Origin of the sequence: Serratia sp. CY27727, assembly GCF_052169275.1 — a bacterium.
GTDB classification, from domain to species: Bacteria; Pseudomonadota; Gammaproteobacteria; order Enterobacterales; family Enterobacteriaceae; genus Serratia; species Serratia sarumanii.
The window spans coordinates 55723-112393 of record NZ_JBJNLB010000012.1 but is presented as its reverse complement, the minus strand read 5'-3'; the positions used below and the strand labels follow the sequence as shown (position 1 = coordinate 112393).

Below are 56671 nucleotides of genomic sequence, written 5' to 3'. Positions count from 1 at the left end.
CACCAATGCCAGAATGGCGCAGTCCAATTTGCCGCTGTCGAGTTGCGCCAGCAGTTGCTGGGTTTGCGCTTCGTGCAGGTACATTTCCAGTTTCGGGAAAGTTTTGTGCAGCGTCGGGATGATCTGCGGCAGCAGATAAGGCCCCACGGTCGGGATCAGGCCGATGTGCAGCGGCCCGGACATGGCTTCGCCCTGCTGGCTGGCCATCTCCTTCAATACTTTCACTTCGCGCAGCACGGTACGTGCCTGCTCCACCAGCAGCAGACCCGCCTGGGTGAACAGCACCTTGCGGCTGGTGCGCTCGAGCAGCATGACGCCCAACTCGTCTTCCAGCTTGCGGATCTGCCCGCTCAGCGTGGGTTGGCTTACATGGCATGAATCGGCCGCGCGGCGGAAGTGCCGGTGCTCGGCCAAGGCGACCAGATACTCTAAATCACGAATATTCATTGTTTCCCTTCATTCCATGATAGCTCATGGCGATAGATAAGATAGCAATGAGCGATTAGATCTATCAACCCCCAGCGACAATAATGTGTCCCAACGAAGCGATATCGCGCTAAATGCTAAAAATTAATTTTGCTAATTAAGGGGTTAATCAATGTTTACCAGTCAAGAAGGCAAGAAAGTTCCTCAGGTTACTTTCCACACCCGTCAGGGCGACCAATGGATTGATGTGACCACTGATGACCTGTTCAAAAACAAAACCGTTATCGTGTTCTCGCTGCCGGGCGCGTTTACGCCGACCTGTTCTTCGAGCCATCTGCCGCGCTACAACGAACTGTCCAGCGTATTCAAGCAGCACGGCGTCGACGGCATTCTGTGCGTCTCGGTGAACGATACCTTCGTGATGAACGCCTGGAAAGCCGATCAACATGCGGAAAACATCACCTTCGTGCCGGACGGCAACGGTGAATTCACCAAAGGCATGAACATGCTGGTCGAGAAAGCGGATCTGGGCTTTGGCCCGCGTTCATGGCGCTACTCGATGCTGGTGCGCGACGGCGTGGTCGAGAAAATGTTCGTCGAGCCGAACAAGCCGGGCGACCCGTTTGAAGTGTCCGACGCCGACACCATGCTGAAATACCTGGCGCCGGAATTCAAAGTGCAGGAGTCGGTCTCCCTGTTCACCAAGCCGGGCTGCCCATTCTGCGCCAAAGCCAAGCAAATGCTGCAAGAGCGCGGCATTCAGTATGAAGAGATCGTACTGGGCAAAGACGCCACCACCGTCAGCCTGCGCGCCGTCAGCGGCCGCGCCACGGTGCCGCAAGTATTCATCGGCGGCCGTCACATCGGCGGCAGCGACGATCTGGAAACTTTCCTGTCAGCTTAATAAGTAATAACAAAGCCAACGTGAACTTTGGCGGGCTACGGCCCGCCCTTTTTTTACCTTTCAGGAGCGGATATGAAACTGTTGAACGTTGATGTTGCGGTCATCGGCGGCGGCACCGCAGGGCTCGGCGCCTATCGCGCGGCCAAACTGTCTACCCCCAGCGTGGTGATGATCGAAGGCGGGCCTTACGGCACCACCTGCGCGCGCGTTGGCTGCATGCCATCCAAATTATTGATAGCCGCCGCCGAAGCGGTGCATCAAATCGAACGCGCGCCGGGCTTTGGCGTGCACCCAACCGGTACAACCCGCATCGACGGGCGCGAAGTGATGGCGCGCGTCAAACGCGAACGCGATCGCTTCGTCGGCTTCGTGCTGGAAGGCGTGGACGAGATCCCGGCCGGCGACAAAATTCAGGGCTATGCCCGCTTTATCGACCACAACACGCTGCAGGTCGACGAGCATACGCGCATCGTGGCGCAGCGCATCGTGATCGCCACCGGTTCCCGCCCCAGCTGGCCGGCGCCGTGGAACGAACTGGGCGATCGTCTGATCGTCAACGACGATCTGTTCAACTGGGATGATTTGCCGCAGTCCGTAGCGGTATTCGGCCCCGGCGTCATCGGGCTCGAGCTGGGGCAAGCGCTGCACCGCCTCGGTGTCGACACCAAGGTCTTCGGCATCGGCGGCGCCGTCGGGCCGCTGACCGACAGCGCCGTGCGCGACTACGCCGCCAACGCGCTGGGGGAAGAGTTCTATCTCGACGCCGACGTGAAGGTAGAGATGATGCAGCGCGAAGGCGACCGCGTATTTATCCGCTATCGGGATCTGCAGGGCCAACCGCAGGAGATCCTGGTGGACTACGTGCTGGCCGCCACCGGCCGCCGCCCCAACGTCGATCGGCTGGGCCTCGAAAACACCGGCTTACAGCTCGACGCCCGTGGCGTGCCGTTGGCCGACCGCCTGACGATGCAAACCAGCGTGCCGCATATTTTCATCGCCGGCGACGCCAGCAACCAACTGCCGCTGCTGCATGAGGCCAGCGATCAGGCGCGCATCGCCGGCGCCAACGCCGGCAGCTTCCCGGAGATCAATCCGGGCCTGCGCCGCAGCGCGATTTCAGTGGTGTTCTCCGATCCGCAGATCGCCATGGTCGGCTCAACCTTCCGCGAGCTGAGCGAGAAGTTCAGCGCCTGCGGCTGCTTTGAAGTGGGCAAGGTCTCGTTTGAGAATCAGGGCCGCTCGCGGGTGATGCTGCGCAACAAAGGCATTCTGCACGTCTACGGCGAGCAAGGCACCGGCCGTTTCCTCGGCGCGGAAATGATCGGCCCGGACGCCGAGCACATCGCGCACCTGTTGGCCTGGGCGCATCAGCAACAGATGACCGTCGATCAGATGCTGGACATGCCGTTCTATCACCCGGTGATCGAGGAAGGCTTGCGCACCGCGCTGCGTGACCTGCAGGTGAAACTCAAACTCGGCACGGCCGAAATCGAGCGCTGCCAGCGCTGCCCGGGCGAATAACCTCTCATTCTCCGCTCATCCCCACCGGGCCTTCAGGCCCGGTTTTTTTGCGCAGCACTTTCCACATTTTCCTCCCTCCTCTTGCCTCACGGCCCTTCTGCGTTCATTTTTTATGCTTCGACATTGAAGTGATACCAATAACGATACTAGAATAAAGAAGGGAGCCAGAATGGAGGAAGAACATGGAAAAGCATGAACACTATACCTATCGCATCACCTGGTCAGCGGATGATCGTGAATATGTCGGGCTATGCGCCGAATTCCCCTCGTTGTCCTGGCTGGCGGCCACGCGTACCGGCGCACTGGAGGGTATCGAAAAAGTGGTGAGCGAAACGATCGCCGATATGTTGGCGCAAGGCGAAACGCCGCCGCAGGCGCTGGCGGAAAAGAACTTCAGCGGAAAACTGGTGTTGCGCATGACGCCGGAACAGCATCGGCGGCTGGCGATCGGCGCGATGGAGGAAGGCGTGAGCCTGAACCGCTATCTGTGTGCACGTCTGGCGGGGTAAAGGTTCAAGGGCGGCGCCGGGCCGCCCTTGTCGTCGTCAGGCCAAACGCTGTTTCGCTGCGGCGATTGCCGCGGCCACCTGCTGCGGTGCGACGCCGCCTTTGGCCGCACGCTTGTCCAGGCAGGATTGCAACGCCAGGATCGGGTAAACGTCGTCGCCGATCGTTGCGCTGAACTGCTGCAAGTCCGCCAGCGGCAGCGCTTCCAGCGGTTTACCCTGGCGAATCGCTTCTACCACCGCCTCGCCGACGATGTGGTGCGCTTCGCGGAACGGCACGCCCTTGGCGACCAGGTAATCCGCCAGTTCGGTGGCATTGGCATAGCCCTGCTCCGCCGCTTCCTGGCAGCGCGGGCGTTTCACCTGGATGCCGTCCAGCACCAGCGCCGCCATCTGCAGGCAGTCCATCCAGGTGTCGAGCGCGTCGAACAGCCCTTCTTTGTCTTCCTGCATGTCTTTGTTGTACGCCAGCGGCAGGCCTTTCAGCGTCATCATCATGCCGGTCAGCGCGCCCTGCACGCGGCCGCACTTGCCGCGGATCAGCTCCAGCGCGTCCGGGTTTTTCTTCTGCGGCATCAGCGAAGAGCCGGAGGTCACGCGGTCGGACAGCTCGACAAACGCCGCTTCACCGCTGTTGAAGAAGATCAGGTCTTCGGCGAAGCGCGACAGGTGCACCATGCTGATGGCAGCATTGGACAGCAGCTCCAGCACGTGATCGCGATCGGATACGCTGTCCAGGCTGTTGTGGGTCGCCGAGGCGAAGCCCAGCCAGCCGGCCAGCTGCTCGCGATCGATAGGATAAGCGGTGCCGGCCAGCGCGCCGCTGCCCAGCGGGCTGACGTCCAGCCGTTTCAGGGTATCCTGCAGGCGGCTCTCATCGCGCGCCAGCATCTCGACATAGGCCAGGCACCAGTGCGCGAAAGTCACCGGCTGCGCGCGTTGCAGATGGGTATACCCCGGCATCACCGCATCCTGGTTGGCTTCGGCGGTTTCCACCAGCGCCTGCTGCAGCTGGACGATCGCCTGATGCAGGTCGCCGACTTGCTGTTTGCACCACAGCTTCAGATCGGTCGCGACCTGATCGTTGCGGCTGCGGCCGGTGTGCAGCTTCTTGCCCAAATCGCCGACCTTCTCGATCAGCTTCTGCTCCACCCAGCTGTGGATGTCTTCGGCATCGCTTTGGACGATCGCCAAAGGATCGGCCTGGACCTCCGTCAGTAGCGCATTCAGCGCCTGCTCCAGCTGCTGTTGCTCCGTTGCCGTCAACACGTTAACGGTCACCAGCGCCTTCGACCAGGCCACCGAGCCCACGATATCCTGCTCCGCCAGGCGATAATCGAACCGCAGCGAATCGTTGAGTTGCTTGAACCGCTGATCCGCCGCCTGAGTGAACCGTCCGCCCCAAAGTGCCATATCTTACTCCTGAATTTTTATGCGAAAGGGCGCAGCATGCTGCGCCCTTGCAGAGTCACGCCAATCGATTATTTATTCTTTTTCTCGTTCAACGCGCGGATGCGTGAAGACAGAGAGAACAGGCGGATAAAGCCGCCCGCGTGGCTGTGATCGTAAACTTCGTCTTCACCGAAGGTGGCGAACTCTTCGGAGTACAGGCTGTTGGCGGATTTTTTCTGGGTCGCCGTCACCTGGCCTTTGTACAGCTGCAGCACGACTTCGCCGTTCACCTCTTCAGCCAGCGCCTCGGCGGAAGCCTGCAGCGAGCGGCGCAGTGGCGCAAACCAGCGGCCGTCGTACACCACATAAGACATCTCCAGGCCCAGCTGCTCGCGCCATTTGAAGCTGTCGCGGTCCAGCACCAGCTGCTCGACGGCGCGCAGCGCCGCCACCATGATGGTGCCCCCCGGGGTTTCATAGCAGCCGCGGGATTTGATGCCCACCAAGCGGTTTTCCACGATATCGATACGGCCGACGCCGTGTTTGGCGCCCAGCGCGTTCAGGGTTTCCAGGCACTGGTACGGCGACAGCGCTTTACCGTTAACCGCCACAACGCGGCCTTTCTCAACGGTCACGGTCACCTGCTCAGGCTGGTCCGGCGCTTCCTGCGGATCGACGGTCCACACCCAGCAATCTTTGTTCGGCGCATTCCACGGGCTTTCCAGCACGCCGCCTTCGGTGGAGATGTGCCAGGCGTTTTCATCGCGGCTGTAGATCTTCTCCAGCGACGCGGTGGTCGGGATGTTGCGCTCTTTCAGGTAATCCAGCAGCGCTTCACGGGAACGCAGATTCCACTCACGCCACGGCGCCACCACTTTCAGCTGCGGCGCCAGCGCGGTGTAGGTGGTCTCAAAACGCACCTGATCGTTGCCTTTGCCGGTCGCACCGTGGCACAGCGCGTCGGCGCCCACTTTCAACGCCAGCTCGACCTGCGCCTTGGCGATGATCGGCCGCGCCATCGAGGTGCCCAGCAGGTAGCTGCCCTCATACAGGGCGCCGGTCTGCAGCACCGGATAAACGTAATCGCGGATAAATTCTTCACGCAGATCGACCACGTGACATTCAGAGGCACCGGACTGCAGGGCTTTTTGCTCCACGCCTTCCAGATCGCTGCGCTCCTGACCGATGTCCGCCACGAACGCCACCACTTCACAGCCGCCGTAGTTCTCTTTCAGCCATGGAATGATGGCCGAGGTATCCAGGCCGCCGGAGTACGCCAGAACGATTTTTTTGATGCCTTGGTTTTGCATGATCTATTCCTTTCTAATTCTAAAATTAAGCGAGGATCCGGGTGCCAATCGACACGCCGTTAAACAAAGCGGGAAGCTGATCGGCATGGCGCCAGCTGGCGATATCCACCGGGCGGCCGAGGGTGCGGGCAGCGTCGAGCGCCGCATTCACCTTCACCACCATACCATCGGTGATAATGCCTTGCGCGATCAGTTGTTCCGCTTTTTGCGCCGTCATTTCCGCAATGCGTTGCCCCTTGCCGTCGAGGATGCCGCTGACGTCCGACAGCAGGATCAGATCCGCCCCCAGCGTCGCCGCCAGCGCCGTCGCCGCCTGATCGGCGTTCACGTTCATTAACTGCCCATCGGCGGTGATGCCGATGGAGCTGACAACCGGCAGGTAGCCGGCGCTCAGCAGGGTATTGAGCAGCGCGGGCGAACCGGGCTGCGCGTTGCCGACGTGGCCCAATGCCGGATCGAGCGGGGTCACGACTGCGCTGCCGCCATCCGCCAGGCTCAGGCCGACGGCGTTGATTTGATGTTTAATCGCCCACGCCAGCAGCGTTTTGTTGGCGGTGCCGGCCAGCGCGCCGGTGATGATGTCGATCTGATCGGCCGGCGTGACCCGCAGGCCGTTCTTTTTCACCACCGGCAAAGAGAGCTGCTTCATCAGTTCGTCCACCACGCAGCCGCCGCCGTGCACGATCACCAGCGGGCGCTGATGCTGCTGCCGGTAGCTGTCCAGCGCGGTAAACAGGCGCTCCAGCGCTTCTTCACTGTCTAATAACACGCCACCTAACTTGATAATTAACGGGTTCATTGCTGTTTACTCACGCTGGTTTAAAGGAGTGACTGGGTTTCCGGGAAGCCGAAACGGATATTCAGGCATTGCACCGCCTGCGCCGCCGCGCCTTTCAGCAGGTTGTCTTCCACCGCTACGGCGATCAGATGCTCGCCCTGCACCGCAAAACCGATGTCGCAGAACGGCAGCCCCACCACCGCTTTCAGCGCCGGCACGCCCTGGTCGTACAACCGCACCAGCGGCTTGTCGTCATAGGCGGCATGATAGGCGGCGGCGACGTCCTGCGCGGTCACGCCGGCCTTCAGGCGGCAAGTGATGGTTTCGAGGATGCCGCGCGGGAAGTTGCCCAGGTGCGGCGTAAAGATAACCGGCACGCCCAGGTGCGCGGCGATCTCCGGCTGGTGCCGGTGGGTGAAAATACCGTACGGCTGCAGGCTCACTTCGCAGAAGCTGGTGGTCATGCTGGCCTTGCGCCCGGCGCCGCTGACGCCGCTGGTGGCGTTGATCACCGGCCACTGGTCGAGGTTCAGCAGCTGTTTTTCGATCAACGGTTTCAGCGCCAGCTGCGCCGCCGTCGGGTAACAGCCCGGCACGGCAATCAGCTGCGCCTGTTTAATCTTGTCGCTCTGCCATTCCGCCAGGCCGTACACCGCCTGCTCCAGCAGGGCGCCATGCTGATGCTCGAAACCGTAGTACTGGCTATAAAAATCGGCGTCCTGCACGCGGAAGGCGCCCGACAGATCGAACACCACGCAGCCCGCCGCCAGGAAGGCCGGTGCGATATCGTGGCTGACTTCATGAGCGGTGGCGAGGAACACCACGTCGATGCCCTGCGCCGCCTTGGCGACGTCGGTCAACGGCTGCAGCGGCAGATCGACGATGCCTTTCAACTGGGGATGGAGATCGGAAAGCAACTTTCCTGCATCTGCACTTTGCGCTGAAACCGCTAAAGCGGTTATGTTCATGTGTGGGTGGCGATTCAGGTAAGCCGTGAGCTCCGCTCCGGCGTAACCGCTGGCACCAACGATCAGCGTATTCAACATGTGGCCTTTCACCTTCTAAACTGACGTGCGGTCGCTTGCGACAGGTAACAGGGCTAGCCAGCGTTGTTGCGCCGTTCACCCACGGAGCCTGGCGTTGATGCTTTTATAAACATCCGGGTATCGGGTTCCCTTACGCGTCGGCTTACTGTATTTTTATTCAAAATAAATGCATGAATATTGATACTATCCTAACCAAAGGCTGTCAACAGTGAAGATGAAATTACCTCCATTTATTGAGCTGTACCGGGCGTTGATCGCAACGAAGTCGATCAGCGCCACCGATGCTGGCCTCGATCAGAGCAATGAGGCGTTAATCAACTTGCTGGCCGGCTGGTTTGCCGACCTGGGCTTTCGCGTCGACGTACAGCCGGTGCCGGAATCGCGCCACAAATTCAACCTGCTGGCCAGCATCGGCGAAGGCAGCGGTGGCCTGCTGCTGGCCGGCCATACCGATACGGTGCCTTACGACGAAGGCCGCTGGACGCGCGATCCCTTCACCCTGACCGAGCACGACAACAAGCTCTACGGCCTGGGCACCGCCGACATGAAAGGCTTCTTCGCCTTTATTCTGGATGCGGTGCGCGACATCGACGCGAGCAAATTGACCAAGCCGCTGTACATTCTGGCGACCGCAGATGAAGAAACGACGATGGCCGGCGCACGTTATTTCGCCGCCTCCACCGCCATTCGTCCGGATTTCGCCATCATCGGCGAACCGACCTCGCTGCAGCCGGTGCGCGCGCACAAGGGCCACATGGCCAACGCCATTCGCATCGTCGGCCAGTCCGGCCACTCCAGCGATCCGGCGCGCGGCGTCAACGCCATCGATCTGATGCACGAATCCATCGGCCGCCTGATGGAGCTGCGCAAAACCCTGCAGGAGCGCTACAACAATCCGGCGTTCGCCGTGCCTTATCCCACCATGAACTTCGGCCATATCAGCGGCGGCGACGCGGCCAACCGCATCTGCGCCTGCTGCGAGCTACACCTGGATATCCGCCCGCTGCCTGGCATGACGCTAGACAACATCAACGAGCTGATGCATCAGGCATTGGAGCCGGTGAGCCAACGCTGGCCGGGCCGCCTGACCATCGAAGAGCTGCACGCGTCGGTGCCGGGTTACGAATGCCCGACCGACCACCGCATGGTGGCGGTGATCGAGGAGCTGCTGGGCACCCGCACGCAGGTGGTCAACTACTGCACCGAAGCGCCGTTCGTGCAGCAGGTCTGCCCGACGTTGGTGCTCGGGCCCGGTTCCATCGATCAGGCCCACCAGCCGGACGAATACATCGACACCGCGTTTATCGAACCGACGCGCAAACTGCTGGGCCAGCTGGTCAATCACTTTTGCCGGCAGTAAACCCGACATTTAACAGGGGAAACGCGCTATGCTTCCCCTAACTCAAAATAAGTAGAAAACGGCGAAATAAGCCACGCTGATAACCGATGCGGCGTAATTAAATTTCAGAAAATGCGCCGATTTTGATGTTTTTTTGCTAAAAATAGTGTCAATTGACGATTGGACAGGAACGCGATGTGATCAGGCAGGCGGTCTGCGCCTGACGCGTGAAATTTATTTACAAGATAAAAATCATACAGAACTGGGTCAGGGGTTATATGAACGAACAATATTCGGCAATGCGCAGTAATGTCAGTATGCTCGGCAAATTGCTCGGCGATACCATCAAAGAAGCGCTGGGCGAGCATATTCTCGATCGCGTTGAGACCATCCGTAAGCTTTCCAAATCTTCACGCGCCGGCAACGAAGCGCATCGCCAGGAGCTGCTCTCCACCCTGCAGAACCTGTCCAACGACGAGCTGCTGCCGGTGGCGCGCGCCTTCAGCCAGTTCCTCAACCTGACCAACGTCGCCGAGCAGTACCACAGCATTTCGCCCAACGGCGAAGCCGCCAGCAACCCGGAAGCGCTGGCGCAGCTGTTCAGCCGTCTCAAAGACAAAAAGCTCAGCGACAAAGAGCTGCAGCACGCGGTGTCGCAACTTTCCATCGAGCTGGTGCTGACGGCGCACCCGACGGAGATCACCCGCCGCACCCTGATCCACAAGCTGGTGGAGGTCAACACCTGTCTCAGCCAGCTCGATCACAACGATCTGGCCGACTACGAGCGCAACAAGATCATGCGCCGCCTGCGCCAGCTGGTGGCCCAGTCGTGGCACACCGATGAAATTCGCAAACATCGCCCTTCCCCGATCGACGAAGCCAAATGGGGCTTCGCGGTGGTGGAAAACAGCCTGTGGGAAGGCGTGCCGGCGTTCCTGCGCGAGTTCAACGAGCAGTTGGAAAACTCCATCGATTACAGCCTGCCGGCGGAAGCGGTGCCGGTGCGCTTCACCTCCTGGATGGGCGGCGACCGCGATGGCAACCCGAACGTGACCGCCGAAATTACCCGCCATGTGCTGCTGCTCAGCCGCTGGAAAGCCTGCGACCTGTTCACCCGCGATATTCAGGTGCTGGTCTCCGAGCTGTCGATGACCGAATGCACCCCGGAGCTGCGCGCCCGCGCCGGCGGTGACGAGGTGCAGGAACCGTACCGCGAAATCATGAAGCAGCTGCGCAGCCAACTGATGAGCTCCCAGGCCTATCTGGAAGGCCGCCTGAAAGGCGAACGCGTGCTGAAGCCGCACGACCTGCTGGTGAACAACGAGCAGCTGTGGGAGCCGCTGTATGCCTGCTACCAATCGCTGCAGGCCTGCGGCATGGGCATCATCGCCAACGGTCAGCTGCTGGATACCCTGCGCCGCGTGCGCTGCTTCGGCGTGCCGCTGGTGCGCATCGACGTGCGCCAGGAAAGCACCCGCCATACCGAGGCCATCGCCGAGCTGACCCGCTACCTGGGGCTGGGCGACTATGAAAGCTGGTCGGAAGCCGATAAACAGGCGTTCCTGATCCGCGAACTGAACTCCAAACGCCCGCTGGTGCCGCTGAAATGGCAACCGAGCGCCGACACGCAGGAAGTACTGGAAACCTGCCGGGTGATCGCCGAAGCGCCGCAGGGCTCGATCGCCGCCTACGTGATTTCGATGGCGCGCACGCCTTCCGACGTGCTGGCGGTGCACCTGCTGCTGAAAGAGGCCGGTTGCCCGTTCGCGCTGCCGGTCGCTCCGCTGTTCGAAACCCTCGACGATCTGAACAACGCCGACGACGTGATGACTCAGTTGCTGAACATCGACTGGTATCGCGGCTTTATTCAGGGCAAACAGATGGTGATGATCGGCTACTCCGACTCGGCGAAAGACGCCGGTGTGATGGCCGCTTCCTGGGCGCAGTACCGCGCGCAGGACGCGCTGATCAAAACCTGTGAAAAGGCCGGCGTGGCGCTGACGCTGTTCCACGGCCGCGGCGGTTCCATCGGCCGCGGCGGCGCACCGGCGCATGCGGCGTTGCTGTCGCAGCCGCCGGGCAGCCTGAAGGGCGGCCTGCGCGTCACCGAACAGGGCGAGATGATCCGCTTCAAATTCGGCCTGCCTGAAGTCACCATCAGCAGCCTGGCGCTGTATGCCGGCGCGATCCTCGAGGCAAACCTGCTGCCGCCGCCGGAACCGAAGAAAGAATGGCGGGCGCTGATGGACGATCTGTCAGACACCTCCTGCCGGATGTATCGCGGCTACGTGCGTGAAAACCCGGACTTCGTGCCTTACTTCCGCGCGGCCACGCCGGAGCTGGAGCTGGGTAAACTACCACTGGGCTCACGCCCGGCCAAACGCAAGCCGAACGGCGGCGTGGAAAGCCTGCGCGCCATTCCGTGGATCTTCGCCTGGACGCAGAACCGCCTGATGCTGCCGGCCTGGCTCGGCGCCGGCGCCGGATTGCAGGAAGCGGTGAAAGCCGGTAAGCAGGCGGAACTGGAGGCGATGTGTCGCGACTGGCCGTTCTTCTCCACCCGCATCGCCATGCTGGAAATGGTGTTCGCCAAGGCCGACCTGTGGCTGGCGGAATACTACGATCAGCGCCTGGTGGATAAATCGCTGTGGCCGCTGGGCCAACAGCTGCGCGATCAGCTGGAAAGCGACATCAAGGTGGTGCTGACCATCGCCAACGATGCGCACCTGATGGAAGACCTGCCGTGGATCGCCGAATCCATCGCGCTGCGCAACGTTTATACCGACCCGCTGAACGTCTTGCAGGCCGAGCTGCTGCACCGTTCGCGTCAGCAGGAGCAGCCGGACGCCCGCGTCGAGCAGGCGCTGATGGTCACCATCGCCGGCGTCGCCGCCGGGATGCGCAACACCGGCTAGTGAGCCTAATCGCGGCCCCGTTTATCGGGGCCGTTTTTTTATGTCTTCCCCACAAAAAAAGGGCGCCGCGGTAAAGCGGCGCCCTTTTTCAACAGAACAGGCCTGTCAGGCGGCGGCCACCGGGCGCACGCCCAGCGTGTGGCAGATCGCGTAGCTCATCTCGGCGCGGTTCAGCGTATAGAAGTGGAAATCTTTCACCCCTTCGCGGCTGAGGATCTTCACCATGTCCATGGCGATGTTGGCGCCGACCATTTTGCGGGTCTCCGCATCGTCGTCCAGCCCTTCGAACATGCTGGTCATCCAGCTTGGCACCCGCACGTTGGTCATGGTGGCGAAGCGCTGCAGCTGCTTGAAGTTGGACACCGGCAGAATGCCTGGCACGATTTCCACGTCGATACCGGCGGCGACGCAGCGGTCGCGGAAACGCAGGTAGCTCTCGACGTCGAAGAAGAACTGGGTGATGGCGCGGCTGGCGCCGGCGTCGATCTTGCGCTTCAGGTTAATCAAATCGGCCTGGGCGCTCTTCGCCTCCGGATGCACTTCCGGGTAGGCGGCGACGGAAATGTCGAAGTCGCCCACGTCTTTCAGCAGCGCCACCAGATCGGTCGCGTACATGTCCGGCTTGCCGCCGCCCGGCGGCAGATCGCCGCGCAGCGCCACGATATGGCGAATGCCGCTGTTCCAATAATCGGCCGCGATGTCGCGCAGCTGCGCCGGGCTGGCGTCGATGCAGGTCAGGTGCGGCGCAGCCTCCAGGCCGGTGCGCTCCTTGATCCCTTTGATGATGCTGTGGGTGCGATCGCGCTCGCCGGAGTTGGCGCCGTAGGTGACGGAAACGAATTTGGGTTTGAGGATGCTCAGACGATCGATCGACTGCCACAGGGTCTCTTCCATCTCGCTGGTGCGCGGCGGGAAGAACTCGAATGATACGTTAATCTGGCCGTTCAACTCCGCCAGACTCTGATTCAGCGCTTCCCGCTGGTTTGCGTGGAAAAAGCTCATACCCTGCTCACCTCTTATCAATCACTGTTTTTTTCATCTTGATGAGCGTCTATACGTTTAGACGTCTAGATAGAAAATGCCGCATGTTGGCTAAAGAGTCAACAGGAAAATGAGGGGAATAAGATGATTAATCTTCACCCGCTCAACGAGGGAATTTCATGACGGCGGCAGGGATAAGTATGGCAGGAAAAGCAAAGGGGCGCGGTGAACCCGCGCCCGCAGAGGATTAAAGCAGCTGCGCCAACCGGTTAAGGTCTGACTGGATCGCTCCGGCGGTCACGTCGCGGCCGGCGCCCGGCCCGCGGATCACCAGCGGATTATCGCGATACCAGCGGCTTTCGATGGCGAACACGTTGTCGCACGGCAGCAGCGAGGCCAGCGGATGCTCAGGACGCACCGCCTCCACGCCGACCCGCGCCTTGCCGTTGGCGTCGAAACGCGCCACGTGACGCAGCACCAGGCCCATTTCGCTGGCGGCCTCAAAACGCTGCTGCATCTGCTGGTTCAGCGCCTCGCCGTTCTCGAAGAACTGATCGACGGAGCCCTGCTCGCAGCCCGCCGGCACCAGCGACTCGACCCGCACCTGGTTAGGTTCGATGTCGTAGCCCGCTTCGCGCGCCAGGATCACCAACTTGCGCATCACGTCCTGGCCGGAGAGATCGACCCGCGGATCCGGTTCGGTCAGCCCCTGCTGCCAGGCCTGATCCACCAGCTCGGTGAACGGCACCGTGCCGTCATACTGCAGAAACAGCCAGGAAAGCGTGCCGGAGAAAATGCCGCTGATCGCCAAAATGCTGTCGCCGCTGTCGCGCAGATCGCGCACCGTGTGGTTGACCGGCAGACCGGCGCCGACGGTGGCGTTGTACAGCCAGTGGCGGCCGGTTTTGGCGAAGGCGTCGCGAATTTGGCGATAGGTATCGCTGCACGAGGCTCCCGCCAGCTTGTTGGCGCTGATCACGTGGAAACCGTAGCTGGCGAAATCCAGATACTGCCCGGCCAGCTCTTCGCTGGCGGTCACGTCGAGCACCACCAGATCGTCGAACGGGTGCGCGCGCATCCACAGGAACAGCGACTCTTCGTCGAGCGCCTGCGCCTCGTCCTCAAAGAACGCCAATGCGCGGCTGGCGTCCAGCCCTTCGTAGTTCAGCAGGCTGCGGCGGCTGTCCACCACCCCCGCCAGGATAAATTCGAAGCCGCTGCGCGCGGAAATATTGGTCTGCTCGCGGGCAAACAGCTCCAGCCAGCGCGACCCAATGTTGCCCTTGCCGAACAGCACCAGACCGATGCGCTTCTCGGCGCGGAACAGGCTTTGGTGCAGCCCCTGAATCAGCAGCGCGGTCGGCCCCTGACGCAATACCGCCACCAGGCTGATGCCATCTTCCGCCTGCCAGATAAATTCGACCGGCTGATCTTTCAGCTGCTGATAGAAACGGTGGCTGTGCAGCGGGTTCTTGCACACCCCGGCGCCGACCATCGCCACCAGCGCCAACCCTTCGCGCAGGTGCAGTTCACCCGGCAGCGCCGAGGCCTGCAGGATCGCCAGCGCGCTGTTGACCACCTCGGAGGTGTAGCACAGCTGCACCCGATTGCGATCAGGATGGATGCCCACCGCCAGCGGTTTGATCTGCGCGCGCTTGAGCACCAGATCCAACTCTTTCTGCGCCAGTTTGAAGTCATGCTGAGCGGCGACGTGCAGCTCAATCAGACACACGTCATCGTGGCTGGTGACAATCTTGGCGCCGGTGCCGGACGCCAATACGCGCTCGATGCGCGTCGAGCCCTGCTCCGGCTGGTAGCTGCAGCGCAGCTGAAGATCGATATCGCTGCCGGAGACCGGCTGCAGGGTGCGGGTATGCAACACCGGCGCCGCCAGGCGCGCCAGCTCGCTGGCTTCGTCCAGGCGCAGCAGCGGCAGCAGGCAGGCGTCTTTCACCTTGCGCGGGTCGGCGCTGTACACCCCGGCCACATCGCTCCAGATGGTGACGCGCGCCGCGCCGGCCAACGCGCCGACCTGAGTGGCGGAGTAGTCGCTGCCGTTACGCCCCAACAGCACGGTTTCCCCGGCGTCGTTGCGCGAAATGAAGCCGGTCACCACCAGGCGTTTGCCCGGATGTTGAGCCAACAATTGCTGCAGCAGCGGATAAGAACGGCCTTCATCCACCTGCGGCTGCGCGGCGCGCTCGGCGCGCAGGAAATCACGCGCATCCAGCCAGGCCGCCTGCATATCCAGGTGGTTGAGCACCGCCGCCATCAGGCGCGCCGACCAGATCTCGCCGTGCCCGACCACTTCGGCATAGCACACCTCGTCGACTTTGCCGTCCAGCAGCACCGCCAGACGTTCCAGATCCTGAATGAACTCGGCGATCAGCGGCTCGGCGCTTTCCGGCGGCAGCAGGCCGCTGATAAGATCGCTGTGATAACGACGCAACGTCTGCTGCACCTGGTGCGCAGACAGGCGATCGCTCTGGCTGAGCTTCAGCCAGTTGATCAACTGGTTGGTGGTACTGCCGGCGGCCGATACCACCATCATGTCGCCCGGCTGGCTGTATTCCGCCATAATCCCGGCCACACGCAGATAACACTTCACATCCGCCAGACTGCTGCCGCCAAACTTGTGCAGTTGACGCCCACTCACCGGCCCTGCTACAGCAATTGCATTCATGCTTACCTCGTTGCCGCCGCCTGGAAAGCGCGTTCCAGATCGGCAATCAAATCTTCACTGTCTTCAATACCCACGGAAATGCGCAGCAGGCTCTCGGAGATGCCGGCCGCTGCCCGCGCCTCCGCCGCCATGCCGGCGTGGGTCATGGTCGCTGCATGCGAGATCAGGCTTTCTACGCCGCCCAACGATTCTGCCAGAGTAAACAGCTCAAGGGCAGAGAGAAAACGGCGCAGCACCGCTTCATCGCCGTCCAGTTCAAAACTCAGCATCGCGCCGAAACCGCGCTGCTGCCGGCGGGCGATCTCATGCCCCGGATTCTCCGGCAGGGAGGGATGATACAGCTTTTTCACCAACGGTTGCTGCTGTAAATAGTCAACAATCGCTTCAGCGTTTTGCTGCGCCGCCTTGATGCGCGGCGACAGCGTGCGCATGCCGCGCAGCAAAAGATAGCTGTCGAACGCGCCGCCGGTCACGCCGATGTTGTTCGCCCACCAGGCCAGCTCGACCGCCAGCTCGGGATCTTTGGCGATCACCGCCCCGGCCACCACGTCCGAATGCCCGTTCAGGTATTTGGTGCACGAATGGACCACCAGATCGGCACCGAGTTCGATCGGCTGTTGCAGGGCCGGGCTGAGGAAGGTGTTGTCCACCACCGTCAACGCGCCCGCCGCGTGCGCGGCGGCGCAGATCGCCGCGATGTCCACCACCCGCAGCAGCGGGTTGCTGGGGCTTTCAATCAGCACCAGCTTCGGCTTTTGCGCCAGCGCCTGTTGCAGGGCGGCTTCATTACCCTGATCGACGAACAGCACGCGATAGGCACCGCGTTTGCTCAGGCTGTCGAACAACCGATAGCTGCCGCCGTAGCAGTCGTGCGGCGCCACCAGCAGATCGCCGGGCTTCAGCAGCACGGTGGTCACCAGATGGATCGCCGACATCCCGCTGCTGGTCATCACCGCGCCGGCGCCGCCTTCCAGCTCCGCCAACGCGCGTTGCACCACGTCGCGCGTCGGGTTGCCGCGGCGCGAATAATCATGGGCTCGGGGTTGGTTGAAGTCGGTAAAGTTATAGGTGCTGGACAGATGAATCGGCGGGACAACGCAGCCGTACTGTTCGTCGTCGTTCAGGCCGCTGCGTACGGCAATCGTGGCTGGTTTACGCGTCATGGGCTCGCTCGGCTCTCGGTTCGGTGAATGAGGCCTAAAGAGTAATCGCAGGATTGATAGACGTCAATACATCTGGACATCTAAACTTCTCTGCGTATAGATTGAGCAATGGCACAATACCCGCTAAAATTATGCCGATATGACATGACGATAAGATGTTAAGCCGCAATGCCCGGCCGAGGTGGGGCATTCAGTGACCCTGGTCGCGTAAAATTGACATTTATTTAGTGAGAACAGTGAAGATCGGGCATAATTGGCCGGTTTTTAGAATTTTGTAATTTTTCTGACAAAGTTAAGGTGTCCCATGGCTGAGTGGAACGGCGAGTATGTCAGCCCTTACGCTGAACACGGTAAAAAAAGCGAGCAAGTCAAAAAGATCACGGTATCCATTCCGCTGAAGGTCCTGAAAATCCTCACCGACGAACGGACCCGTCGCCAGGTGAACAACCTGCGCCACGCCACCAACAGCGAACTGCTGTGCGAAGCGTTTCTGCATGCCTTTACCGGCCAGCCGCTGCCGAACGATGAAGACCTGCGCAAAGAGCGCAGCGATGAAATTCCGGAAGCCGCGAAAGTGTTGATGCGCGAACTGGGTGTCGATCCCGATACCTGGGAATATTGAGAACCGCCCGGCGAACGCCGGCGGCAGAAACGAAAAAAGGCGCCAAAGGCGCCTTTTTCATCGGACGATAAGAAATCTTATTTCTTAGCGCCTGGTACGCTGAAACGCTTGTTGAAGCGGTCAACGCGGCCACCGGTAGCAACGTCACGCTGCTTGCCAGTGTAGAACGGGTGGCATGCGCCACAAACGTCCAGGTTCAGATCGTGGCCCACGGTGGAGCGGATCTTCATCACGTTACCGCAAGAGCAGTTAGCAGTAACTTCTTCGTATTTTGGGTGGATACCTTGTTTCATGGGAAACCTCAGTTAAGGCCGTGTCGCTATCCAGCCCTGTTTCGCCAGACACCACACGTGGTTGATAATAGAATTTTGGTATCGAATTATACCAAAGGCGGCAAATTATACAGCATTAGCCGGGGCGCGCAATCGGAACCGTACATTTGCCGATGCGCCGTGTAAACTGATGCCCACTTTTTTCAATTTGGATGAGATCATGCCCGTCGTACACGTTGCCTTGCCGGTTCCCCTCGCCCGCACCTTCGACTATCTGCTGCCGCCCGGCATGCAGCCGGTGGCCGGCGCGCGCGTGGGCGTGCCCTGGGGCAGGCAGCATGCGATCGGCATCGTCACCGGCTGCAGCGACACCAGTGAACTGCCGCTGGACAAGCTCAAACCGATCGACAGCGTGATCGACGCCGAATCGCTGTTCTCCCCCAGCCTGTGGCGCATCCTGCGCTGGGCCAGCGATTACTATCACTACCCCATCGGCGAAGTGCTGTTCCATGCGCTGCCGATCCTGCTGCGGCAAGGCAAACCGGCCGAGGCCGCGCCGCTGTGGCAATGGTTCGCCACCGAAGAGGGGCGCGCCACCCCGCCCGAAAGCCTGAAACGCGCGCCGAAACAGCAGCAGGCGCTCGCGGCGCTGCTGCAACGCCCGGTCTATCGCCACCAGGTCAGCCAGCTTGAGCTGACGGAAAGCGCCCTGCAGGCGCTGCGCGCCAAAGGGCTGATCGATCTGCGCGCTCAGGTCGCGGATACGCACGACTGGCGCCCCAACTTCGCAGTGCTCGGCGAGCGGCTGCGGCTGAACACCGAGCAGGCTACCGCCGTCGGGGCGATCAGAAGCGAGGATGAGCAGTTCGCCGCCTGGCTGTTGGCGGGAGTAACCGGCTCCGGCAAGACCGAAGTCTACCTCAGCGTGCTGGAAAACGTGCTGGCCAAAGGCCGACAGGCGTTGGTGCTGGTGCCGGAAATCGGCCTGACGCCGCAAACCATCGCCCGCTTTCGCGAGCGCTTCAACGCGCCGGTAGATGTGCTGCACTCCGGGCTGAACGACAGCGAGCGGCTGGCTGTTTGGCTGCGCGCGCGCAGCGGCGAAGCCGCCATCGTCATCGGCACCCGTTCGGCGCTGTTCACGCCGTTCCGTCAGCTGGGCGTAATCATCATCGACGAAGAGCATGACAGCTCTTATAAACAGCAGGAAGGCTGGCGCTACCACGCCCGCGATCTGGCGGTGTTCCGCGCCCGGGAAGAGGACATCCCGATGGTAATGGGCTCCGCGACCCCGGCATTGGAAACGCTGCACAACGTGCAGCTGGGTAAATATCGCCAGCTGAAGCTCACCCAGCGCGCGGGCAACGCCAAACCGGCAACGCAGCACCTGATCGATCTAAAGGGGCTGCCGCTGAAGGTCGGCCTGTCGCAACCGCTTTTGAAAAGCATGCAGCACCATTTAAAAGCCGGCAATCAGGTGATGCTGTTCCTCAACCGCCGCGGTTATGCCCCGGCGCTGCTTTGCCACGAGTGCGGCTGGATCGCCGAATGCCAGCGCTGCGATCACTACTACACCTTCCACCAGCATCAGCGCCAGTTGCGCTGCCACCACTGCGACAGCCAGCGGCCGGTGCCGCACCAGTGCCCACAGTGCGGCTCCACCCACCTGGTGTCGGTCGGCGTCGGCACCGAACAGCTGGAGCAGGAGCTGGCGCCGCTGTTCCCCGACACGCCGATCACCCGCATCGATCGCGACACCACCAGCCGCAAAGGGGCGCTGGAGCAGCACCTGGCGGATATTCATCGCGGCGAAGCGCGCATTCTGATCGGCACGCAGATGCTGGCCAAGGGCCACCATTTTCCCGACGTCACGCTGGTGGCGTTGCTGGACGTGGACGGCGCGCTGTTCTCCGCCGACTTCCGCTCCGCCGAGCGTTTCGCTCAGCTGTATACCCAGGTCTCCGGGCGGGCCGGCCGCGCGGGCAAACAGGGTGAAGTGCTGCTGCAAACCCACCATCCGGAGCACCCGCTGCTGCAGGTACTGCTGCAACAGGGTTACGACGCCTTCGCCAAACAGACGCTGGCGGAGCGCAACAGCGTGTTTCTGCCGCCTTACACCAGCCACATCATCGTGCGCGCCGAAGATCACGACAACCAGCAGGCCCCGCTGTTCCTGCAGCAGCTGCGCAACCTGCTGGAAGCCAGCCCGCTGAAGGACGATTCGCTGTGGGTGATGGGCCCGGTGCCGGCGCTGCAGTCCAAACGCGGCGGCCGTTTCCGCTGGCAGCTGCTGCTGCAGCACCCGACGCGGCGCGTCCTGCAACAGCTGATGAAAAGCTCGCTGCCGCTGATCGGCACCCTGCCGCAAACGCGCAAGGTGAAATGGACGCTGGATGTCGATCCGATCGACAGCTGATCCCGGAAAAGTCCGATTTAGCTGCCGCAGTGCAAACGTTTACCCTTGAAATTGCGAGCGAACGCTAAAAAACCTTCTCAGGTCACATTTTTTATGCAAATTAGGTAACAAAGGCGGGGCGTATTCTGTTTAGAATGTCTGCGAGGGCAAATTTTGTCGCCACATCGCAGCGCGACGGAGTGCCCGAACGCGAGTGGCGCTCAATGACAACAATTTCGCCACCGCATGCCGGACATTGTGAGCAAACAGCAGTAGTGGCGTCGGCATGGGGCTGACGCAAGGAGAAAGGCGTTGGAACACAAGAAAGAGTTATCCATGGCGACCATGAAAGACGTCGCCGAAATGGCGGGCGTTTCAACGGCTACCGTATCGCGTGCGCTGATGAACCCGGAAAAGGTGTCAACGCCGACGCGCCAGAAAGTGGAACAGGCCGTCCTGGCCGTGGGTTATTCTCCTCATGCTCTGTCACGCAATATCAAGCGCAACGAATCCCGCACCATCCTGGTGATCGTGCCCGACATCTGCGATCCGTTTTTCGCCGATGTGATCCAGGGGATCGAACAGACCGCCGCCCAACAAGGCTATCTGGTGCTGATCGGCGACTGCGCGCAGCAAAACCAGCAGGAGCGCACCTTCGTCAATCTGATCATCACCAAACAGATCGACGGCATGCTGCTGCTGGGCTCCAACCTGCCGTTCGACGCCAGCAAGGAAGAGCAGCGCAACCTGCCGCCGATGGTGATGGCCAACGAGTTCGCTCCCGAGCTGGAACTGCCGACGGTGCACATCGACAACCTGACCGCCGCCTTTGAAGCCGTGCATTATTTGCATCAATTGGGCCACCGGCAGATCGCCTGCGTCGCCGGGCCGGAACAGATGCCGCTGAGCCATTATCGGCTGCAGGGTTACGTTCAAGCGCTACGTCGTAATGGCATTACCGTCGAAAGCAGCTATATTACCCGGGGTGATTTTACCTACGAAGCCGGCGCGCAAGCGCTGACGGCGCTGATGGCACAGCCGAAACCGCCGACGGCGGTGTTCTGCCACAGCGACGTCATGGCGATCGGCGTGCTGTCCCAGGCGAAGAAAATGGGGCTGCGGGTGCCGCAGGATCTGTCGATCGTCGGCTTTGACGACCTCAAGCTGGCGCAGTATTGCGATCCGCCGCTGACCACGGTGGCGCAGCCGCGCTTCCAGATCGGCCAGCAGGCGATGTTGTTGCTGTTGGAGCAGTTGAACGGCCAGACGGTGGCCAGCGGCTCCCGGCTGTTGGACAGTGAATTGATTATCAGAGGCAGCACCGCTGCCCCGAAACGCTAGTCAAATATTTTAGGGTTCAGTAACATGACGGACTTATCCTTTCATCAGGACACAGCGGAATAATAGTGGCACAAAAAGACTATGTAAGCCGTGGGCGCGCAGCAGGAGCTAAGCGTAAAACCCCCAGCCGTAAAAAACGCAGTTCTCCGAAGGTTTCCAAAACCGTGCTGGCGTTAGCCGCCGCGTTGCTGGTTGTCTTTGTCGGTGGCCTCTATTTCATTACGCACAACAAGCCGGAAGACGCGCCGTTGTTGCCTGCGCACACCACGCGCCCCGGCAACGGCCTGCCGCCGAAGCCGGAAGAGCGCTGGCGCTACATCAAAGAGCTGGAAAACCGGCAGATCGGCGTGCAAACCCCGACCGAACCGACGGCCGGCGGCGAGCTCAATTCCAAAACTCAGCTGACCGCCGAACAGCGCCAACTGCTGGAACAGATGCAGGCCGACATGCAGCAGCGCCCGACGCAGCTGAACGAAGTGCCGTATAACGATCCGGGCCAGGCCAACGCGCGCAGCGCTCGCCAGCAGCAGCAGATGCAACAACAGCAAATGCAGCAGCAGCCGGTGCAGCAACAGCAGCAGGTCAGCCAGCCGCCGCGCAACCCGTTCAACAACGGGGCCACCACCGCGCCGGTGCAGCCGCACCCGCAGCCAAAACCGACTACCCAGCAACCGGTGCAGGTGAAACAGCCTGAGCCGAAGCCGCAACCGAAACCGGAGCCCAAACCGGAAGTGAAACAGGAAACGGCCAAGCAGGAAACCAAACCGGAATCAAAACAGAAGTGGATGGTGCAATGCGGTTCGTTCCGCGCCACCGATCAGGCTGAATCCGTGCGTGCGCGCCTGGCGTTCGAAGGCATCGAGAGCCGCATCACCGCCGGCGGCGGTTGGAATCGCGTGGTGCTCGGCCCGTACAGCAGCCGCGCCGCCGCGGACAAAACCCTTTCGCGCCTGAAGGGCGTCGGCATGTCGAGTTGCATTCCCCTCTCCGTTGGGGGTTGAAAAGCGTCAATCCCCCCCCATCTATACTCTCAATATGCCTCGTAGCGTCTGCGAAAGCAGGCGCTGCGGGGGCTTCTTTCCGTCTTTAACGAGGGTCTGCTCGTGACAACAATTGTAAGCGTACGCCGCAACGGCCAGGTCGTCATCGGTGGTGATGGCCAGGCAACCCTGGGTAATACGGTGATGAAGGGTAACGTCAAGAAAGTGCGTCGCCTGTATAACGACAAAGTGATCGCCGGTTTCGCCGGTGGCACCGCTGACGCCTTCACGCTGTTTGAACTGTTTGAACGCAAACTGGAAATGCATCAGGGCCACCTGGTGAAAGCCGCCGTCGAGCTGGCGAAAGACTGGCGCACCGACCGCATGCTGCGCAAGCTCGAAGCGCTGCTGGCGGTCGCCGATGAAAACGCTTCGTTGATCATCACCGGCAACGGCGATGTGGTGCAGCCGGAAAACGATCTGATCGCCATCGGCTCCGGCGGCCCTTACGCTCAGGCCGCAGCCCGCGCCATGTTGGAAAATACCGAGCTGAGCGCCCGCGACATCGTTGAGAAATCCCTCAACATCGCCGGCGACATCTGTATTTACACCAACCATTTCCACACCATTGAAGAATTGCCTTCCAAAGCGTAAGGATCGAATACCATGTCTGAAATGACCCCGCGCGAGATCGTCAGCGAACTGGACAGCTATATCATTGGCCAAAACAAGGCCAAACGCGCTGTCGCCATTGCCCTGCGCAACCGCTGGCGCCGGATGCAGCTCAACGAGATGCTGCGTCACGAAGTGACCCCGAAAAACATTCTGATGATCGGCCCGACCGGCGTCGGTAAAACCGAAATCGCCCGCCGTTTGGCGAAGCTGGCCAACGCGCCGTTCATCAAGGTTGAAGCCACCAAGTTCACCGAAGTGGGCTATGTGGGCAAAGAAGTGGACTCCATCATCCGCGATCTGACCGATGCCGCCATCAAAATGGTGCGCATGCAGTCGATCGAGAAAAACCGCACCCGTGCCGAAGAGTTGGCCGAAGAGCGCATTCTCGACGTGCTGATCCCGCCGGCCAAAAACAACTGGGGCCAGCCGGAAGAAGGCCAGGAGCCGTCCGCCGCCCGCCAGGCATTCCGCAAGAAACTGCGCGAAGGCCAGCTGGATGACAAAGAGATCGAAATCGATCTGGCCGCCGCGCCGATGGGCGTGGAAATCATGGCGCCTCCGGGCATGGAAGAGATGACCAACCAGCTGCAGTCGATGTTCCAGAACCTCGGCGGCCAGAAGCAAAAACCGCGCAAGCTGAAGATCAAAGAAGCCTTCAAGCTGCTGGTGGAAGAAGAAGCCGCCAAGTTGGTGAACCCGGAAGAGCTGAAAGAGCAGGCGATCGAAGCGGTTGAACAGCACGGCATCGTGTTTATCGACGAGATCGACAAAATCTGTAAGCGCGGCGGCCAGAGCTCCGGCCCGGACGTCTCGCGCGAAGGCGTGCAGCGCGATCTGCTGCCGCTGGTGGAAGGCTGCACCGTGTCGACCAAGCACGGTATGGTGAAGACCGACCACATCCTGTTCATCGCCTCCGGCGCGTTCCAGACCGCCAATCCGTCGGATCTGATCCCGGAACTGCAGGGCCGTCTGCCGATCCGCGTTGAGCTGCAGGCGCTGACCACCGAAGACTTCGAGCGCATCCTGACCGAGCCGAGCGCGTCGCTGACCGAGCAGTACAAAGCGCTGATGGGCACCGAAGGCGTCAACATCGAGTTCACCGCCGACGGCATCCGCCGCATCGCCGAAGCCGCGTGGCAGGTCAACGAAAGCACCGAGAACATCGGCGCGCGTCGTCTGCACACCGTGCTTGAGCGTCTGATGGAAGATATTTCCTACGAGGCGAGTGAAATTAATGGCCAATCCATTACAATTGATGCGGATTACGTGCGCAGTCATCTGGATGAACTGGTGGCGGATGAAGATTTGAGTCGTTTTATCCTATAATCGCTCAATCTTTGTCTTGTCAGTCATCTGTGTGGGAGGCATTGCCTCCCACAATTATTTCTAACGGACACCGCAACTTACTGACAGAAGCGAAACATGAGCTCATCGACCCCCACCACCCCGATCACCGCCTGGCTGGAAAGTCTACGCCCCCGCACCCTGCCGTTGGCCTTTGCCTCCATCGTGGTCGGTTCGGCAATCGCCGCCTGGCACGGCAGCCTGAAACCCGAAGTGGCGCTGCTGGCGCTGTTGACTGCCGGCCTGCTGCAGATCCTCTCCAATCTGGCGAACGACTACGGCGATGCCGTCAAAGGCAGCGACAAAGAAGATCGCATCGGGCCCTTGCGCGGCATGCAAAAAGGCATGATCACCCAGGCGCAGATGAAACGGGCGCTGGTGGTGACGGTGGTACTGATCGCCCTCGCCGGCTGTTCGCTGATCGCCGTCGCCTGCGAGCAACCCAGCGACGTGGTCGGCTTCCTGGTGCTGGGCGGGCTGTCTATCGTGGCGGCCATCACCTATACCGTCGGCAACAAGCCCTACGGGTATTTGGGGCTGGGCGACATCTCGGTGCTGGTATTCTTCGGCTGGCTGAGCGTAGCCGGCACCTACTATCTGCAAACGCACACCTTCGACAGCGTCGTGATGCTGCCGGCCACCGCCTGCGGCCTGCTGGCGACGGCGGTGCTCAACATCAACAATCTGCGCGATATCGAGAGCGATCGCGAAAACGGCAAGAATACGCTGGCGGTGCGTCTCGGCCCGCACAAGGCGCGCATTTACCATGCCCTGCTGCTCGGCGGCGCGGTGCTGTGTTTCGCGCTGTTTACGCTGTTCAATCTCCACAGCCCATGGGGCTGGCTGTTCGTGCTGGCGATCCCGCTGCTGGTGCGCCACGGCCTGCGCGTACTGCGCGATCCGACGCCGGTCGGCATGCGGCCGATGCTGGAGCACATGGTCAAGGCGGCGTTGCTGGCCAACCTGCTGTTCGCTATCGGCGTGGCGCTCAGTTAAAAACTGATGATTTTGCCAACAGGGCGAATAAAGGGATATACTGAACATTCCAGCGGCAAACAGACGTAAAATCCTATGAAATACGATACTTCCGAACTTTGCGACATCTATCATGAAGAGGTGAACGTTGTTGAACCTCTGTTCTCCAATTTTGGCGGGCGTACTTCATTTGGCGGGCAGATCACCACGGTGAAATGCTTTGAGGATAACGGCCTGTTGTTCGATCTGCTTGAAGAAAACGGCCGCGGCCGCGTGCTGTTGGTCGACGGCGGCGGTTCGGTACGCCGGGCGCTGATCAACGCCGAACTGGCGCGCCTGGCCGCCCAGAACGAATGGGAAGGCATCGTGGTGTACGGCGCGGTGCGTCAGGTGGACGATCTGGAAGAGCTCGACATCGGCATTCAGGCGATGGCGGCGATCCCGGCGGGCGCGGTAAGCGAAGGCGTGGGGGAAAGCGATATCCGCGTCAACTTCGGTGGCGTCACCTTCTTCTCCGGCGATCACCTGTATGCCGACAACACCGGCATCATCCTCTCCGAAGACCCGCTCGACATCGAGTGATTTTCGGTCATGAAAAAGGGCGCCGCAGGCGCCCTTTTCGTTGCTGCCTGGCGTGAGGAATCAGACCTCTTCCATTTTGCCCAGCAGAGCGCGCAGGCGATCTTGCCATACGTGCTGTTCTTCTTTCAGCTGTTGGTTTTCGCGCACCAGCGCTTCGTGGTTGCCGGAGGCAGCCTGAACTTCCTGCGACAGAGAGTTGTTTTTGTCTTTCAGCTCTTCAATTTCCATCTGCAACAAGGTGATGGTATCAATCGCCTGCTGTACTTTTGCTTCCAGTTTCTCAAATACTTCAAATGACATGCTTCAGTCCCCTCATGATAGCAAGGCGTACATCTATAAGTAGCGGCCGCAACGTCGGCTGCAGCTACTGCGAATATTGCATCGCGCTCAGTGACGCGCGCCGTTATGGAAGGCGCGCCAGTCTCGATTCGTTAAAAACGATTGTAAGTAGCCAGTCTCCGCCTGTCTAGCAACATACCGGATCATCGCGCAGTCTGTTGCAATTTTCCTGCCTCCGCCATCAGCAAAAACTGAAAATCCCCGCCGCCGCCGCCGCGAGTTGTTAACGCCCCTCGCCAAACCACTGGTCAGATCACACTTTTATGGCTCAGAAAGAACACTAAACGACGCGAAATCGCTCAATTTTATGACGAGCTACACACATTTTGATTTCGCTATTTCTCGTTTATGTTCGTTAACGATAAATTTACATCACGTCCTCATTCAATAATTGGACGAGATGAAAAAAACTGTGCCCATAGGTCAGATGTATACCTAACTGAGCCTATAAACCAACAACCGCCGTTTTGCAGGACAACAACATTATGAGCCAAACCACCAGTCCGACATTAAAAGGCCAGTGCATCGCCGAGTTCCTCGGCACGGCGCTGCTGATCTTCTTTGGCGTAGGCTGCGTTGCCGCGCTGAAACTGGCAGGCGCCAGCTTCGGCCAGTGGGAAATCAGCATCATTTGGGGCCTGGGCGTCGCCATGGCCATCTATCTGACCGCCGCCATTTCCGGCGCGCATCTCAACCCCGCGGTCACCCTCGCTCTGTGGCTGTTCGCCTGCTTCGACGGGCGCAAAGTGGTGCCTTACATCATTGCGCAGATCGCCGGTGCCTTCTGCGCCGCCGCCCTGGTCTATGGGCTGTACTACAACCTGTTCTTCGACTTCGAAGCGGCTCACCACATGGTGCGCGGCAGCAACGAAAGCCTCGAGCTGGCCGGCATCTTCTCGACTTACCCTAACGCGCATATCTCCGTCGGCCAGGCCTTCCTGGTAGAAATGGTGATCGCCGCCATTCTGATGTGCCTGATCCTGGCGCTGACCGACGACGGCAACGGCATCCCGCGCGGCCCGCTGGCGCCGCTGCTGATCGGTATTCTGATTGCCGTGATCGGCGCCTCTATGGGACCATTGACCGGCTTTGCGTTGAACCCGGCGCGTGACTTCGGGCCGAAACTGTTCGCCTACCTGGCCGGCTGGGGCAAAGTCGCCTTCACCGGCGCACGCGACATCCCGTACTTCCTGGTGCCGATCTTCGCCCCTATCGTCGGCTGTGGCCTGGGCGCTTTCGGTTACCGCGCGCTGATTGGCCGCCACCTGCCGTGCGACGTCTGCGTGACGGAAGAAGAGCCCGACGCCAAGACCCAGCAGCGCAAAGCATGATGGGTGCAGTTTTACACGGTTAACAACAGCAGGATAATTACCATGACTGTAGAAAAAAAATACATTGTCGCACTCGACCAAGGGACCACCAGCTCACGCGCCGTCGTGCTCGATCACGACGCCAACATCGTTGCGGTATCGCAGCGCGAATTCCCGCAGATCTATCCCAAGGCCGGCTGGGTTGAGCACGACCCGATGGAGATCTGGGCGTCGCAAAGCTCGACGCTGGTAGAAGTGCTGGCGAAAGCCGATATCAGTTCCGATCAGATCGCCGGCATCGGCATCACCAACCAGCGCGAAACCACCATCGTCTGGGAAAAAGAGACCGGCAAGCCGATTTACAACGCCATCGTCTGGCAGTGCCGCCGCACCGCCGACATCTGCGAGAAGCTCAAACGCGACGGCCTGGAAGAGTACATCCGTCACAATACCGGCCTGGTGGTTGACCCGTACTTCTCCGGCACCAAGGTGAAGTGGATCCTGGACAACGTCGAAGGCGCCCGCGAGCGCGCCAAGCGCGGCGAACTGCTGTTCGGCACCGTCGATACCTGGCTGGTATGGAAAATGACCCAGGGGCGCGTACACGTCACCGATTACACCAACGCCTCACGCACCATGATGTTCAACATCCACGAGCTGGACTGGGATGAACGCATGCTGGAAGTGCTGGATATCCCGCGCGCCATGCTGCCGAAAGTCCGTCCTTCCTCCGAGGTGTACGGCCAGACCAACATCGGCGGTAAGGGCGGCACGCGTATTCCTATCGCCGGTATCGCCGGTGACCAGCAGGCGGCGCTGTACGGCCAGCTGTGCGTTCAACCGGGCATGGCGAAGAACACCTACGGCACCGGCTGCTTCCTGCTGATGAACACCGGCAAAGAAGCGGTGCGTTCGAAAAACGGCCTGCTGACCACCATCGCCTGCGGCCCGCGCGGCGAAGTGAACTATGCGCTGGAAGGCGCGGTGTTCATCGGCGGTGCGTCTATCCAGTGGCTGCGCGACGAGCTGAAACTGATCAGCGACGCCGCCGACTCCGAATACTTCGCCACCAAGGTGAAAGACAGCAACGGCGTCTATGTGGTGCCGGCCTTCACCGGCCTGGGCGCCCCTTACTGGGATCCGTACGCCCGCGGTGCCATCTTCGGGCTGACCCGTGGCGCCAACAGCAACCACATCATCCGCGCTACGCTGGAATCCATCGCTTTCCAGACCCGTGACGTGCTGGACGCTATGCAGGCCGACGCCAACACCCGCCTGCAATCGCTGCGCGTGGACGGCGGCGCGGTCGCCAACAACTTCCTGATGCAGTTCCAGTCCGATATTCTCGGCACTCGCGTAGAACGCCCTGAAGTGCGTGAATCGACGGCGCTGGGCGCCGCGTTCCTGGCGGGCCTGGCCATCGGCTACTGGAACGATCTGGACGAAGTGAAGAGCAAAGCGGTGATTGAACGCGAATTCCGCCCAAGCATCGAAACCACCGAACGCAACTACCGCTACGGCGGCTGGAAAAAAGCGGTGGCGCGCGCTCAGGCGTGGGAAGATCACGAGTAATCCCGAAGCTGCCGTTTCACCAACAAGCGCTGCCTGCGGGCGGCGCTTTTTTTTGCCCCGCCCCGCCGCCGCCGCGCTGTGATAGACTTTGCCGATATTTTCTTCCCTTTCTCACAGACAGGTTTGCCATGAAACGTGAATTAGCCATCGAATTTTCCCGCGTTACCGAAGCCGCCGCGCTGGCGGGCTACAAATGGCTGGGACGCGGCAACAAGAACGCCGCCGACGGCGCGGCGGTCCACGCCATGCGCATCATGCTTAACAACGTGGATATCGATGGGCGCATCGTGATCGGCGAAGGCGAGATCGACGAAGCGCCGATGCTGTATATAGGCGAACAGGTCGGCACCGGCCAGGGCGACGCGGTCGACATCGCGGTCGATCCGATCGAAGGCACCCGCATGACCGCCATGGGCCAGTCCAATGCGCTGGCGGTATTGGCGGTGGGCGATCGCGGCACCTTCCTGCACGCGCCGGACATGTACATGGAGAAGCTGGTGGTCGGCCCGGCGGCGCGCGGCGCCATCGATCTCAACCTGCCGCTGGCGGAGAATCTGCAGAACGTCGCCGCCCGGCTGGGCAAACCGCTGTCGCAGCTGACGGTGATCGTTTTGGCCAAACCGCGCCACGACGGCGTCATCGCGCAGATGCAGCAGCTCGGCGTGCGGGTGTTCGCCATTCCTGACGGCGACGTGGCGGCCTCCATTCTCACCTGCATGCCGGAAAGCGAGGTCGATGTGATGTATGGCATCGGCGGCGCGCCGGAAGGAGTGATCTCAGCCGCGGTGATCCGCGCGCTGGACGGCGACATGCAGGCGCGTTTGCTGCCGCGCCATGAGGTGAAAGGCGACAGCGCCGAGAACCGCCGCATCGGCGAACAGGAGCTGGCGCGCTGCCGGGAGATGGGTATCGAAGCCGGTCAGGCGCTGCGTCTGGATCAGATGGCGCACAACGACAACGTGATCTTCTCCGCCACCGGCATCACCAAGGGCGATCTGCTGGAGGGCATCAGCCGCCAGGGCAATATGGCCACGACCGAAACGTTGCTGATCCGCGGCAAGTCGCGCACCATCCGCCGCATCCGTTCAACCCACTATCTGGATCGTAAGGACCCGGCGCTGCACGAGTTTTTGCTGTAACGAAACAGGGCGCCGAATGGCGCCCTGATGATTGATGACAAACCTCATGACCTTGCCGGGTTGGCAGAGAGCAACGAATAGAAAACCAGGAAAATCAATTTATTGATTTTCGGCTGATAACCACAAAGGGGGAAAAATCACGCTTTTTCCCCCTTTGTCAACTGCATGAGGGCACCGAATGGCGCCCTGTCGTTATGCGGTATGCCCCTGATGTTGCATCCGGTTGGACAGCGGCCACCAGCACAGCAGGATCAACAGCGCCATCGCGAACATCAGCAATCCGAGGCTGAACTGCCCGGTTTGCGGCAGCATGGCGGAAAGCCAGGTCGCAAGCCCCGATCCCATATTCTGCATGCCGCCTACCAATGCGCCCGCCGCGCCGGCCAGGTAAGGGAACGGCTCCATCGCCCCGGTGGTCGCCAGCGGGAACAGCATGCCGGCGCCGAAGAAGAACAGTGCGGCCGGCACGATCAGCGTCCAGATGTTCATCACGCCGAACCAGCCCGGGATCCACATCATCGCCCCCGCCAACAGGCAGCTAATCACCGAATGCCACATCAGCGTGTGGAAGGTCTTGCCGTCGCGCCCGGCGTACCAGGCACCGAAAAACGCCGCCGGGATCGGCAGAATGAACAGGATGCTGACGGTCAGACCGCTCAGCCCCAACACGCCGCCCATCAACACGCCGCAGCTGGCCTCGAATACCGCAATGCCCGCCAGCGCGCCGATCAGCATCACCAGATAGCAGCTGAAGGTGCTGTCAGCCAGCAGCTGGCGGAAACTGGCCAGCATGCGGCGTTTTTCCGTTTGCACCGGGCGGGTTTCCGGCAACCAGCGGAACATGGCGAAAGCGACGCAGGCGCACAGCGCCAGCAGGAAGGCGTAGCTGGCACGCCAGCCGAACACCATCGCCAATGCGCCGCCGATCACCGGCGCCAGCAGCGGGCTGACCAAAATCCCCATATTCAGCAGGCTGTTGGCATAGCGCAGCGCGGTGCCGGCATACAGATCGCGCGGCATGGTGCGCGCCATCACGCCCGCCACGCCGGTGCCCATGCCCTGAATCGCGCTGGCGGCGACCAGCATCGTCAGGTTAGTGGACAGCAGCGCGCCCAGCGCGCCGATCAGGAAGATCATCATGCCGGTCAGGATCACCGGACGACGCCCGATACGATCCGATATCGGCCCGTAAATCAGCTGGGAGAAACCGTAGGTCAGCAGATACGCCGCCATCACCCGTTGCACGGCGCCGGTGCGAACCGACAGATCGTGGGCGATATCAGCAATAACGGGAACATAAATGGTTTGCGCCATCTGGCCGACGGCGACCAACAGGATAAGCATCACCAGCAGGTGAAAATTCTCTAGTTTTCTCATTATCTTCGTTAACGTTTCAACTCGTCACAGCGTCCCGGAATGGCCGTTGCAGCAGCCAGAACGGCGAGCAGCCCTCTATGGCGGCATAAACTAATCAAATCTGATTTTTTTAGCGAGTTTCAGGCAGATATTGATCCAGGTCACACTGGCAGCAAACCCGACCAGGCTCGTAAATTAAACTGTACGTCTAACGCTTTGGAGTTAAAAACAGCGCCCTTGCAGTAGCCGCGCTTTAGCATTTAATCGATAATCCTTTTCATCAACTTGAAATAAAATAACACCATAGGGATTTGGTTCATGAAAACACCTGAGCTGATTTTATTGCAGTTAAAGGCTCTCGGCCCGCACTCGGCCAAAATGCTGGCGGAGCGTCTGGACATCACGCCGATGGGCATCCGACAACATCTGCAATCCCTGGAAAAACGTGAGTTGGTTTGTTACGAAGAAGCGCGCAGCAAGGTCGGCCGCCCGACGCGCTACTGGTCGCTGACCGAGCGAGGGCATGCCTTTACGGCCGCCGACCAGGAGCGGTTGCGGGCATCCGCGCTGCAGCTGTTTGGCGGCGCCGGGGTGGAACCGTTGCTCAGCGCGCGCGAAGAGCAGCTTTATCTGCGTTATGCCGAAGAGCTGTCCGCCGAGCGTAGCCACCATGATCGGTTAGCCCGACTGGTGCGCCTGCGGCAACATGACGGTTACATGGCTGAATTGCTCGACCACCCGCACGGCGCGCTGCTGGTGGAAAACCACTGCCCGATCGGCGTGGCCGGCTCCAGCTGCAGTAGCCTGTGCAATTCCGAGCTGCAGCTGTTTCACCGCCTGTTCGGCAACGACTACCGGGTAGAGCGCACCGCGCACGCCATTTCCGGCTCACGACATTGTGCTTATTTGATTCGACCACGGGAGCTTTAGAGTATGGCTGAATGGGTAAACGGCAAGGTTACGCAGGTAAAACAATGGACCGACGGGCTGTTCAGCCTGGTGGTCAATGCCCCTATCGATCCTTTCACCGCCGGGCAATTCGCCAAGCTGGCGCTGGAGATCGACGGCGAACGGGTGCAGCGCGCCTACTCCTACGTCAATGCCCCCGACGACGCCAATCTGGAGTTCTATCTGGTCACCGTGCCGGAAGGCAAACTGAGCCCGCGCCTCAATCAACTGCAGCCGGGCTCGGACGTGATGGTAACCAAAGAAGCCGCCGGCTTCTTCGTGCTGGACGAGGTGCCCGACTGCGACACGCTGTGGATGCTGGCGACCGGCACCGCCATCGGCCCCTATTTATCGATTCTGCAGCAGGGCATCGGGCTGGAGCGCTTCAACAACCTGGTGCTGGTGCACGCCGCGCGCTTTGCGCGTGACCTGAGCTACCTGCCGCTGATGCAGCAACTGCAGCAGCGCTACAACGGCAAGCTGCGCATCCAGACCGTCGTCAGCCGCGAAGAGGCGCCCGGTTCATTGACCGGCCGCGTACCGGCGCTGATCGAGGACGGCCGGTTGGAAGCGGCGATCGGCTTGACCATCGACGCCGAAACCAGCCACGTGATGCTGTGCGGCAACCCACAAATGGTGCGGGACACCCAGCAAACGCTGAAAGACCACCGCCAAATGCGCAAGCACCTGCGCCGCAAGCCGGGCCACATCACCAGCGAACACTACTGGTAACCCGAAGGGGATCAGCGGAACTTCACCGGTTCGGCTTCCGGGCCGAACCGGTTATCCCCCGGCGTGCCGACGAAGGCCCCCAGATCGATCATCATCATCACGATAATCAGCGTCGGAATGAAACGCCCGACGCCCCATTGCCAGATCGGCGCCAGCATCTGCCAGTTCCCCGCCGCCAGCATCCACGCCAGGATCAGCAGCAGCGCCCACCAGCCGGCCTTGTTGCGATCGTGCAGGCGCTTGACCAGCACCGCCGCCGTCGGCCACAGCAACGCCACGATAAAGAAGGCGATGGATTGGATGGCGATCAGCTGATAATTGGCCAGCGTAAACGCCGCCGCCATCAGCGCCAACCACAGCCCCATCCAAATCCAGAAGTCGCGCCGCCCGATGCGGCCCTTAAAAGAAAAACACCACTGTTGTAACGTCATCGATTCCTGCGCTCTAAGCCTGCCCATATTCTGCGCCGCAGTGTAACATAGGCGCTGCCGGGCCGAGTTTTCCGCCTTGCATAACGCGGTGCGCCGCACAGCTTTCTCGTCAGCGAACCGATAATGGCGTGGGATCTTTGACAAGCCCCGCGGGTTATCGCTTTAATCGGAGCCATCTTTGTCCTTGATGCCATACGCCATGCTGAGAAAAACCCTCGTCATCGCCTGCCTGCTGCAGGCGGCCGCCAGCGCCTGGGCCGATCCGCCGCCCACCGAAGCGACGCCCGCCGCACCTTACCTGCTGGCCGGGGCGCCGACGTTCGATCTGACGGTGGTCAAATTCCGCGAAAAATACAATCGCGACAACCCGAAGCTGCCGATTGGCGAATTCCGCGCCATTCCCGCCGCCGAAGACGATTCGCCGCTGCTGACGCGCGCCGCCAGCAAACTCAACGAAAACCTGTACGCCTCCACCGCGCTGGAGAAAGGCACCGGTAAAATCAAAACATTGCAGATCACTCACCTGCCGCTGCAGCAGGCCAATGAAGAAAAAGCCGCGCGCGCCATCGCCATCAGCTACATGGCGGCGCTGATGCGCCAGTTCGAACCGGCGTTGACGGTGGAACAGAGCCAGAACAAGGTGAACAACCTGCTGGAAAAAGGCAAAGGATCGCGCTTTTACCAACAGCAGGTCGGCGCCATTCGCTATGTCGTTTCGGACAACGGCGATAAAGGTGTAACCTTCGCGGTTGAACCGATTAAGCTGGCGCTTTCCGAGCCGTAACGGCGCGGCATTTAATGACGAAAAGCAAAGCCTTCGCGCTTAATGATCTCTATACTGTTGGGCAGGTAAACTGCCGGTCCGGCAGTTGTCATTTCGACTCTCGCGTTCCCTAGTTGGAGGAAAAAACATGCGTCATCCATTAGTTATGGGTAACTGGAAGCTTAACGGCAGCACCCACATGGTCAACGAACTGATCGCCGGCCTGCGCAATGAGCTGAGCAGCGTTGACGGCTGTGGCGTCGCCATCGCCCCGCCGGTGATGTATCTGGATCAGGCCAAGCACGCGCTGGCCGGCAGCCGCATCGCGCTGGGCGCGCAGAACGTGGACGTTAACCTGTCCGGCGCCTTCACCGGTGAAGTTTCCGCCAACATGCTGAAAGACGTCGGTGCCCAGTACATCATCATCGGCCACTCCGAGCGCCGCACCTACCACAAAGAAAGCGACGAAGTCATCGCCGAGAAATTCGCCGTGCTGAAAGAAGCCGGCCTGATCCCGGTGCTGTGCATCGGTGAAACCGAAGCGGAAAACGCCGCGGGCAAAACCGAAGAAGTGTGCGCGCGCCAGATCGACGCCGTGCTGAAAACGCTGGGCGCACCGGCGATGAAAGGCACCGTGATCGCCTATGAGCCGGTCTGGGCCATCGGCACCGGCAAATCCGCTACCCCTGCGCAGGCGCAGGCCGTGCACAAATTTATCCGTGACCACATCGCCAAGCACGATGCCGCAGTTGCCGCTGAAATCATCATCCAGTACGGCGGTTCGGTGAACGACAAGAACGCCGCAGAGCTGTTCTCTCAGCCGGACATCGACGGCGCGCTGGTTGGCGGCGCCTCGCTGAAAGCCGACGCTTTCGCCGTGATCGTCAAAGCCGCTGCCGCAGCGAAAAAAGCCTGATTCCCTTAGGCCTGCCATAAAAAAACCCCGGCAAGCCGGGGTTTTTTATTGCCGCTCAACCGGCATCAGCGTTTGCTTATCTCGTCGAACACGCCGCCGGTGGCGAAGTGCACCTTCTGCGCTTCGGTCCAGCCGCCGAAGGTGTCATCCACGGTGAACAGCTTCAGCTGCGGGAACTGCCCGGCAAACTTGGCCGCCACCGCCGCATCGCGCGGACGGTAATAGTGTTGCGCCGCGATGGTCTGCCCTTCCGGCGAATACAGATACTTCAGGTAGGCGGTCGCCACGTCGCGGGTACCGCGTTTATCGACCACCTTATCCACCACCGACACCGTCGGTTCGGCCAGGATCGATTCGCTCGGCGTAATAATCTCGAACTTGTCTTTGCCGAGCTCTTTCTCCGCCAGCAGCGCTTCGTTTTCCCAGGCGATCAGCACATCGCCGATGCCGCGCTCAACGAAGGTGTTGGTCGCGCCGCGCGCGCCGGAATCCAGCACTTCGACGTTCTTGTACAGGTTTTTGACGAAGTCCTGCGCCTTGGCCTTATCGTTGTTGTTGTGGTGCAACGCGTAACCCCAGGCGGCCAGGTAGTTCCAGCGGGCGCCGCCGGAGGTTTTCGGGTTCGGGGTGATCACCGACACGCCCGGCTTGATCAAATCGGGCCAGTCGTGAATTTGTTTCGGGTTGCCTTTGCGCACCAGGAAGACGATGGTCGAGGTGTAAGGCGCCGAGTTGTCCGGCAGGCGCTTGATCCAGTCTTTCTCGATGCGCCCGCGTTCGGCGATGGCGTCGACGTCATAGGCCAACGCCAGCGTCACCACGTCGGCCTCGATGCCGTTGATCACCGAGGTCGCCTGCTTGCCGGATCCGCCATGCGACTGGCGTACCGTCACCTTGTCGCCGGTTTCCGCCTGATAGTGCTTGCTGAATGCCGTGTTGTAAGCCTGATAGAACTCACGCGTCGGATCGTATGACACGTTCAGCAACTGAATATCCTTCGCCATGGCACCGGACGCCAACAGCACCAATGTCAGACCTACACCCCATTTACGCATCGACAGGCTCTCCCAGAAAATTAAGCGCAACCTCAATCGGTTGGTTTAGCATCAGAGCCTGCCAGAAACTTTCCCGGCAATTAAAGAATAAAAAATTTTGGGATAGATGATTACGGAATATATCGCCGGCGGGCATCAAAAAGCCCCCGCAAGCGGAGGCTCTTTTGTCGTGCGGTGAGCGGCGTATCAGTACAGTTTTTTCGCCGTTTCCAGCCAGTCGCCCTTGAACGGACGCTTCATGTTTTCGATCGCGTCGATGATGTCGTGGTGCACCATTTTTTCGTTCTGGATACCGACGCAGCGGCCGCCGTAGCCCTGCAGCAGCAGCTCGATGGCGTAGGCGCCCATGCGCGAGGCCAGGATGCGGTCGTAGGCAACCGGTGAACCGCCGCGTTGAATGTGGCCCAGCACGGTGGCGCGGGTTTCACGCTTGGTTTCCTGCTCGATGTGGCGCGCCAGCTCATCGATGTCGCAGATGTGCTCGGTGATCGCCACGATGGCGTGTTTCTTACCCTTGGCGATACCGGCCTTGATTTCGCACACCAGGTCTTCGCGGTTGAATTCGATTTCAGGCAGCACGATGAATTCGCAACCGCCGGCAATCGCCGCCGCCAGCGTCAGATCGCCGCAGTAACGGCCCATCACTTCCACGATGGAGATACGCTGGTGCGAAGAGGAGGTATCGCGCAGGCGGTCAATCGCTTCCACCACGGTTTCCAGCGCGGTGAAGTAACCGATGGTGTAGTCGGTGCCGGCAACGTCGTTATCGATGGTGCCCGGCAGACCGATGCACGGGAAGCCTTCTTCCGTCAGGCGTTTGGCGCCCATGTAGGAACCGTCGCCGCCGATCACCACCAGCGCGTCGATGCCGCGATTCTTCAGGTTTTCAATCGCCTTGGCGCGCACGTTTTCATCCCTGAACTCCGGGAAGCGGGCAGAGCCGAGGAAGGTGCCGCCGCGGTTGATCATGTCGGACACGCTATAGCGGTCCAGCTGCTCCATGCGATCTTCGTACAAGCCAAGGTAGCCATCGTAAATACCAAAAACTTCCAGACCTTCTGAAAGCGCAGAACGCACAACGCCGCGGATTGCAGCGTTCATACCCGGCGAATCACCGCCGCTCGTCAGTACACCGATTTTCTTGATCATGACTACCTCTGAACTGTGTAGATGCAATTTCTTAAGAATTCTGTCTCCGCCGATCGTCTTGAAACCTCTCCGGCTGCAGAAAACCAGCTTTACGGCTTATTGCTGGATATTATATCAAAAACACCCAGCTGAATTGATTCAAGTCACGCAATATAACGGTAAAAATACCGCATGGCACGCTGAGCTAACTCAGATATTCATGATAATACTTCGATCTGTGCCTCTATCTGATTATAGCTCCCAATGTCCCTGCCTACCCGGCGGCACCACGGAGCACGGATCCAGGTGAATGATGACGTCCGCCCCCGCAAAACGGTGCCGCAGCGCCTGTTCCACCTGATCGGCCAACCGGTGCGCCTCGCGCAGCGGCAGCGCGTCTTCCATCTCCAGATGCAGTTGGATGAAACGCGTCGGCCCCGACTGCCGCGTGCGCAGATCGTGCGCGCCTTTCACCCCGGGCCAGGAGGAAACCACCTCGATAATCGCCTGGCGTTCGTCATCCGGCAACGCCCGATCCAGCAGCGACTGCACCGCTTCGTAGCCCATGCGCAGCGCGCTATACAGGATGTAAACGCCGATGCCCAGCGCGAACAGCGCGTCTGCCCGCCGGAAGCCATACCAGCTTAGCCCAAGAGCGATAAGAATAGCACCATTCATCATGACATCTGACTGATAATGCAGCATATCTGCGCGCACCGCCTGGCTGAGCGTTTTTCTGACCACCCAACGTTGATAGGTGACCAGAATCAGAGTGCTGATCAACGCGATCACCGTCACGACCACCCCAACGCCGGGATCGCGCAGCGTTTGCGGCGCATACAGATGCTGGAAGCCGGTGAGAAACAAAAACAGGGCGGAACCGGAAATAAACATGCTTTGCGCCAGCGCCGCCAGCGACTCCGCTTTGCCGTGGCCAAAGGTATGCTCGGCATCGGCCGGCTGCAGCGAATAACGCACCACCAGAAGGTTGGTCAGCGAGGCGGCGATATCGACCAGCGAATCAACCAGTGCCGCCAGCAGGCTGACCGAACCGGTGTGGTACCAGGCGACGATTTTGATCAACAGCAGTGACGACGCCAGCGCGGTAGCGGCCAACGCAGCGGACTTTACCAGGCGTGCATAGCGCTGTTCCATCAAGGGATCCCGGTCAAAAGGTGTGGCGCTCAATATAGCGAAATGTCGGATAAAAAAAACCCCGCCATCATGGCGGGGAAGACAGGGATGGTGTCTATGGCAAGGAAAAACAGGGGACTACTCAGTCGTACTTCACTTCTGGGCAGAAGCTTGCTGCAAACCAGAAATTTGTTGCTCCATCTGCTGCATACGCTGCTGATGTTTCTGGTCTAAAACACTTTTTTGCTCTGGCGTCAGCAGGTTATACATTTGGTTGCGCACCCGGGCCATTTCGACCTGGCGCTTGACCTGCTGTTGGGCCATCTTTTCCGCCTGGGCATACACGGCGGCTTCGTCAAATTTCTCTGCGGTCACCAGTTTATGCATGGCTTCCATTTCAGCTACATTGACACCAGGCAGATCGTGCCGGGCCTGGCGCATCAAATCGCGCATTTGCTGGCGCTGCTGTTCGCTGAGGCTGACACCGTCGAACATATGGTGTTGGCCGGGTATTCGGGTCATCGCGTCGTTGCCGGGAGGTTGGGCTGTGTCCGGTATAGTGTCGGCAGCGAAGGCAGCGGTCGAACCAATTGCCAGCAGTGATGCCATAACTAATGCGGTCACCTTACGCATTTCAACTCCTCAAGCTTTCTCACTTTGCGAATCAACGAGGAGCAGTGTACCGCTACACCTGAAAACCTGCGTCAGTGCATGTAAAACTACGTAAAGTCATGGAATGGCAACAGTTGATGACGTATTTTGCGTCTGGAGGTAAATCATAATGAACAAGATTCTGTTAGTTGACGACGACCGCGAGTTGACCTCGCTGTTAAAAGAACTGCTTGAAATGGAAGGTTTTAATATCGTCGTCGCGCACGATGGCGAGCAGGCGTTGTCGCTGCTGGACAGCTCCGTCGATCTGTTGCTGCTCGACATCATGATGCCGAAGAAAAACGGCATCGATACGCTGAAAGAACTGCGCCAACATCACCAGACGCCGGTCATCATGCTGACCGCGCGCGGCAGCGAACTGGACCGCGTGCTGGGCCTGGAGCTGGGTGCCGATGATTACCTGCCGAAACCCTTTAACGATCGCGAACTGGTCGCGCGCATTCGCGCCATTCTGCGCCGTTCCAGCTGGAGCGAACAGCAGCAGCAGGTCGACAGCGGCGCCCCGACGCTGGATGTCGATGGCCTGCAGCTGAACCCCGGTCGCCAGGAGGCCAGCTTCGACGGCCAGGTGCTGGATCTGACCGGCACCGAATTCACCCTGCTTTACCTGCTGGCGCAGCATCTCGGCCAGGTGGTGTCGCGCGAACTGCTGAGCCAGGAAGTGCTGGGCAAACGCCTGACCCCGTTCGATCGCGCCATCGACATGCACATCTCCAACCTGCGGCGTAAGCTGCCGGATCGCAAAGACGGGCATCCGTGGTTCAAAACCCTGCGCGGGCGTGGTTATTTGATGGTATCTGCAACATGATCAACAGTTTGACGGCACGCATCTTCGCCATTTTCTGGTTCACGTTAGCCCTGGTGCTAATGTTGGTGCTGATGGTGCCCAAGCTCGACTCCCGCCAAATGACCTCGCTGCTCGACAGTGAACAACGGCAGGGATTGATGCTGGAACAGCACGTCGAGGCCGAGTTGCAAAACGATCCGGCCAACGATTTGATGTGGTGGCGCCGCCTGTTCCGCGCCATCGACAAATGGGCGCCGCCGGGCCAACGCCTGCTGCTGGTCACCAGCGAAGGCCGGGTGATCGGCGCGCAGCGCAATGAAATGCAGATCGTCCGCAACTTCATCGGCCAATCCGACAACTCGGATCATCCGAAGAAGAAAAAGTACGGCCGCGTCGAGCTGGTAGGGCCGTTCGCGGTGCGCGACGGCGAAGACAACTACCAGCTGTACCTGATCCGTCCCGCCAACAGCCCGCAATCCGATTTCATCAACCTGATGTTCGACCGGCCGCTGCTGCTGCTGATCGTCACCATGCTGATCAGCGCCCCGCTGCTGCTGTGGCTGGCCTGGAGCCTGGCGAAACCGGCGCGCAAACTGAAAAACGCCGCCGATGAAGTAGCGCGCGGCAACCTGAAGCAGCATCCGGAACTGGAGGCCGGCCCGCAGGAATTCCTGGCCACCGGCGCCAGTTTCAACCAGATGGTCAGCGCGCTGGAACGCATGATGAATGCTCAGCAACGCCTGATATCGGACATCTCGCACGAGCTGCGCACGCCGCTGACGCGCCTGCAGTTGGCCACCGCGCTGATGCGCCGCCGCCACGGCGAAGGCCACGAACTGGCGCGCATCGAAACCGAAGCGCAGCGGCTGGATTCGATGATCAACGATCTGCTGGCGCTGTCGCGCGGTCAGCAGAAGAGCGAGCTGGCGCGCGAGCAGCTGAAGGCCAACGAACTGTGGGCCGACGTGCTGGACAACGCCCGTTTCGAAGCGGAACAGATGGGCAAGCAGTTGGAGATCACCGCGCCGCCCGGCCCATGGACGCTGTTCGGCAACGCGAGCGCGCTGGACAGCGCGTTGGAAAACATCGTGCGCAACGCCCTGCGTTATTCGCACACCCGCATCGCCGTGGCGTTCAGCGCCGACAATCAGGGCGTGACCATCCAGGTTGACGACGACGGCCCCGGCGTCAGCGCCGAAGACCGCGAGCAGATCTTCCGTCCGTTCTATCGCACCGACGAGGCGCGCGACCGCGAATCCGGCGGCACCGGCCTCGGCCTGGCAATAGTCGAGGCGGCTATCAACCAGCATCGCGGCTGGGTGAAGGCCGAAGACAGTCCGCTTGGCGGCCTGCGGTTGGTGCTGTGGCTGCCTCTGCATCATCAACGTCTGTCGACTAAGACAGAACAGTAAGAGTTTGCTATCCTGCGCCCCTCGTTCACGAGGGGCCTGCAACATGCTGAACATCGTTTTATTTGAACCCGAAATTCCACCCAACACCGGCAATATCATCCGCCTGTGCGCCAATACCGGCTTTAACCTGCACCTGATCGAACCGCTGGGTTTCCCGTGGGACGACAAGCGCCTGCGCCGCGCCGGGCTGGACTACCATGAGTTCACCCGCGTCAGCCGTCATGCCGATTACGCCGCCTTTCTCGCCGCCGAAAAGCCGCAACGGCTGTTTGCCCTCACCACCAAAGGCACGCCGGCGCACAGCGCCGTCAGCTATCAGGCCGGCGACTACCTGCTGTTCGGCCCGGAAACGCGCGGGTTACCCGCCGATATCCTCGATGCGCTGCCTGCGCAGCAAAAAATCCGCATCCCGATGCAGGCGCAAAGCCGCAGCATGAACCTGTCGAATGCCGTCTCGGTGGTCGTGTATGAGGCCTGGCGGCAGCTGGACTATGCCGGCGCGCTGATCAAGGCGTAATCCGCGACGACGCGCCATACTGAAAGGGTCATCCTCTCCAGAGCACGGCACATGGCTTTCGTCGCAGATATTGTCACCCAGCTTCGCCGGCTTGAGCCGGCGCTGAACGAGGCGCTGTTGCGGCTGCAACAGGCGCAAGACACCGAAGCGCTGCACGACTTGCGCGTCTGTCTGCGCCGCATTCGCAGCCTGCTGCGCCCGTTGCGCGGCTGCCCCGGCGCAACGCGGCTCGATCGGGCCGCCGCCGAGTTGGGCAGGCTCACGACGCCGCTGCGCGATCTCGAGGTGCTGATCGCCGAACTGGCGCGCCATCGCCTGGATTGGCAGGCCAACGTGCGCCAGAGCGATCTTCAGGCCCGCTACCGTCAACTGCTCGCCCATCCGCAGATCATCGACTTTCCCTCGCTGTTGCACGCCTGGCCGCGCCGCTTCCGCCGCACCGCGCGACGCACCGCCAAACACCGCCTGAACCGACGCCTGCAGCGCCAGCAACAGCAATTGCGCCGGGCATTGGCCGATACCGGCTACGATCGCCACCGCCTGCGGCTGCTGATAAAGCGCCTGCGCTACGCGGCCGAAGCCTATCCGCAACGCCTCCCCCTCTCTCCCGCCGCGATGGCGGGCCTCAAGGCGGCGCAAAGCGCCCTCGGCGACTGGCACGATCGTGAGGTCTGGTGCCTGCAGGCAGAACATCAGGCGGATCTCTGGCCCTTGTTGCCCCGGTGGCAAGCTGAGCAACGCCAGACGCTGGCCAAGGCGGACGACTTGCTCGCCGCCTTATCGTCGGCGCTGGCGGCGAAAACCGGCGGCGCATCACGATCCTGAAAAAAGGCCGCGGCAGGGCACGCCCGGCCCCGAAAATGCCCGATGAGGCGTAGATAATGCGCTATGTTTTGTAAGGGTAATCACCACTCATCATAGGAAACCATATGAAGAAACAACGCTTGAGCGTTGCCATGGCGGTTCTGGCAGCGGGCCTGTTGCTGGCGGGTTGTTCGTCCAAAGTCACCCAAACGTCGCAGTATTCGGGCTTCTTGTCCGATTACAGCAAACTGCAGGAAACCACCTCGCCAAGCGGCCATAAAACGCTGCGCTGGATAGATCCAAGCTACAAGGAATCCAACTATCGCGGCCTCTATTTCCAACCGGTGGTCTATTTCCCGGCGGAGAAACCCACGGCGCGCGTCAGCCAGGACACGCTGAACAAGATTAAGGCCTACGCGACCCAGCGGATCAAAACCGCGCTGCAGAACCGCTTCACCATTCTGCCAAGCCCGACGGGCTCGCGCGTGCTGGTGGCCAAGCTCGCCATCACCGCCGTTTCCGCCGAAAATGAAGACATGAAATTCTATGAGGTGGTGCCGGTCGCCGCGGTGGTCGCCAGCACCATGGCTGCTACCGGGCACCGGACGCAAAATACCGCGCTGTATATCGAAGGTGAGCTGATCGACCAGGATACCGGCAAAACGGTGATGGAAGTGGTACGCAAGGCCTACGGCAAAACCGTCAACAACGACAGCACGCCGGTCACGGCGGATGACGTCAAGGCGGCGATCGACGACATCGTCACCGATATCACCAACTTCCCGAAACAGGGCTGACCGCCGCCTGAAAAACACAGGGGGAGCCGAAGCTCCCCCTGAATGGCTGCACAGACGGCGCTCAAATGCCGTCGCCGTACTCGAAGCCGTGATTGGTGCCGTTAAAGTATTGGTCCATATCCATCGACGGCGTATCGCTCTCCGGCCGCCCGACGATGCGCGCCGGCACGCCGGCGGCGGTGGTGTGCGGCGGTATCGCCTGCAAGACCACCGAGCCCGCGCCGATCTTCGCGCCCTTGCCCACTTCGATATTGCCGAGAATTTTGGCGCCAGCGCCAATCATCACCCCTTCGCGGATTTTCGGGTGACGGTCGCCGCTGGTTTTACCGGTACCGCCCAGGGTGACCGACTGCAGGATAGAGACATTGTTCTCCACCACCGCCGTCTCACCGATCACGATGCCGGTGGCGTGGTCGAGCATGATGCCGCAGCCGATGGTCGCCGCCGGGTGGATGTCCACGCCGAAGGCGACGGAAATTTGATTTTGCAGGTAGATAGCCAGCGCTTGCCGCCCTTGCTGCCACAGCCAGTGACCGATGCGGTAAGCCTGCAGCGCATGGAACCCTTTCAGGTAAAGCAGCGGCGTGGAGTATTTATCGACCGCCGGGTCGCGCAGCCGTACCGCGAGGATATCGCGCGCCGCCGACACGATCATCTGGTTGTCGGACTTGTAGGCCTCTTCCACCACCTCGCGCACCGCGATGGCGGGCATGATCGGCGTCGCCAGCTTGTTGGCCAGCATATAGCTGAGCGCGCTGCCCAGGTTCTCGTGCTTGAGCAACGTCGCATGGAAAAAGCTGGCCAGCATCGGTTCACAATCAGCCAGTGCTCGCGCTTCTGATTTAATGCTGTTCCAGACCTGTTCCAACTCTTCTGACGACATCACATTCCCCTCTGCCTTGCCAAACGGGCCGCTTCACACGGTAGCGCGAAGCGGCCCATGTCATTAGCGGGGTCAGCATGCTGCCCCGACATATCGTTTTATGTCACGCGCTGGGTTTTTCGTCCTTTCGGGCTCGCCCCAGCAGGCTCAGCGCCGCTTCGCGGGCGTCTTTATGGCAGTAAAGCACCTGATAAATCTGTTCGGTGATCGGCATTTCCACACCGTGCCGCTGCGCCAGCGCCAACACCTCTTTGGTATTGCGATAGCCCTCGACCACCTGACCGATGCTGTCCTGCGCTTCCTGCACGCCTTTGCCCTGCCCCAGCATAATGCCGAAGCGGCGGTTGCGCGATTGGTTGTCCGTGCAGGTTAGCACCAGATCCCCCAGTCCCGCCATGCCCATGAACGTCGAAGGATCGGCGCCCAGCGCAGAACCCAGACGGCTCATTTCCGCCAGCCCGCGTGTAATCAACGCGGTGCGGGCGTTGGCGCCAAAACCGATGCCGTCGGACATGCCGGCGCCGATGGCGATCACGTTCTTCACCGCGCCGCCAAGCTGCACGCCGATGAAATCGGGATTGCTGTAGACGCGGAAGCTCTTGCCGCAGTGCAACAGCTGTTGCAGATCGTCGGCGAACTGCGCATCGGTCGCCGCCAGCGCGATCGCCGTCGGCAGGCCGGCGGCCAGCTCTTTGGCGAACGTCGGCCCGGAGAGCACCGCCAGCGGGATCGCCTCGCCCAACGCCTCACGCGCCACGTCCTGCAGCAACCGGCCGGTTTCCGCTTCCAGCCCCTTGGTAGCCCACACGATGCGGGCGTCCGGGCGCAGATGCGGCTTCAGCTGGCGCAGCACGTCGCCGAACACGTGGCTCGGCACCACCACCAGCACGTCGCGGCTGGCCGCCAGCGCCCGCGCCAAATCGGCTTCAAGCAGCAGGGTATCGGGGAAGGGAACGTCGGGCAGAAACGCCTGATTGCAGCGATCTTGCTGCAACGTTTGAACTTGCGCGGGGTTATGTCCCCACAGCACCACGGTGTGGCCGTTACGCGCCAGCGTAATGGCCAATGCGGTGCCGTACGAGCCGGCACCGATGACAGTCATTGAAGCATTGACGGTGTTCATCAGGCATCCTGATGTGGTGCGGCACCTTCGCCTTCCGCCTGCTGCTGCAGATAGTTCATGAACAGCGCGTCAAAGTTGACCGGTGCCAGGTTCAGCTGCGGGAACGTACCGCGGGAAACCAGGCTGGTGATGCACTCGCGCGCATACGGGAACAGGATGTTCGGGCAGTATGCGCCCAGGCAATGCGCCAGCTGCGTGCCTTCGATGCCTGCTACCGAGAAGATGCCCGCCTGTTGCACTTCGCACAGGAACGCGGTCTCTTCGCCCAGGGTCGCCGTCACGGTTACGCGCAGTACCACTTCATACACTTCGTCAGCCAGCTGGCTGGACGCGGTATCCAGATCAAGTTTAACTTCCGGCTGCCATTCCTGCTGGAAAACCTGCGGCGCATTCGGCGCTTCGAAAGAGATGTCCTTGGTATAAATACGTTGGATCTGGAAAGCCATTTCGGTGCTGTTTTGTTCTGACATGTGAGTAATACCCTTGGTTAAACGTCCTTATTGACACTCGGTGAACCGGCAAGCTGCTTAAAGCAGTGGATCCAGGCCGCCGCGAGCATCGAGTTCATATAAATCATCGCAGCCGCCGATATGCCGGCCATCGATGAAAATCTGCGGCACGGTGGTGCGCCCGCTGCGCTCGATCATCACTTCGCGCTTGGCGTTATCGCCGTCGATGGCGATCTCGTTAAACGCCGCGCCCTTGCTGTTCAACAGCGCCTTGGCGCGATGGCAGAACGGACAGGTCGCTTTGGTGTAGATATCAATGTTAGCCATGGATTGCCACCTCAAATAGGTTAAACGGTTACTTACCGCGCACCAGCGGCAGGTTTTCTCCGCTCCAGCCGGAAATGCCGTCTTTCAGCATAGTCACCTTTTCAAAACCGGCCTTGCTCAGGTTCTCCGCCGGCTCGCGGGAGGCGGTGCCGTTGGCGCACACGACGATGATCGGCTGCGCTTTGTGTTTTTCCAGCTCGCCCAGGCTGCCGCTTTTGATTTCGCTGGCGGTCAGGTTGATGGCGTTGGCCAGGTGACCACGGCGAAAATCGTCGCGGCTGCGGGTGTCGACCACCACGGCTTCTTCTTTGTTGATCAGACGAATAGCTTCACCGCGGGCGATCTCTTTGACCTTGGAGAAACGGCTTTTGAAGGTCATGACGATCACGGCGACCAGCAGAGCGATCCAAGCCAGGCTCAGAATAGGGTGTCTGCTTACGAATGGCATAATTTCTTGCAGCATGGGGTGTAACAACTCCCGTCAGTTAAGGGATAAATAAGTCAAGGTTCCAGAGTATACCTGCCGAGTGCGGCAAATACAGCCAATAAGCAAGCGCGATTGCAGAAACTGCGGGCTGCGCTGAGAAATTCCCGACGTCAGAGCATAAAAGCCCGCGCGATTCGCCGCAACCTTGATCTCTTTGGGCTATTTATCGCCGGCGGCGATGTAAAATCAGCCGGTTTTTCGAGGGTGAATAGCCATGCTTGCGGCGGGCGCATGGCTATTCGCAGCTTAAAAAGTTCATAAGAGGTCAATGCAATGTCGAGCAACAAAAAACCGATGGTTCTGGTGATCCTGGACGGTTACGGCCACCGTGAAGAGCGGCAGGACAACGCGATCCTGAACGCCGGCACTCCGGTGATGGATCGCCTGTGGCGGGAGCAGCCGCATACGCTGATCGCCGCCTCCGGGCTGGATGTCGGCCTGCCCGATGGGCAAATGGGCAACTCCGAAGTCGGCCACGTCAACCTAGGCGCCGGGCGCATCGTGTACCAGGATCTGACCCGGCTGGACAAAGCGATCGCCGACGGCGACTTCTTCGCCAACCCGGTGCTGACCGCCGCGGTCGATAAGGCCGTAGCGGCCGGCAAGGCGGTGCACATCATGGGCCTGCTGTCGCCGGGCGGCGTGCACAGCCACGACGAGCACATTCTGGCCATGATCAAGCTGGCCGCCCAACGCGGCGCCAAAGCCGTTTATCTGCATGCCTTCCTCGATGGGCGCGACACGCCGCCGCGCAGCGCCGAAGCCCCGCTGCAACGCTGCCGCGACGCCTTCGCCGCATTGGGCGTCGGGCGCATCGCCTCGCTGATCGGCCGCTACTACGCGATGGACCGCGACAACCGCTGGGATCGCGTGCAGCTGGCCTATGACCTGCTGACCGCGGCCAAAGGCGACGCCGTGGCCGAGGATGCGATCGCCGGGCTGCAGGCCGCTTATCAGCGCGGTGAAAACGACGAGTTCGTCAGACCGACCGTGATACGCGCCGCCGGTGAGGCCGATGCCGCGATGCAGGACGGCGACGCGTTGATCTTCATGAACTTCCGCGCCGACCGCGCGCGCCAGATCACCCGCGCCTTCGTGAACGCGGATTTCGACGGTTTCCCGCGCGCCAAACAGGTGCAGTTCGGCGATTTCGTGATGCTGACCGAATACGCCGCCGACATCGCGACCGCCTGCGCCTATCCGCCGGCGTCGCTGGCCAACACCTTCGGCGAATGGCTGATGAAGCACGACAAAACCCAGCTGCGCATCTCGGAAACCGAAAAATACGCCCACGTCACCTTCTTCTATAACGGCGGCGTGGAAGCGCCGTTCAAGGGCGAAGACCGCGTGCTGGTCAACTCGCCGAAGGTCGCCACCTACGATCTGCAGCCGGAGATGAGCGCCGCAGAGCTGACCGACAAGCTGCTGAGCGCCATCCGCAGCGGCAAATACGACGCCATTATCTGCAACTACCCGAACGGCGACATGGTGGGGCATACCGGCGTGTATGAAGCGGCGGTCAAAGCGGTGGAAACGCTGGACGCCTGCATCGCCCAGGTGGTTGACGCGGTGCGCGACGTCGACGGTCAGCTGCTGATCACCGCCGATCACGGCAACGCCGAGCAGATGCGCGATCCGGCCACCGGCCAGGCGCACACCGCCCACACCAGCCTGCCGGTGCCGCTGATTTACGTCGGTAAACCGGCGCGGGCGGTCGAAGGCGGCAAGCTTTCGGACATCGCGCCAACCCTGTTAACGCTGATGGGAATGGAAATCCCGCAAGAGATGACTGGTAAGCCGCTGTTCATCGTGGAATAATCCTTCTCCATGAGGGAGAAGGCGTTTTTTGCACTATCAAGGGTAACCCGAAGCGCAAACGCAGGCAGCCGGCCGCTGCCTGAACGCACCGCGCCAAGGACGTTCACCGCCATGTGCGCCAGCGTATTTTGCGCTGGCGTCTTGCTGTTGCCGCTCGCCGGCCAAGCGGCGGAGGACAATAAATCCCAGCTGAAAGACATCCAGCAGAGCATCGCCGAGAAAGAAAAGGCGGTGAAGCAGCAGCAACAGCAGCGCAGCTCGCTGCAGGATCAGTTGCGTCAGCAGGAAAAAACCATCGCCCAGGCCAGCCGCCAGTTGCGCGACACCCAGAGCACGCTCACCCAGTTGGGCAAGGACATTGCCGGCCTGAACGCCTCGATAGCCAAACTGCAAAAGCAGCAATCAACCCAACAAAATCTCCTCGCCAAACAGCTCGACGCCGCCTTCCGGCAAGGGCAGCACAGCGCCGTGCAGCTGATCCTCAGCGGTGAAGAAAGCCAGCGCAGCGAACGTATTCTGGCCTATTTCGGCTATCTGAACGAAGCGCGTCAGAAAACCATCGAAGAGCTGAAGCAGACCCGCGCCGAGCTGGCGAAGCAAAAAACCACGCTGGTGGCCAAACAGGGCCAGCAAAAATCCTTACTGGGCGAGCAACAGACGCAGCAGCAGAAGCTGGAGCAGGCGCGCGGCGCCCGCAAGAAAACGCTGACCGCGCTGGAAGCCTCGCTGGAAAAAGACCAACAACGCCTGGTGGAACTGCGCCAGAACGAAGCCCGCATGCGCGACAAGATCGCCCGGGCGGAGCGCGAAGCCCGTGCGCGCGCCGAACGCGAAGCGCGTGAAGCGGCCAAGGTGCGCGAACAGGTGCGCATCAAGGAGCAGCAGGCGAAGAAAACCGGCACTACCTACAAACCTAGCGAAGCCGATCGCTCGCTGATGGCGCGAACCGGCGGCCTCGGTCGTCCGGCCGGCCAGCTGATGTGGCCGGTGCGCGGGCGCACGCTGCACGGCTTTGGCGAACAGCAGCAGGGCGAGCTACGCTGGAAAGGCATGGTGATCGAAGCCCGCGAAGGCAGCGAAGTGAAAGCCGTCGCCGATGGCCGCGTGCTGCTGGCCGACTGGCTGCAGGGCTATGGCCTGATGGTGGTGGTCGAACACGGTAAAGGCGACATGAGCGTGTACGGCTACAACCAGAGCGCGTTGGTCAACGTCGGGGCGCAAGTGCGCGCCGGCCAGCCGATCGCTCTGGTCGGCACCAGCGGCGGCCAGGGAACGCCGTCGCTCTATTTCGAAATCCGTCGTCAGGGACAGGCGGTTAACCCACTGCCGTGGTTGGGAAGATAGATTTGCGCTATGTCAAAACCCGTACAGCTCTGTTAATAGGCTGTCTGCTGCAGGTTTACGCTGCGCAGGCAGGAAAACTCTCCATCGTCATCGATGACGTGGGCTACCGCCCTCACGAAGAAAACGCGGTGCTGCAAATGCCGACGGCGATCTCGGTCGCGGTGTTGCCCAACGCGCCGCATGCCCGCCTGATGGCCACCCGCGCCCACAGCCAGGGCCGCGAAGTCTTGATCCACATGCCGATGGCGCCGCTCAGCAAGCAGCCGCTGGAGCGCGATACCCTGCAGCCCTCCATGAGCAGCGACGAGATCCAGCGCATCATCCGCAACGCGGTGAACAACGTGCCCTACGCGGTCGGCATGAACAACCACATGGGCAGCGCCATGACCTCCAGCCTGCCGGGCATGCAGAAAGTGATGCAGGCGCTCGAAAGCTACCGCCTGTATTTCCTCGACAGCATGACCATCGGCAGCAGCCAGGCGACCCGCGCCGCGGCCGGCACCGGCGTGAAGGTGATCAAACGCAAGGTGTTCCTCGACGATACCGCGAACGAAGCCGACATCCGCCGCCAGTTCAACCGCGCGGTCGAATTGGCGCGGCGCAACGGCTCCGCCATCGCCATCGGCCACCCGCGCCCGGCGACGGTGAAGGTGCTGCAGCAGATGCTGCCGTCGCTGCCCGCCGATATCGTGCTGGTCAAGCCGAGCGCGCTGCTGAACGAACCGCAGGGCAACGGCGGCGGCTACGTCCCACCGCCGGTCAAACCGCAAAAACCGCAGCCGAAGAACCCGTTCAGCGGCGGCATCAAGCAGTGCAAGGTCAAACCGCCGAAGGAAAAAACCAACGCCGGCACCGCGCTGGGCGTCATCGCCGACAGCATCGCCACCTCGCCACCGGTGACCTTCATCAAGCGTCATTGGCAGCACTGGACGCAAGCCAAACCGCAAGCGTAAAAAAAGGGCCGGAATTCCGGCCCTTGTCACGTCTGCCGAGATTAATCCCAGCTCAGCACCACTTTACCCGACTTGCCGGAGCGCATGGCGTCGAAGCCCTGCTGGAACTCGTCGATCGAGAAACGGTGGGTGATGATCGGGCTCAAATCCAGACCGGACTGGATCAGCGCCGCCATCTTGTACCAGGTTTCGAACATTTCGCGGCCGTAAATCCCTTTGATAAACAGCCCTTTGAAGATGACCTGGTTCCAGTCGATCGACATATCCGAAGGCGGAATGCCCAGCATGGCGATGCGCCCGCCGTGGTTCATCGCATTGAGCAGCGTGCGGAACGCCGGCGGCGCGCCGGACATTTCCAGACCGACGTCGAACCCTTCGGTCATGCCCAACTCGGCCATCACGTCGCTGAGGTTTTCCTTGCTGACGTTCACCGCGCGGGTCACGCCCATCTTGCGCGCCAGTTCCAGGCGGTATTCGTTAACGTCGGTGATCACCACATGGCGAGCGCCGACGTGTTTGCACACCGCCGCCGCCATGATGCCGATCGGGCCGGCGCCGGACACCAGCACGTCTTCCCCAACCAGATCGAACGACAGCGCGGTGTGCACCGCGTTGCCGAACGGATCGAAGATCGAAGCCAGTTCGTCGGAGATGTTATCCGGGATCTTGAAGGCGTTGAACGCCGGGATCACCAGGTATTCCGCAAAGCTGCCCGGACGGTTCACGCCCACGCCGACGGTGTTGCGGCACAGGTGCGTGCGGCCGCCGCGGCAGTTGCGGCAATGGCCGCAGGTGATGTGGCCTTCGCCGGACACGCGATCGCCGATGCTGAAGCCTTTGACTTCCTGACCGATCGCCACCACTTCGCCCACGTATTCATGGCCGACCACCATCGGAACCGGAATGGTTTTTTGCGACCACTCGTCCCAGTTGTAGATATGCACATCGGTGCCGCAGATCGCGGTTTTGCGGATTTTGATCATGATGTCGTTGTGGCCCAGCTCCGGCTGAGGCACGTCGGTCATCCAAATCCCTTCTTCCGCTTTCAGTTTTGACAGTGCTTTCATGGTTTTACCTTATGCAATAACGCCAAGATCCTTACCGATACGTGTAAACGCCGCCACTGCGCGTTCGATTTGCTCCGGGGTGTGGTCGGCGGACATCTGGGTACGGATGCGCGCCTGGCCTTTCGGCACCACCGGATAGAAGAAACCGGTCACATAGATGCCTTCCTTGAGCAACGCATTGGCGAATTCCTGCGCCAGCTTCGCCTCACCCAGCATCACCGGGATGATGGCATGATCGGCGCCGGCCAACGTGAAGCCGGCGGCGGTCATTTTTTCGCGGAACAGACGCGCGTTGGCCCACAGGCGATCGCGCAGGGCATCGCCCTCTTCCAGCAGTTCCAGCACTTTGATCGACGCGGCGACGATCGCCGGCGCCAGCGAGTTGGAGAACAGGTACGGGCGCGAACGCTGACGCAGCCACTCTACCACTTCTTTCCTGGCGGCGGTGTAGCCGCCGGACGCGCCGCCCAGCGCTTTGCCTAACGTACCGGTGATGATATCGACGCGGCCCATCACTTCACAGTATTCATGGGTGCCGCGCCCGTTGGCGCCGACAAAGCCCACCGCGTGGGAGTCATCCACCATCACCAGCGCCTGGTACTCGTCCGCCAGATCGCACACCCCTTTCAGGTTGGCGATCACGCCGTCCATCGAGAAGACGCCGTCGGTGGCGATCAGGATGTGGCGCGCGCCGTCGGCTTTGGCCTGCTTCAGCTGCGCGGCCAGCTCGGCCATGTCGTTATTGGCGTAGCGATAGCGCTTGGCCTTGCACAGGCGCACGCCGTCAATGATCGACGCGTGGTTCAGCGCATCGGAGATAATGGCGTCTTCCGGGCCGAGCAGGGTTTCGAACAGCCCGCCGTTGGCATCGAAGCAGGAGGAGTAGAGGATCGCGTCTTCCATGCCCAAGAAGGCCGCCAGTTTCTGTTCCAACTGCTTGTGGCTGTCCTGGGTGCCGCAGATGAAGCGCACCGACGCCATGCCGAAACCGTGGCTGTCCATGCCCGACTTGGCGGCGGCGATCAGCGCCGGGTGGTTGGCCAGGCCCAGGTAGTTATTGGCGCAGAAGTTGATCACATGGCTGCCGTCGGCAACGGCGATATCCGCCTGTTGCGCGGAGGTGATGATGCGTTCTTCCTTGAACAGCCCTTCACTGCGAGTGGCGGCAAGCTGTTGTTCCAACTGCTGATAAAAAGACGCTGACATTCGGTTATCTCCAGGATTGGGCTATTTGCGGCATATTTTACTGATTTGTAACCAAACTGACGAGAATGCGCGGGAGAGAATATTAAAATTGCAGCAGATATCACGGCAAAAAGCGGACTTCAATGGCAATGCGGGATATTCGGAGCCCTTCCGCTGTTTGCCGCGGCATGAAATGCTATTATAACCGCCATTGAGCGTGGGGCATTGTGCCCCGCCAGGCAGCTTAGCAGGGGTAACCCAATGATTATCGTCACAGGCGGCGCCGGCATGATCGGCAGCAACATCATTAAGGCACTGAACGACAAGGGATATCGCGATATCCTGGTGGTGGATAACCTGAAAGACGGCACCAAGTTCGTCAACCTGGTCGATCTGGACATCGCCGACTATATCGATAAAGAAGACTTTATCGCCAGCATCGTGGCCGGCGACGATCTGGGCGATATCGAAGCGGTCTTCCACGAAGGCGCCTGCTCCGCGACCACCGAGTGGGACGGCAAGTACATGATGGACAATAACTATCAGTACTCCAAAGACCTGCTGCACTACTGCCTGGATCGCGAAATCCCGTTCCTGTACGCCTCCTCCGCCGCCACTTACGGCGGCCGCGAGGAGTTCATCGAAGAGCGTGAGTATGAAGCGCCGCTCAACGTGTACGGCTACTCCAAATTCCTGTTCGATCAGTACGTGCGCGAGATCCTGCCGGAAGCGGACTCGCAGATCTGCGGCTTCCGCTACTTCAACGTTTACGGCCCGCGCGAAGGCCACAAAGGCAGCATGGCCAGCGTCGCCTTCCACCTGAATACCCAGATCAACCGCGGCGAAAACCCGAAACTGTTCGCCGGCAGCGAAAACTTCAAGCGTGACTTCATCTACGTCGGCGACGTGGCGGCGGTTAACCTGTGGTTCTGGGAAACCGGCAAATCCGGCATCTTCAACTGCGGCACCGGCCGGGCGGAAACCTTCCAGGCGGTGGCCGACGCGGTGGTGGACTTCCACCAGAAGGGCGCGGTGGAATACATCGAGTTCCCGGAGAAGCTGAAGGGCCGCTATCAGGCGTACACCCAGGCCGATCTGACCAAGCTGCGCGCCGCCGGCTACGACGCACCGTTCAAAACGGTCGCCGAAGGGGTGAAAGAGTATATGGCCTGGTTGAACCGCACCGCATAAGCTGAAGGAATTAACGCTGGGTATGAAAATACTGGTTATCGGCCCTTCTTGGGTTGGCGACATGATGATGTCGCAAAGTCTCTATCGCACCCTGAAGGCCGAATACCCGTCGGCGGAGATCGATGTGATGGCGCCGGCCTGGTGCCGCCCGCTGCTGGCGCGCATGCCGGAAGTCAATCAGGCGCTGGCGATGCCGCTGGGCCACGGCGCGCTGGGGCTCGGCGAGCGCCGCCGCCTGGGGCGCGCCCTGCGCGCCAACCGTTACGATCGCGCTTACGTTCTACCCAACTCGTTCAAATCCGCGCTGGTGCCCTTCTTCGCCGATATCCCGCAGCGCACCGGCTGGCGGGGCGAAATGCGTTACGGCCTGCTGAACGACGTCCGCGTGCTCGACAAGGCGGCCTTCCCGCTGATGGTGCAACGCTACGTGGCGCTGGCCTATGACAAAGGCCGCATTCAGCGCGCCGACGATCTGCCGCAGCCGCTGCTGTGGCCACAGCTGCAGGTGAGCGACGAAGAGATCGCCGACACCACCGCGGCCTTCAACCTGACCGACAGCCGGCCGATCGTCGGCTTCTGCCCGGGCGCGGAGTTCGGCCCCGCCAAACGCTGGCCGCACTATCACTACGCGACGCTGGCTCAGCGGCTGATCGAGAACGGCTATCAGATCGCGCTGTTCGGCTCGGCGAAAGATCACGAAGCCGGCGAACAGATCCGCGCCGCGCTGCAGGAAGACGCCCGCGATTTCTGCCTTAACCTGGCCGGAAAAACCCAGTTGGAGCAGGCGGTGATCCTGATCGCGGCCTGCCGGGCGGTGGTCAGCAACGACTCCGGTTTAATGCACGTTGCCGCAGCGTTGAACAAACCGCTGATAGCCTTGTACGGACCAAGCAGCCCCGACTTCACGCCGCCGCTCTCCGACAAGGCGCGGGTGATTCGCCTGATCAGCGGTTATCACAAGGTGCGCAAGGGCGATGCCGAGCAGGGATACCACCAAAGTTTGATCGATATTCAGCCGCAGCAAGTATTGGATGCGCTGACGCCGCTACTTGTCGCCAGCGAGGAATAGTCATGCAGGTGTTAATCGTAAAAACCTCCTCAATGGGGGACGTGCTGCATACGCTGCCCGCCCTGACCGACGCGCTGCAGGCCATTCCCGATATCCGCTTCGACTGGGTGGTGGAAGAAGGTTTCAGCCAAATCCCGACCTGGCACCCGGCGGTGGATCGCGTGATCCCGGTGGCCATTCGCCGCTGGCGCAAGAACTGGTTCGGCAACGACACCCGGCAACAGCGCTGCGACTTCAAGCGCGCGCTGCAAGAACGCCGTTATGACGTGGTGATCGACGCGCAGGGCCTGATCAAAAGCGCCGCGCTGATCACGCGCATCGCCAAAGGCAACAAACATGGCCCGGACTGCAAGAGCGCGCGCGAGCCGTTCGCCAGCTGGTTCTACAACGTGCGCCATGAGATAGACAAGCAGCAGCACGCGGTGGAACGCACGCGCGAACTGTTCGCCAAAAGCCTTGGCTACGATAAACCGGGAAGCTACGGCGATTACGCCATCGCCGCGCGCTTTCTCAGCAGCCCGCCGGCCGATGCCGGGCGGTATTTGGTGTTTTTGCACGCGACGACGCGTGACGACAAGCACTGGCCGGAGCAAAACTGGCGCGAGCTGATCGCGCTGACGGCGGACAGCGGGTTGAAGATCAAACTGCCGTGGGGTGCAGAGCATGAACATCAGCGCGCGCTGCGCTTGGCGGAAGGTTTTTCACATGTCGAAGTGCTGCCGAAGCTCAGCCTGCAGCAGGTGGCCGAGGTGCTGGCCGGCGCCAAGGGCGTGGTCTCGGTCGACACCGGGCTCAGCCATTTGACCGCCGCGC

General features: G+C 60.8%; 54 protein-coding genes (2 of these 54 running past the window's edge). 31 read left to right on the top strand and 23 right to left on the bottom strand.

Going from position 1 to position 56671, the window contains the following annotated elements; translation table 11 throughout:
- Positions 1 to 447: the 5' portion of a DNA-binding transcriptional regulator OxyR gene (gene oxyR, locus ACJ8HB_RS21980; RefSeq protein WP_033636422.1), read on the bottom strand. Its footprint begins 471 nt before the window's first position; only the first 447 of its 918 coding nucleotides appear in the window; it begins with the start codon at positions 445 to 447; its stop codon lies off the left edge, out of view.
- 151 nt (positions 448 to 598) lie between these two features.
- On the opposite strand from oxyR, the gene ACJ8HB_RS21975 reads away from it, so the two are divergent.
- The 3 genes from ACJ8HB_RS21975 to ACJ8HB_RS21965 all read left to right on the top strand — a co-directional run bounded on the left by ACJ8HB_RS21975 (position 599) and on the right by ACJ8HB_RS21965 (position 3360).
- Positions 599 to 1330: a glutathione peroxidase gene (locus ACJ8HB_RS21975; protein WP_019452251.1), complete on the top strand. Its 732-nt coding sequence runs from the start codon at positions 599 to 601 to the stop codon at positions 1328 to 1330.
- Positions 1331 to 1402: 72 nt separating this feature from the next.
- Positions 1403 to 2851, top strand: coding sequence for a dihydrolipoyl dehydrogenase (locus ACJ8HB_RS21970; RefSeq protein ID WP_047570061.1), 1449 nt, complete (start codon positions 1403 to 1405; stop codon positions 2849 to 2851).
- Positions 2852 to 3033: 182 nt separating this feature from the next.
- Positions 3034 to 3360 carry a type II toxin-antitoxin system HicB family antitoxin gene (locus tag ACJ8HB_RS21965; protein ID WP_047570060.1) on the top strand — a complete coding sequence of 109 codons (327 nt, stop codon included), beginning with the start codon at positions 3034 to 3036 and terminating at the stop codon, positions 3358 to 3360.
- 36 nt (positions 3361 to 3396) lie between these two features.
- Here ACJ8HB_RS21965 and argH read toward each other — a convergent pair whose 3' ends face one another.
- The 4 genes from argH to argC all read right to left on the bottom strand — a co-directional run bounded on the left by argH (position 3397) and on the right by argC (position 7883).
- A complete protein-coding gene (gene argH / locus ACJ8HB_RS21960; RefSeq protein ID WP_047570058.1) occupies positions 3397 to 4770 on the bottom strand; it encodes an argininosuccinate lyase in 1374 nt (457 codons plus the stop codon).
- Positions 4771 to 4838: 68 nt separating this feature from the next.
- Positions 4839 to 6059: an argininosuccinate synthase gene (locus ACJ8HB_RS21955; RefSeq protein WP_019452247.1), complete on the bottom strand. Its 1221-nt coding sequence runs from the start codon at positions 6057 to 6059 to the stop codon at positions 4839 to 4841.
- A 25-nt stretch (positions 6060 to 6084) separates the two neighbouring features.
- Positions 6085 to 6858: an acetylglutamate kinase gene (gene argB / locus ACJ8HB_RS21950; RefSeq protein ID WP_033636427.1), complete on the bottom strand. Its 774-nt coding sequence runs from the start codon at positions 6856 to 6858 to the stop codon at positions 6085 to 6087.
- 20 nt (positions 6859 to 6878) lie between these two features.
- The gene (gene argC, locus ACJ8HB_RS21945; protein WP_033636428.1) at positions 6879 to 7883 is read right to left on the bottom strand and encodes an N-acetyl-gamma-glutamyl-phosphate reductase; all 1005 of its coding nucleotides are present in this window, start codon (positions 7881 to 7883) and stop codon (positions 6879 to 6881) included.
- Between the two features lie 214 nt (positions 7884 to 8097).
- On the opposite strand from argC, the gene argE reads away from it, so the two are divergent.
- Positions 8098 to 9243, top strand: a complete 1146-nt coding sequence (argE, locus tag ACJ8HB_RS21940; protein ID WP_033649896.1) for an acetylornithine deacetylase — start codon at positions 8098 to 8100, stop codon at positions 9241 to 9243.
- Positions 9244 to 9500: 257 nt separating this feature from the next.
- A complete protein-coding gene (gene ppc, locus ACJ8HB_RS21935; protein ID WP_033638623.1) occupies positions 9501 to 12137 on the top strand; it encodes a phosphoenolpyruvate carboxylase in 2637 nt (878 codons plus the stop codon).
- A 105-nt stretch (positions 12138 to 12242) separates the two neighbouring features.
- On the opposite strand, the gene metF is transcribed toward ppc, so the two are convergent.
- From metF to metB, 3 genes are all read right to left on the bottom strand, one after another.
- On the bottom strand, positions 12243 to 13139 hold the full coding sequence (metF, locus tag ACJ8HB_RS21930) for a methylenetetrahydrofolate reductase (protein ID WP_033636430.1): 897 nt from the start codon (positions 13137 to 13139) through the stop codon (positions 12243 to 12245).
- Between the two features lie 226 nt (positions 13140 to 13365).
- On the bottom strand, positions 13366 to 15801 hold the full coding sequence (locus ACJ8HB_RS21925) for a bifunctional aspartate kinase/homoserine dehydrogenase II (RefSeq protein WP_033649894.1): 2436 nt from the start codon (positions 15799 to 15801) through the stop codon (positions 13366 to 13368).
- A gap of 2 nt (positions 15802 to 15803) precedes the next feature.
- Positions 15804 to 16964, bottom strand: a complete 1161-nt coding sequence (metB, locus tag ACJ8HB_RS21920) for a cystathionine gamma-synthase (RefSeq protein ID WP_033636432.1) — start codon at positions 16962 to 16964, stop codon at positions 15804 to 15806.
- A gap of 304 nt (positions 16965 to 17268) precedes the next feature.
- Between metB and metJ the strand changes: the two genes are divergently transcribed.
- Complete coding sequence (metJ, locus tag ACJ8HB_RS21915; protein ID WP_006317756.1) at positions 17269 to 17586, top strand: met regulon transcriptional regulator MetJ; 318 nt, start codon at positions 17269 to 17271, stop codon at positions 17584 to 17586.
- A gap of 77 nt (positions 17587 to 17663) precedes the next feature.
- On the opposite strand, the gene rpmE is transcribed toward metJ, so the two are convergent.
- Positions 17664 to 17879, bottom strand: a complete 216-nt coding sequence (gene rpmE, locus ACJ8HB_RS21910) for a 50S ribosomal protein L31 (protein WP_004931078.1) — start codon at positions 17877 to 17879, stop codon at positions 17664 to 17666.
- Between the two features lie 199 nt (positions 17880 to 18078).
- Between rpmE and priA the strand changes: the two genes are divergently transcribed.
- The 7 genes from priA to rraA all read left to right on the top strand — a co-directional run bounded on the left by priA (position 18079) and on the right by rraA (position 26150).
- Positions 18079 to 20274, top strand: coding sequence for a primosomal protein N' (priA, locus tag ACJ8HB_RS21905; protein ID WP_043148438.1), 2196 nt, complete (start codon positions 18079 to 18081; stop codon positions 20272 to 20274).
- Positions 20275 to 20565: 291 nt separating this feature from the next.
- Positions 20566 to 21594 carry a DNA-binding transcriptional regulator CytR gene (gene cytR, locus ACJ8HB_RS21900; protein ID WP_004931082.1) on the top strand — a complete coding sequence of 343 codons (1029 nt, stop codon included), beginning with the start codon at positions 20566 to 20568 and terminating at the stop codon, positions 21592 to 21594.
- A 65-nt stretch (positions 21595 to 21659) separates the two neighbouring features.
- Positions 21660 to 22595 carry a cell division protein FtsN gene (ftsN, locus tag ACJ8HB_RS21895; RefSeq protein ID WP_047570053.1) on the top strand — a complete coding sequence of 312 codons (936 nt, stop codon included), beginning with the start codon at positions 21660 to 21662 and terminating at the stop codon, positions 22593 to 22595.
- A gap of 102 nt (positions 22596 to 22697) precedes the next feature.
- Positions 22698 to 23228: an ATP-dependent protease subunit HslV gene (gene hslV / locus ACJ8HB_RS21890; protein ID WP_033649891.1), complete on the top strand. Its 531-nt coding sequence runs from the start codon at positions 22698 to 22700 to the stop codon at positions 23226 to 23228.
- Positions 23229 to 23240: 12 nt separating this feature from the next.
- Positions 23241 to 24575 (top strand): HslU--HslV peptidase ATPase subunit, encoded by a 1335-nt coding sequence (hslU, locus tag ACJ8HB_RS21885; RefSeq protein ID WP_033636435.1) that lies wholly within the window; start codon positions 23241 to 23243, stop codon positions 24573 to 24575.
- Positions 24576 to 24671: 96 nt separating this feature from the next.
- Entirely contained in the window at positions 24672 to 25589 is a 918-nt protein-coding gene (locus ACJ8HB_RS21880) for a 1,4-dihydroxy-2-naphthoate polyprenyltransferase (RefSeq protein ID WP_047570051.1), read from the top strand.
- Positions 25590 to 25664: 75 nt separating this feature from the next.
- Positions 25665 to 26150 (top strand): ribonuclease E activity regulator RraA, encoded by a 486-nt coding sequence (gene rraA, locus ACJ8HB_RS21875; protein ID WP_004931090.1) that lies wholly within the window; start codon positions 25665 to 25667, stop codon positions 26148 to 26150.
- 60 nt (positions 26151 to 26210) lie between these two features.
- Here the strand turns inward: rraA and zapB are convergent, their stop codons facing one another.
- Positions 26211 to 26450: a septal ring assembly protein ZapB gene (gene zapB, locus ACJ8HB_RS21870; RefSeq protein ID WP_004931092.1), complete on the bottom strand. Its 240-nt coding sequence runs from the start codon at positions 26448 to 26450 to the stop codon at positions 26211 to 26213.
- A gap of 524 nt (positions 26451 to 26974) precedes the next feature.
- Here zapB and ACJ8HB_RS21865 point away from each other — a divergent pair.
- The 3 genes from ACJ8HB_RS21865 (at position 26975) to glpX (ending at position 30510) form a co-directional block, all read left to right on the top strand.
- On the top strand, positions 26975 to 27820 hold the full coding sequence (locus ACJ8HB_RS21865; protein WP_004931095.1) for an MIP/aquaporin family protein: 846 nt from the start codon (positions 26975 to 26977) through the stop codon (positions 27818 to 27820).
- A 42-nt stretch (positions 27821 to 27862) separates the two neighbouring features.
- Positions 27863 to 29371 carry a glycerol kinase GlpK gene (glpK, locus tag ACJ8HB_RS21860; RefSeq protein ID WP_033649890.1) on the top strand — a complete coding sequence of 503 codons (1509 nt, stop codon included), beginning with the start codon at positions 27863 to 27865 and terminating at the stop codon, positions 29369 to 29371.
- Positions 29372 to 29499: 128 nt separating this feature from the next.
- Entirely contained in the window at positions 29500 to 30510 is a 1011-nt protein-coding gene (glpX, locus tag ACJ8HB_RS21855; protein ID WP_047570046.1) for a class II fructose-bisphosphatase, read from the top strand.
- Positions 30511 to 30702: 192 nt separating this feature from the next.
- On the opposite strand, the gene emrD is transcribed toward glpX, so the two are convergent.
- Entirely contained in the window at positions 30703 to 31887 is a 1185-nt protein-coding gene (gene emrD, locus ACJ8HB_RS21850; protein WP_033649888.1) for a multidrug efflux MFS transporter EmrD, read from the bottom strand.
- Positions 31888 to 32184: 297 nt separating this feature from the next.
- On the opposite strand from emrD, the gene ACJ8HB_RS21845 reads away from it, so the two are divergent.
- Positions 32185 to 32796, top strand: a complete 612-nt coding sequence (locus ACJ8HB_RS21845; RefSeq protein WP_039569507.1) for a helix-turn-helix transcriptional regulator — start codon at positions 32185 to 32187, stop codon at positions 32794 to 32796.
- Between the two features lie 3 nt (positions 32797 to 32799).
- A complete protein-coding gene (fpr, locus tag ACJ8HB_RS21840; protein ID WP_033636442.1) occupies positions 32800 to 33546 on the top strand; it encodes a ferredoxin--NADP(+) reductase in 747 nt (248 codons plus the stop codon).
- An 11-nt stretch (positions 33547 to 33557) separates the two neighbouring features.
- Here fpr and ACJ8HB_RS21835 read toward each other — a convergent pair whose 3' ends face one another.
- Positions 33558 to 33977, bottom strand: coding sequence for a DUF805 domain-containing protein (locus tag ACJ8HB_RS21835; protein ID WP_033639143.1), 420 nt, complete (start codon positions 33975 to 33977; stop codon positions 33558 to 33560).
- Positions 33978 to 34176: 199 nt separating this feature from the next.
- Between ACJ8HB_RS21835 and ACJ8HB_RS21830 the strand changes: the two genes are divergently transcribed.
- Together ACJ8HB_RS21830 and tpiA are read left to right on the top strand one after the other, a co-directional pair.
- The gene (locus ACJ8HB_RS21830; RefSeq protein ID WP_047570043.1) at positions 34177 to 34761 is read left to right on the top strand and encodes a DUF1454 family protein; all 585 of its coding nucleotides are present in this window, start codon (positions 34177 to 34179) and stop codon (positions 34759 to 34761) included.
- 127 nt (positions 34762 to 34888) lie between these two features.
- A complete protein-coding gene (gene tpiA, locus ACJ8HB_RS21825; RefSeq protein ID WP_004931113.1) occupies positions 34889 to 35656 on the top strand; it encodes a triose-phosphate isomerase in 768 nt (255 codons plus the stop codon).
- 65 nt (positions 35657 to 35721) lie between these two features.
- Here the strand turns inward: tpiA and ACJ8HB_RS21820 are convergent, their stop codons facing one another.
- From ACJ8HB_RS21820 to cpxP, 4 genes are all read right to left on the bottom strand, one after another.
- Positions 35722 to 36711 (bottom strand): sulfate ABC transporter substrate-binding protein, encoded by a 990-nt coding sequence (locus ACJ8HB_RS21820; protein WP_033636447.1) that lies wholly within the window; start codon positions 36709 to 36711, stop codon positions 35722 to 35724.
- Positions 36712 to 36897: 186 nt separating this feature from the next.
- Positions 36898 to 37860: a 6-phosphofructokinase gene (gene pfkA, locus ACJ8HB_RS21815; protein WP_004931116.1), complete on the bottom strand. Its 963-nt coding sequence runs from the start codon at positions 37858 to 37860 to the stop codon at positions 36898 to 36900.
- Positions 37861 to 38091: 231 nt separating this feature from the next.
- On the bottom strand, positions 38092 to 38994 hold the full coding sequence (fieF, locus tag ACJ8HB_RS21810; RefSeq protein WP_060452106.1) for a CDF family cation-efflux transporter FieF: 903 nt from the start codon (positions 38992 to 38994) through the stop codon (positions 38092 to 38094).
- A 132-nt stretch (positions 38995 to 39126) separates the two neighbouring features.
- Positions 39127 to 39606: a cell-envelope stress modulator CpxP gene (gene cpxP, locus ACJ8HB_RS21805; RefSeq protein WP_004931122.1), complete on the bottom strand. Its 480-nt coding sequence runs from the start codon at positions 39604 to 39606 to the stop codon at positions 39127 to 39129.
- Positions 39607 to 39754: 148 nt separating this feature from the next.
- Here cpxP and cpxR point away from each other — a divergent pair, with 148 nt between their 5' ends.
- The 5 genes from cpxR to ACJ8HB_RS21780 all read left to right on the top strand — a co-directional run bounded on the left by cpxR (position 39755) and on the right by ACJ8HB_RS21780 (position 43962).
- Complete coding sequence (gene cpxR / locus ACJ8HB_RS21800) at positions 39755 to 40453, top strand: envelope stress response regulator transcription factor CpxR (RefSeq protein WP_094860179.1); 699 nt, start codon at positions 39755 to 39757, stop codon at positions 40451 to 40453.
- Entirely contained in the window at positions 40450 to 41844 is a 1395-nt protein-coding gene (gene cpxA, locus ACJ8HB_RS21795) for an envelope stress sensor histidine kinase CpxA (protein WP_033636450.1), read from the top strand. Before cpxR ends, cpxA begins: the two co-directional genes overlap by 4 nt.
- Before the next feature lie 43 nt (positions 41845 to 41887).
- A complete protein-coding gene (gene trmL, locus ACJ8HB_RS21790) occupies positions 41888 to 42361 on the top strand; it encodes a tRNA (uridine(34)/cytosine(34)/5-carboxymethylaminomethyluridine(34)-2'-O)-methyltransferase TrmL (RefSeq protein ID WP_033636451.1) in 474 nt (157 codons plus the stop codon).
- Positions 42362 to 42412: 51 nt separating this feature from the next.
- Positions 42413 to 43186: a CHAD domain-containing protein gene (locus ACJ8HB_RS21785; RefSeq protein ID WP_060423736.1), complete on the top strand. Its 774-nt coding sequence runs from the start codon at positions 42413 to 42415 to the stop codon at positions 43184 to 43186.
- Positions 43187 to 43290: 104 nt separating this feature from the next.
- Positions 43291 to 43962, top strand: coding sequence for a DUF3313 domain-containing protein (locus ACJ8HB_RS21780; RefSeq protein WP_039569514.1), 672 nt, complete (start codon positions 43291 to 43293; stop codon positions 43960 to 43962).
- 61 nt (positions 43963 to 44023) lie between these two features.
- On the opposite strand, the gene cysE is transcribed toward ACJ8HB_RS21780, so the two are convergent.
- The 5 genes from cysE to ACJ8HB_RS21755 form a co-directional block, all read right to left on the bottom strand.
- Entirely contained in the window at positions 44024 to 44845 is an 822-nt protein-coding gene (gene cysE / locus ACJ8HB_RS21775; RefSeq protein ID WP_004931135.1) for a serine O-acetyltransferase, read from the bottom strand.
- A 103-nt stretch (positions 44846 to 44948) separates the two neighbouring features.
- Positions 44949 to 45968, bottom strand: a complete 1020-nt coding sequence (gene gpsA, locus ACJ8HB_RS21770) for an NAD(P)H-dependent glycerol-3-phosphate dehydrogenase (protein WP_033636456.1) — start codon at positions 45966 to 45968, stop codon at positions 44949 to 44951.
- A complete protein-coding gene (gene secB / locus ACJ8HB_RS21765) occupies positions 45968 to 46438 on the bottom strand; it encodes a protein-export chaperone SecB (RefSeq protein WP_004931139.1) in 471 nt (156 codons plus the stop codon). The genes gpsA and secB overlap by 1 nt, the downstream gene beginning before the upstream one ends.
- 57 nt (positions 46439 to 46495) lie before the next feature.
- Complete coding sequence (gene grxC / locus ACJ8HB_RS21760) at positions 46496 to 46744, bottom strand: glutaredoxin 3 (protein ID WP_004931142.1); 249 nt, start codon at positions 46742 to 46744, stop codon at positions 46496 to 46498.
- Positions 46745 to 46772: 28 nt separating this feature from the next.
- Positions 46773 to 47207, bottom strand: a complete 435-nt coding sequence (locus ACJ8HB_RS21755) for a rhodanese-like domain-containing protein (protein ID WP_033649725.1) — start codon at positions 47205 to 47207, stop codon at positions 46773 to 46775.
- A 297-nt stretch (positions 47208 to 47504) separates the two neighbouring features.
- Between ACJ8HB_RS21755 and gpmM the strand changes: the two genes are divergently transcribed.
- From gpmM to ACJ8HB_RS21740, 3 genes are read left to right on the top strand one after another with little or no spacing between them, the layout of a single operon-like run.
- Complete coding sequence (gpmM, locus tag ACJ8HB_RS21750; RefSeq protein ID WP_047570034.1) at positions 47505 to 49049, top strand: 2,3-bisphosphoglycerate-independent phosphoglycerate mutase; 1545 nt, start codon at positions 47505 to 47507, stop codon at positions 49047 to 49049.
- Between the two features lie 9 nt (positions 49050 to 49058).
- Positions 49059 to 50393, top strand: a complete 1335-nt coding sequence (envC, locus tag ACJ8HB_RS21745; protein ID WP_033649727.1) for a murein hydrolase activator EnvC — start codon at positions 49059 to 49061, stop codon at positions 50391 to 50393.
- Positions 50394 to 50395: 2 nt separating this feature from the next.
- A complete protein-coding gene (locus tag ACJ8HB_RS21740; RefSeq protein ID WP_047570032.1) occupies positions 50396 to 51346 on the top strand; it encodes a divergent polysaccharide deacetylase family protein in 951 nt (316 codons plus the stop codon).
- Positions 51347 to 51387: 41 nt separating this feature from the next.
- On the opposite strand, the gene tdh is transcribed toward ACJ8HB_RS21740, so the two are convergent.
- Positions 51388 to 52413 carry an L-threonine 3-dehydrogenase gene (gene tdh / locus ACJ8HB_RS21735; protein WP_033649729.1) on the bottom strand — a complete coding sequence of 342 codons (1026 nt, stop codon included), beginning with the start codon at positions 52411 to 52413 and terminating at the stop codon, positions 51388 to 51390.
- A gap of 9 nt (positions 52414 to 52422) precedes the next feature.
- Positions 52423 to 53619 carry a glycine C-acetyltransferase gene (kbl, locus tag ACJ8HB_RS21730; RefSeq protein WP_033636462.1) on the bottom strand — a complete coding sequence of 399 codons (1197 nt, stop codon included), beginning with the start codon at positions 53617 to 53619 and terminating at the stop codon, positions 52423 to 52425.
- 240 nt (positions 53620 to 53859) lie between these two features.
- Here kbl and rfaD point away from each other — a divergent pair, with 240 nt between their 5' ends.
- The 3 genes in view from rfaD to rfaC are tightly spaced (at most 22 nt apart) and all read left to right on the top strand, a layout consistent with a single transcriptional unit that may run on beyond the window.
- Positions 53860 to 54789, top strand: a complete 930-nt coding sequence (gene rfaD, locus ACJ8HB_RS21725; protein ID WP_016929696.1) for an ADP-glyceromanno-heptose 6-epimerase — start codon at positions 53860 to 53862, stop codon at positions 54787 to 54789.
- Positions 54790 to 54811: 22 nt separating this feature from the next.
- Positions 54812 to 55858, top strand: a complete 1047-nt coding sequence (gene rfaF / locus ACJ8HB_RS21720) for an ADP-heptose--LPS heptosyltransferase RfaF (protein ID WP_033649730.1) — start codon at positions 54812 to 54814, stop codon at positions 55856 to 55858.
- Between the two features lie 2 nt (positions 55859 to 55860).
- Positions 55861 to 56671, top strand: partial view of a lipopolysaccharide heptosyltransferase RfaC gene (gene rfaC, locus ACJ8HB_RS21715; RefSeq protein WP_047570029.1) — the 5' portion only. 155 nt of this gene lie beyond the right edge of the window; 811 of the gene's 966 nt are visible here — the first part of the coding sequence; it begins with the start codon at positions 55861 to 55863; its stop codon lies beyond the right edge, outside the window.

Coding starts and splice junctions, on each gene's coding strand:
- metF (WP_033636430.1), bottom strand. CDS start 13,139: ATGAGCTTTTTCCACGCAAACCAGCGGGAAGCGCTGAATCAGAGTCTG.
- metB (WP_033636432.1), bottom strand. CDS start 16,964: ATGACGCGTAAACCAGCCACGATTGCCGTACGCAGCGGCCTGAACGAC.
- grxC (WP_004931142.1), bottom strand. CDS start 46,744: ATGGCTAACATTGATATCTACACCAAAGCGACCTGTCCGTTCTGCCAT.
- argB (WP_033636427.1), bottom strand. CDS start 6,858: ATGAACCCGTTAATTATCAAGTTAGGTGGCGTGTTATTAGACAGTGAA.
- ACJ8HB_RS21785 (WP_060423736.1), top strand. CDS start 42,413: ATGGCTTTCGTCGCAGATATTGTCACCCAGCTTCGCCGGCTTGAGCCG.
- fpr (WP_033636442.1), top strand. CDS start 32,800: ATGGCTGAATGGGTAAACGGCAAGGTTACGCAGGTAAAACAATGGACC.
- cpxP (WP_004931122.1), bottom strand. CDS start 39,606: ATGCGTAAGGTGACCGCATTAGTTATGGCATCACTGCTGGCAATTGGT.
- fieF (WP_060452106.1), bottom strand. CDS start 38,994: ATGGAACAGCGCTATGCACGCCTGGTAAAGTCCGCTGCGTTGGCCGCT.
- pfkA (WP_004931116.1), bottom strand. CDS start 37,860: ATGATCAAGAAAATCGGTGTACTGACGAGCGGCGGTGATTCGCCGGGT.
- ACJ8HB_RS21780 (WP_039569514.1), top strand. CDS start 43,291: ATGAAGAAACAACGCTTGAGCGTTGCCATGGCGGTTCTGGCAGCGGGC.
- cpxA (WP_033636450.1), top strand. CDS start 40,450: ATGATCAACAGTTTGACGGCACGCATCTTCGCCATTTTCTGGTTCACG.
- ACJ8HB_RS21820 (WP_033636447.1), bottom strand. CDS start 36,711: ATGCGTAAATGGGGTGTAGGTCTGACATTGGTGCTGTTGGCGTCCGGT.
- ACJ8HB_RS21835 (WP_033639143.1), bottom strand. CDS start 33,977: ATGACGTTACAACAGTGGTGTTTTTCTTTTAAGGGCCGCATCGGGCGG.
- metJ (WP_006317756.1), top strand. CDS start 17,269: ATGGCTGAGTGGAACGGCGAGTATGTCAGCCCTTACGCTGAACACGGT.
- ACJ8HB_RS21975 (WP_019452251.1), top strand. CDS start 599: ATGTTTACCAGTCAAGAAGGCAAGAAAGTTCCTCAGGTTACTTTCCAC.
- rpmE (WP_004931078.1), bottom strand. CDS start 17,879: ATGAAACAAGGTATCCACCCAAAATACGAAGAAGTTACTGCTAACTGC.
- glpK (WP_033649890.1), top strand. CDS start 27,863: ATGACTGTAGAAAAAAAATACATTGTCGCACTCGACCAAGGGACCACC.
- ACJ8HB_RS21865 (WP_004931095.1), top strand. CDS start 26,975: ATGAGCCAAACCACCAGTCCGACATTAAAAGGCCAGTGCATCGCCGAG.
- cysE (WP_004931135.1), bottom strand. CDS start 44,845: ATGTCGTCAGAAGAGTTGGAACAGGTCTGGAACAGCATTAAATCAGAA.
- rfaF (WP_033649730.1), top strand. CDS start 54,812: ATGAAAATACTGGTTATCGGCCCTTCTTGGGTTGGCGACATGATGATG.
- tdh (WP_033649729.1), bottom strand. CDS start 52,413: ATGAAAGCACTGTCAAAACTGAAAGCGGAAGAAGGGATTTGGATGACC.
- secB (WP_004931139.1), bottom strand. CDS start 46,438: ATGTCAGAACAAAACAGCACCGAAATGGCTTTCCAGATCCAACGTATT.
- trmL (WP_033636451.1), top strand. CDS start 41,888: ATGCTGAACATCGTTTTATTTGAACCCGAAATTCCACCCAACACCGGC.
- rfaD (WP_016929696.1), top strand. CDS start 53,860: ATGATTATCGTCACAGGCGGCGCCGGCATGATCGGCAGCAACATCATT.
- kbl (WP_033636462.1), bottom strand. CDS start 53,619: ATGTCAGCGTCTTTTTATCAGCAGTTGGAACAACAGCTTGCCGCCACT.
- ACJ8HB_RS21925 (WP_033649894.1), bottom strand. CDS start 15,801: ATGAATGCAATTGCTGTAGCAGGGCCGGTGAGTGGGCGTCAACTGCAC.
- cpxR (WP_094860179.1), top strand. CDS start 39,755: ATGAACAAGATTCTGTTAGTTGACGACGACCGCGAGTTGACCTCGCTG.
- ACJ8HB_RS21755 (WP_033649725.1), bottom strand. CDS start 47,207: ATGCTGCAAGAAATTATGCCATTCGTAAGCAGACACCCTATTCTGAGC.
- emrD (WP_033649888.1), bottom strand. CDS start 31,887: ATGAGAAAACTAGAGAATTTTCACCTGCTGGTGATGCTTATCCTGTTG.
- ACJ8HB_RS21845 (WP_039569507.1), top strand. CDS start 32,185: ATGAAAACACCTGAGCTGATTTTATTGCAGTTAAAGGCTCTCGGCCCG.
- hslU (WP_033636435.1), top strand. CDS start 23,241: ATGTCTGAAATGACCCCGCGCGAGATCGTCAGCGAACTGGACAGCTAT.
- gpmM (WP_047570034.1), top strand. CDS start 47,505: ATGTCGAGCAACAAAAAACCGATGGTTCTGGTGATCCTGGACGGTTAC.
- argE (WP_033649896.1), top strand. CDS start 8,098: ATGAAATTACCTCCATTTATTGAGCTGTACCGGGCGTTGATCGCAACG.
- ACJ8HB_RS21830 (WP_047570043.1), top strand. CDS start 34,177: ATGCTGAGAAAAACCCTCGTCATCGCCTGCCTGCTGCAGGCGGCCGCC.
- ACJ8HB_RS21955 (WP_019452247.1), bottom strand. CDS start 6,059: ATGCAAAACCAAGGCATCAAAAAAATCGTTCTGGCGTACTCCGGCGGC.
- gpsA (WP_033636456.1), bottom strand. CDS start 45,968: ATGAACACCGTCAATGCTTCAATGACTGTCATCGGTGCCGGCTCGTAC.
- ACJ8HB_RS21880 (WP_047570051.1), top strand. CDS start 24,672: ATGAGCTCATCGACCCCCACCACCCCGATCACCGCCTGGCTGGAAAGT.
- argH (WP_047570058.1), bottom strand. CDS start 4,770: ATGGCACTTTGGGGCGGACGGTTCACTCAGGCGGCGGATCAGCGGTTC.
- rraA (WP_004931090.1), top strand. CDS start 25,665: ATGAAATACGATACTTCCGAACTTTGCGACATCTATCATGAAGAGGTG.
- ACJ8HB_RS21970 (WP_047570061.1), top strand. CDS start 1,403: ATGAAACTGTTGAACGTTGATGTTGCGGTCATCGGCGGCGGCACCGCA.
- priA (WP_043148438.1), top strand. CDS start 18,079: ATGCCCGTCGTACACGTTGCCTTGCCGGTTCCCCTCGCCCGCACCTTC.
- zapB (WP_004931092.1), bottom strand. CDS start 26,450: ATGTCATTTGAAGTATTTGAGAAACTGGAAGCAAAAGTACAGCAGGCG.
- tpiA (WP_004931113.1), top strand. CDS start 34,889: ATGCGTCATCCATTAGTTATGGGTAACTGGAAGCTTAACGGCAGCACC.
- envC (WP_033649727.1), top strand. CDS start 49,059: ATGAGGGAGAAGGCGTTTTTTGCACTATCAAGGGTAACCCGAAGCGCA.
- argC (WP_033636428.1), bottom strand. CDS start 7,883: ATGTTGAATACGCTGATCGTTGGTGCCAGCGGTTACGCCGGAGCGGAG.
- ACJ8HB_RS21965 (WP_047570060.1), top strand. CDS start 3,034: ATGGAAAAGCATGAACACTATACCTATCGCATCACCTGGTCAGCGGAT.
- glpX (WP_047570046.1), top strand. CDS start 29,500: ATGAAACGTGAATTAGCCATCGAATTTTCCCGCGTTACCGAAGCCGCC.
- ppc (WP_033638623.1), top strand. CDS start 9,501: ATGAACGAACAATATTCGGCAATGCGCAGTAATGTCAGTATGCTCGGC.